The organism is Pseudorhodoferax sp. (assembly GCF_047601025.1).
Taxonomy (GTDB): Bacteria; Pseudomonadota; Gammaproteobacteria; order Burkholderiales; family Burkholderiaceae_C; genus Pseudorhodoferax.
In genome coordinates this window covers 335,021-389,228 of record NZ_JASGJZ010000001.1, presented here as the reverse complement: position 1 = coordinate 389,228, position 54,208 = coordinate 335,021, and the positions used below count along the sequence as shown (strand labels likewise).

General features: G+C 70.1%; 59 protein-coding genes, 1 pseudogene and 1 riboswitch (1 of these 61 only partly in view). Of the genes and pseudogenes, 32 read left to right on the top strand and 28 right to left on the bottom strand.

Going from position 1 to position 54,208, the window contains the following annotated elements:
• Positions 1–71 precede the first annotated feature (71 nt).
• A riboswitch (FMN riboswitch) is annotated at positions 72–226 on the bottom strand.
• Positions 227–291: 65 nt separating this feature from the next.
• The 5 genes from QM782_RS01875 to QM782_RS01855 all read right to left on the bottom strand — a co-directional run bounded on the left by QM782_RS01875 (position 292) and on the right by QM782_RS01855 (position 4,475).
• Positions 292–1,398, bottom strand: coding sequence for an alpha/beta hydrolase family esterase (locus tag QM782_RS01875; protein WP_415201245.1), 1,107 nt, complete (start codon positions 1,396–1,398; stop codon positions 292–294).
• An 8-nt stretch (positions 1,399–1,406) separates the two neighbouring features.
• Positions 1,407–1,820, bottom strand: a complete 414-nt coding sequence (locus QM782_RS01870) for a CopG family transcriptional regulator (protein ID WP_415201244.1) — start codon at positions 1,818–1,820, stop codon at positions 1,407–1,409.
• 59 nt (positions 1,821–1,879) lie between these two features.
• Positions 1,880–2,797, bottom strand: a complete 918-nt coding sequence (locus QM782_RS01865; RefSeq protein WP_415201243.1) for a DMT family transporter — start codon at positions 2,795–2,797, stop codon at positions 1,880–1,882.
• A 62-nt stretch (positions 2,798–2,859) separates the two neighbouring features.
• The gene (locus tag QM782_RS01860) at positions 2,860–3,525 is read right to left on the bottom strand and encodes a hypothetical protein (protein ID WP_415201242.1); all 666 of its coding nucleotides are present in this window, start codon (positions 3,523–3,525) and stop codon (positions 2,860–2,862) included.
• On the bottom strand, positions 3,522–4,475 hold the full coding sequence (locus QM782_RS01855) for a 5'/3'-nucleotidase SurE (RefSeq protein WP_415201241.1): 954 nt from the start codon (positions 4,473–4,475) through the stop codon (positions 3,522–3,524). The genes QM782_RS01860 and QM782_RS01855 overlap by 4 nt, the downstream gene beginning before the upstream one ends.
• Positions 4,476–4,676: 201 nt before the next feature.
• Between QM782_RS01855 and QM782_RS01850 the strand changes: the two genes are divergently transcribed.
• The gene (locus QM782_RS01850; protein ID WP_415201240.1) at positions 4,677–6,377 is read left to right on the top strand and encodes a thiamine pyrophosphate-binding protein; all 1,701 of its coding nucleotides are present in this window, start codon (positions 4,677–4,679) and stop codon (positions 6,375–6,377) included.
• 845 nt (positions 6,378–7,222) lie between these two features.
• Positions 7,223–7,654 (top strand): HMA2 domain-containing protein, encoded by a 432-nt coding sequence (locus QM782_RS01845; RefSeq protein ID WP_415201239.1) that lies wholly within the window; start codon positions 7,223–7,225, stop codon positions 7,652–7,654.
• A 209-nt stretch (positions 7,655–7,863) separates the two neighbouring features.
• On the opposite strand, the gene QM782_RS01840 is transcribed toward QM782_RS01845, so the two are convergent.
• The 13 genes from QM782_RS01840 to QM782_RS01780 form a co-directional block, all read right to left on the bottom strand.
• The gene (locus QM782_RS01840) at positions 7,864–8,106 is read right to left on the bottom strand and encodes a FeoC-like transcriptional regulator (RefSeq protein WP_415201238.1); all 243 of its coding nucleotides are present in this window, start codon (positions 8,104–8,106) and stop codon (positions 7,864–7,866) included.
• Between the two features lie 10 nt (positions 8,107–8,116).
• A complete protein-coding gene (feoB, locus tag QM782_RS01835; RefSeq protein ID WP_415201237.1) occupies positions 8,117–10,444 on the bottom strand; it encodes a Fe(2+) transporter permease subunit FeoB in 2,328 nt (775 codons plus the stop codon).
• Entirely contained in the window at positions 10,444–10,671 is a 228-nt protein-coding gene (locus QM782_RS01830; protein ID WP_415201236.1) for a FeoA family protein, read from the bottom strand. The genes feoB and QM782_RS01830 overlap by 1 nt, the downstream gene beginning before the upstream one ends.
• 139 nt (positions 10,672–10,810) lie before the next feature.
• Positions 10,811–11,062 (bottom strand): FeoA family protein, encoded by a 252-nt coding sequence (locus QM782_RS01825; protein ID WP_415201235.1) that lies wholly within the window; start codon positions 11,060–11,062, stop codon positions 10,811–10,813.
• The gene (locus QM782_RS01820; RefSeq protein ID WP_415201234.1) at positions 11,059–13,188 is read right to left on the bottom strand and encodes a heavy metal translocating P-type ATPase; all 2,130 of its coding nucleotides are present in this window, start codon (positions 13,186–13,188) and stop codon (positions 11,059–11,061) included. The genes QM782_RS01825 and QM782_RS01820 overlap by 4 nt, the downstream gene beginning before the upstream one ends.
• Positions 13,188–13,664 (bottom strand): hypothetical protein, encoded by a 477-nt coding sequence (locus QM782_RS01815; protein ID WP_415201233.1) that lies wholly within the window; start codon positions 13,662–13,664, stop codon positions 13,188–13,190. Before QM782_RS01815 ends, QM782_RS01820 begins: the two co-directional genes overlap by 1 nt.
• Positions 13,627–13,998, bottom strand: a complete 372-nt coding sequence (locus tag QM782_RS01810; protein ID WP_415201232.1) for a hypothetical protein — start codon at positions 13,996–13,998, stop codon at positions 13,627–13,629. The genes QM782_RS01815 and QM782_RS01810 overlap by 38 nt, the downstream gene beginning before the upstream one ends.
• Complete coding sequence (locus tag QM782_RS01805; RefSeq protein WP_415201231.1) at positions 13,995–14,399, bottom strand: hypothetical protein; 405 nt, start codon at positions 14,397–14,399, stop codon at positions 13,995–13,997. The genes QM782_RS01810 and QM782_RS01805 overlap by 4 nt, the downstream gene beginning before the upstream one ends.
• Before the next feature lies 1 nt (position 14,400).
• Positions 14,401–15,096, bottom strand: a complete 696-nt coding sequence (locus tag QM782_RS01800; protein ID WP_415201230.1) for a ferritin-like domain-containing protein — start codon at positions 15,094–15,096, stop codon at positions 14,401–14,403.
• Positions 15,083–15,421 carry a heavy-metal-associated domain-containing protein gene (locus QM782_RS01795; protein ID WP_415201229.1) on the bottom strand — a complete coding sequence of 113 codons (339 nt, stop codon included), beginning with the start codon at positions 15,419–15,421 and terminating at the stop codon, positions 15,083–15,085. Before QM782_RS01795 ends, QM782_RS01800 begins: the two co-directional genes overlap by 14 nt.
• Positions 15,422–15,607: 186 nt before the next feature.
• Positions 15,608–16,270 (bottom strand): hypothetical protein, encoded by a 663-nt coding sequence (locus QM782_RS01790; protein WP_415201228.1) that lies wholly within the window; start codon positions 16,268–16,270, stop codon positions 15,608–15,610.
• A gap of 290 nt (positions 16,271–16,560) precedes the next feature.
• On the bottom strand, positions 16,561–17,130 hold the full coding sequence (locus QM782_RS01785) for a hypothetical protein (protein ID WP_415201227.1): 570 nt from the start codon (positions 17,128–17,130) through the stop codon (positions 16,561–16,563).
• A 10-nt stretch (positions 17,131–17,140) separates the two neighbouring features.
• The gene (locus QM782_RS01780) at positions 17,141–17,374 is read right to left on the bottom strand and encodes a FeoC-like transcriptional regulator (RefSeq protein WP_415201226.1); all 234 of its coding nucleotides are present in this window, start codon (positions 17,372–17,374) and stop codon (positions 17,141–17,143) included.
• Between the two features lie 427 nt (positions 17,375–17,801).
• Between QM782_RS01780 and QM782_RS01775 the strand changes: the two are divergent.
• Positions 17,802–18,211: pseudogene (locus QM782_RS01775) on the top strand (winged helix-turn-helix domain-containing protein); the annotation flags it as partial.
• The gene (locus QM782_RS01770; protein ID WP_415201225.1) at positions 18,187–19,596 is read left to right on the top strand and encodes a sensor histidine kinase; all 1,410 of its coding nucleotides are present in this window, start codon (positions 18,187–18,189) and stop codon (positions 19,594–19,596) included. The pseudogene QM782_RS01775 and the gene QM782_RS01770, both read left to right, overlap by 25 nt.
• 217 nt (positions 19,597–19,813) lie before the next feature.
• Here QM782_RS01770 and QM782_RS01765 read toward each other — a convergent pair whose 3' ends face one another.
• Positions 19,814–20,221 (bottom strand): SWIB/MDM2 domain-containing protein, encoded by a 408-nt coding sequence (locus QM782_RS01765; protein WP_415201224.1) that lies wholly within the window; start codon positions 20,219–20,221, stop codon positions 19,814–19,816.
• A gap of 342 nt (positions 20,222–20,563) precedes the next feature.
• Between QM782_RS01765 and QM782_RS01760 the strand changes: the two genes are divergently transcribed.
• The 3 genes from QM782_RS01760 (at position 20,564) to aceA (ending at position 23,054) form a co-directional block, all read left to right on the top strand.
• Entirely contained in the window at positions 20,564–21,058 is a 495-nt protein-coding gene (locus tag QM782_RS01760) for an Lrp/AsnC family transcriptional regulator (RefSeq protein ID WP_415201223.1), read from the top strand.
• A gap of 29 nt (positions 21,059–21,087) precedes the next feature.
• Complete coding sequence (locus QM782_RS01755; RefSeq protein WP_415201222.1) at positions 21,088–21,489, top strand: gamma-glutamylcyclotransferase family protein; 402 nt, start codon at positions 21,088–21,090, stop codon at positions 21,487–21,489.
• A 233-nt stretch (positions 21,490–21,722) separates the two neighbouring features.
• A complete protein-coding gene (gene aceA / locus QM782_RS01750; protein ID WP_415201221.1) occupies positions 21,723–23,054 on the top strand; it encodes an isocitrate lyase in 1,332 nt (443 codons plus the stop codon).
• A 60-nt stretch (positions 23,055–23,114) separates the two neighbouring features.
• On the opposite strand, the gene QM782_RS01745 is transcribed toward aceA, so the two are convergent.
• Positions 23,115–23,888: a PP2C family protein-serine/threonine phosphatase gene (locus QM782_RS01745; RefSeq protein ID WP_415201220.1), complete on the bottom strand. Its 774-nt coding sequence runs from the start codon at positions 23,886–23,888 to the stop codon at positions 23,115–23,117.
• Between the two features lie 80 nt (positions 23,889–23,968).
• Between QM782_RS01745 and QM782_RS01740 the strand changes: the two genes are divergently transcribed.
• Together QM782_RS01740 and QM782_RS01735 are read left to right on the top strand one after the other, a co-directional pair.
• Positions 23,969–24,172 (top strand): DUF465 domain-containing protein, encoded by a 204-nt coding sequence (locus QM782_RS01740; protein WP_415201219.1) that lies wholly within the window; start codon positions 23,969–23,971, stop codon positions 24,170–24,172.
• Between the two features lie 119 nt (positions 24,173–24,291).
• Complete coding sequence (locus QM782_RS01735) at positions 24,292–26,199, top strand: ATP-dependent DNA helicase (RefSeq protein ID WP_415205564.1); 1,908 nt, start codon at positions 24,292–24,294, stop codon at positions 26,197–26,199.
• Here QM782_RS01735 and QM782_RS01730 read toward each other — a convergent pair.
• Entirely contained in the window at positions 26,162–26,962 is an 801-nt protein-coding gene (locus tag QM782_RS01730) for an outer membrane protein assembly factor BamD (protein WP_415201218.1), read from the bottom strand. The two genes, QM782_RS01735 and QM782_RS01730, sit on opposite strands and share 38 nt — an antisense overlap.
• A 59-nt stretch (positions 26,963–27,021) precedes the next feature.
• Between QM782_RS01730 and QM782_RS01725 the strand changes: the two genes are divergently transcribed.
• The 22 genes from QM782_RS01725 (at position 27,022) to QM782_RS01620 (ending at position 48,262) form a co-directional block, all read left to right on the top strand.
• On the top strand, positions 27,022–27,993 hold the full coding sequence (locus QM782_RS01725) for an RluA family pseudouridine synthase (protein WP_415201217.1): 972 nt from the start codon (positions 27,022–27,024) through the stop codon (positions 27,991–27,993).
• Positions 27,994–28,128: 135 nt separating this feature from the next.
• The gene (gene scpB, locus QM782_RS01720; protein WP_415201216.1) at positions 28,129–28,797 is read left to right on the top strand and encodes an SMC-Scp complex subunit ScpB; all 669 of its coding nucleotides are present in this window, start codon (positions 28,129–28,131) and stop codon (positions 28,795–28,797) included.
• Positions 28,794–30,170, top strand: coding sequence for a pseudouridine synthase (locus tag QM782_RS01715; protein WP_415201215.1), 1,377 nt, complete (start codon positions 28,794–28,796; stop codon positions 30,168–30,170). Before scpB ends, QM782_RS01715 begins: the two co-directional genes overlap by 4 nt.
• Before the next feature lie 154 nt (positions 30,171–30,324).
• Positions 30,325–30,750 carry a nucleoside-diphosphate kinase gene (gene ndk, locus QM782_RS01710; RefSeq protein ID WP_415201214.1) on the top strand — a complete coding sequence of 142 codons (426 nt, stop codon included), beginning with the start codon at positions 30,325–30,327 and terminating at the stop codon, positions 30,748–30,750.
• A 78-nt stretch (positions 30,751–30,828) separates the two neighbouring features.
• Positions 30,829–31,980, top strand: a complete 1,152-nt coding sequence (gene rlmN, locus QM782_RS01705) for a 23S rRNA (adenine(2503)-C(2))-methyltransferase RlmN (RefSeq protein WP_415201213.1) — start codon at positions 30,829–30,831, stop codon at positions 31,978–31,980.
• Between the two features lie 3 nt (positions 31,981–31,983).
• Positions 31,984–32,808: a type IV pilus biogenesis/stability protein PilW gene (gene pilW, locus QM782_RS01700; RefSeq protein ID WP_415201212.1), complete on the top strand. Its 825-nt coding sequence runs from the start codon at positions 31,984–31,986 to the stop codon at positions 32,806–32,808.
• Entirely contained in the window at positions 32,801–33,694 is an 894-nt protein-coding gene (locus tag QM782_RS01695; protein WP_415201211.1) for a helix-turn-helix domain-containing protein, read from the top strand. The genes pilW and QM782_RS01695 overlap by 8 nt, the downstream gene beginning before the upstream one ends.
• Positions 33,695–33,696: 2 nt before the next feature.
• Entirely contained in the window at positions 33,697–34,980 is a 1,284-nt protein-coding gene (gene ispG, locus QM782_RS01690; RefSeq protein ID WP_415201210.1) for a flavodoxin-dependent (E)-4-hydroxy-3-methylbut-2-enyl-diphosphate synthase, read from the top strand.
• A 12-nt stretch (positions 34,981–34,992) separates the two neighbouring features.
• The gene (gene hisS, locus QM782_RS01685; RefSeq protein WP_415201209.1) at positions 34,993–36,306 is read left to right on the top strand and encodes a histidine--tRNA ligase; all 1,314 of its coding nucleotides are present in this window, start codon (positions 34,993–34,995) and stop codon (positions 36,304–36,306) included.
• Positions 36,307–36,336: 30 nt separating this feature from the next.
• Positions 36,337–36,999: a YfgM family protein gene (locus QM782_RS01680; protein ID WP_415201208.1), complete on the top strand. Its 663-nt coding sequence runs from the start codon at positions 36,337–36,339 to the stop codon at positions 36,997–36,999.
• Positions 36,996–38,108, top strand: coding sequence for an outer membrane protein assembly factor BamB (gene bamB / locus QM782_RS01675; RefSeq protein WP_415201207.1), 1,113 nt, complete (start codon positions 36,996–36,998; stop codon positions 38,106–38,108). Before QM782_RS01680 ends, bamB begins: the two co-directional genes overlap by 4 nt.
• Before the next feature lie 10 nt (positions 38,109–38,118).
• A complete protein-coding gene (der, locus tag QM782_RS01670; RefSeq protein ID WP_415201206.1) occupies positions 38,119–39,462 on the top strand; it encodes a ribosome biogenesis GTPase Der in 1,344 nt (447 codons plus the stop codon).
• Between the two features lie 108 nt (positions 39,463–39,570).
• A complete protein-coding gene (hfq, locus tag QM782_RS01665; protein ID WP_415201205.1) occupies positions 39,571–39,819 on the top strand; it encodes an RNA chaperone Hfq in 249 nt (82 codons plus the stop codon).
• Positions 39,820–39,892: 73 nt separating this feature from the next.
• Positions 39,893–41,095 carry a GTPase HflX gene (gene hflX, locus QM782_RS01660; RefSeq protein WP_415201204.1) on the top strand — a complete coding sequence of 401 codons (1,203 nt, stop codon included), beginning with the start codon at positions 39,893–39,895 and terminating at the stop codon, positions 41,093–41,095.
• Between the two features lie 19 nt (positions 41,096–41,114).
• Positions 41,115–42,515: an FtsH protease activity modulator HflK gene (hflK, locus tag QM782_RS01655; RefSeq protein ID WP_415201203.1), complete on the top strand. Its 1,401-nt coding sequence runs from the start codon at positions 41,115–41,117 to the stop codon at positions 42,513–42,515.
• A 13-nt stretch (positions 42,516–42,528) separates the two neighbouring features.
• A complete protein-coding gene (gene hflC, locus QM782_RS01650; RefSeq protein ID WP_415201202.1) occupies positions 42,529–43,425 on the top strand; it encodes a protease modulator HflC in 897 nt (298 codons plus the stop codon).
• Between the two features lie 15 nt (positions 43,426–43,440).
• On the top strand, positions 43,441–43,623 hold the full coding sequence (locus QM782_RS01645) for a DUF2065 domain-containing protein (RefSeq protein WP_415201201.1): 183 nt from the start codon (positions 43,441–43,443) through the stop codon (positions 43,621–43,623).
• A 52-nt stretch (positions 43,624–43,675) separates the two neighbouring features.
• Positions 43,676–44,827 (top strand): ATP phosphoribosyltransferase regulatory subunit, encoded by a 1,152-nt coding sequence (locus QM782_RS01640; protein ID WP_415201200.1) that lies wholly within the window; start codon positions 43,676–43,678, stop codon positions 44,825–44,827.
• A gap of 27 nt (positions 44,828–44,854) precedes the next feature.
• Positions 44,855–46,198: an adenylosuccinate synthase gene (locus QM782_RS01635; RefSeq protein WP_415201199.1), complete on the top strand. Its 1,344-nt coding sequence runs from the start codon at positions 44,855–44,857 to the stop codon at positions 46,196–46,198.
• A gap of 18 nt (positions 46,199–46,216) precedes the next feature.
• A complete protein-coding gene (locus QM782_RS01630; RefSeq protein WP_415201198.1) occupies positions 46,217–46,741 on the top strand; it encodes a phosphoribosyltransferase in 525 nt (174 codons plus the stop codon).
• Positions 46,742–46,750: 9 nt separating this feature from the next.
• Positions 46,751–47,971 carry a PLP-dependent transferase gene (locus tag QM782_RS01625; RefSeq protein WP_415201197.1) on the top strand — a complete coding sequence of 407 codons (1,221 nt, stop codon included), beginning with the start codon at positions 46,751–46,753 and terminating at the stop codon, positions 47,969–47,971.
• 105 nt (positions 47,972–48,076) lie between these two features.
• Positions 48,077–48,262 (top strand): hypothetical protein, encoded by a 186-nt coding sequence (locus QM782_RS01620; protein ID WP_415201196.1) that lies wholly within the window; start codon positions 48,077–48,079, stop codon positions 48,260–48,262.
• A 3-nt stretch (positions 48,263–48,265) separates the two neighbouring features.
• On the opposite strand, the gene mnmH is transcribed toward QM782_RS01620, so the two are convergent.
• Both mnmH and QM782_RS01610 read right to left on the bottom strand, forming a co-directional pair.
• Positions 48,266–49,324 carry a tRNA 2-selenouridine(34) synthase MnmH gene (gene mnmH / locus QM782_RS01615; protein ID WP_415201195.1) on the bottom strand — a complete coding sequence of 353 codons (1,059 nt, stop codon included), beginning with the start codon at positions 49,322–49,324 and terminating at the stop codon, positions 48,266–48,268.
• 8 nt (positions 49,325–49,332) lie between these two features.
• Positions 49,333–49,983, bottom strand: a complete 651-nt coding sequence (locus QM782_RS01610; RefSeq protein WP_415201194.1) for an arylesterase — start codon at positions 49,981–49,983, stop codon at positions 49,333–49,335.
• Here QM782_RS01610 and QM782_RS01605 point away from each other — a divergent pair.
• Positions 49,982–50,665, top strand: coding sequence for an ABC transporter ATP-binding protein (locus QM782_RS01605; RefSeq protein WP_415201193.1), 684 nt, complete (start codon positions 49,982–49,984; stop codon positions 50,663–50,665). The two genes, QM782_RS01610 and QM782_RS01605, sit on opposite strands and share 2 nt — an antisense overlap.
• A 146-nt stretch (positions 50,666–50,811) precedes the next feature.
• Here QM782_RS01605 and QM782_RS01600 read toward each other — a convergent pair whose 3' ends face one another.
• The 5 genes from QM782_RS01600 to QM782_RS01580 all read right to left on the bottom strand — a co-directional run.
• Positions 50,812–51,546 carry a hypothetical protein gene (locus tag QM782_RS01600; protein ID WP_415201192.1) on the bottom strand — a complete coding sequence of 245 codons (735 nt, stop codon included), beginning with the start codon at positions 51,544–51,546 and terminating at the stop codon, positions 50,812–50,814.
• Between the two features lie 83 nt (positions 51,547–51,629).
• Positions 51,630–52,451, bottom strand: a complete 822-nt coding sequence (locus QM782_RS01595; RefSeq protein ID WP_415201191.1) for an AfsR/SARP family transcriptional regulator — start codon at positions 52,449–52,451, stop codon at positions 51,630–51,632.
• Positions 52,452–53,228: 777 nt separating this feature from the next.
• Positions 53,229–53,630, bottom strand: a complete 402-nt coding sequence (locus QM782_RS01590) for a hypothetical protein (protein ID WP_415201190.1) — start codon at positions 53,628–53,630, stop codon at positions 53,229–53,231.
• Positions 53,631–53,675: 45 nt separating this feature from the next.
• Positions 53,676–54,098 carry a hypothetical protein gene (locus tag QM782_RS01585; RefSeq protein ID WP_415201189.1) on the bottom strand — a complete coding sequence of 141 codons (423 nt, stop codon included), beginning with the start codon at positions 54,096–54,098 and terminating at the stop codon, positions 53,676–53,678.
• Between the two features lie 21 nt (positions 54,099–54,119).
• On the bottom strand, positions 54,120–54,208 hold the final stretch of the coding sequence (locus QM782_RS01580) for a hypothetical protein (protein ID WP_415201188.1). 331 nt of this gene lie beyond the right edge of the window; the window shows 89 of its 420 coding nt (coding positions 332–420); its start codon lies beyond the right edge, outside the window — the gene reads right to left on this strand; its stop codon occupies positions 54,120–54,122.

Genomic DNA, 54,208 nt, shown 5'->3' with positions numbered 1-54,208 from the left:
GTGTTTCCTTGGAGCAAGGTTGGCCTGAATCAGGGCGCACGAGCGCAGGGCCGCAGACGCGGCCCGGACGTTCGCGCTCTCTTGCATCCGGACTGTGACCGTCGGCTCCGGGATCGCACCGGGATCTGCTGACCCTCGCGCGCGGGGCGCGAGGCGCTCGCGGGCTCGTGCGGGCAAGCCCGCCATCACCGCCGGTGGGGAATTGCACCCCGCCCTGAGAACGCTTCGCCCCGCGCGGCGGTGGCCGTGCGGGGCGGGCGCGATTCTAGGGGCGCGCGGGCGCGCCGGCTGTCACGCCGACGACGGCTGCCGGTGCGACAGGAAGAAGCGGAGCATCTCGGCGCTGGCGTCCACGCCGCCGGGGGCGGCATGGCTGCCGGCCGCGCTGCCGCCGGACCAGGCGTGGCCCAGGCCGTGCAGCTGCCAGTACTCGACCAGGCTCGCGCCGCCGGGCGCGCGGAACACGGTCTGCGTGAAGCGCCGGCCGTCCGGCGTCTGGCCGCGGCGCGTCTCGGCGGGGCCGGCCTGCGGCTGGCCCTGGCGCGCGGCCTCGGCCAGCGCGGCGCCGTTGGCCGGGTGCACCGTGGCGTCGGCATCGCCGTGGAACACGATGAGCGGCCGGACGGCGGCGCCGGCCTGCGGGCCGGCATGGCCGCCGTCGCGCATCGCGGCCAGCGCGGCGGGCAGGTCGGCCGCGGCGCCGGCCGGCACGCCCGAATGCACGCCGACGGCGGCGAACAGGTCCGGGTAGGCGCGGCCCAGGATGTCGGCCATGGCGCCGCCGGCGGACAGGCCGGCCACGTAGAGGCGCGCCGGGTCCGCCCCGTGCGCGGCCGCGACCGTGCGCACCAGGCTCGCCAGCAGCGCCGGCTCGCCGCGCTCGCGCTGCTGGTGCTGGGGCTTGAACCAGTTCCAGCAGCCGTGGGCGTTCGCGCGGTGCGGCTGCTCCGGGTACAGCACCAGCACGCCGGCCTCGCGCGCCAGCGCGTCCATGCGCGTGCCGGCGGCGAAATCGTCCGGGTCCTGCGTGCAGCCGTGCAGCATCAGCACCAGCGGGCGCTTGGCAGCGGCGGCGGCACCGGCCGGCGCCGGGGGCACGTAGAGCCGGTAGCGGATCTGGCGGCCGCCGTGGGCGTGCTGGCCGTGCAGCCACTGCTCGCCCGCGGCGGCAGGGTCGGCTGGGGCAGATGAGGCGGCCGGGCTGGCTAGGGTGGCCGGATCATCGTCGACCACGCGCGTCTCGGCGTCGATGACCAGCCCGTCGTCGGCCGGCGCCGTCTGCGGCGCCGGCGCATGGCCGCCCAGTGCGCGCTGGATCAGCGCGGTGGCGGCCTGCAGGTCGCCCGCCCGGGTGAGGCGGGTGGCCTGTTCCAGCAGGTCGGGGAAGAAGTGCTTCATGGTGGCTCTCAGTGGATGCGCCCGGCGAGTGCGGCGCGGACGGCCGGGCTCGCATGCAGCGCGCCCAGCACGGTGAGGGATTCGATGGTGTCGGCCGCCAGTTCGGCCGTCACGTCGGACGCGATGCTGGCCAGGCCGAGCACGCGGACCTGCAGTTTCTCGCCCGCGGCGCGCACGCGTTCGAGGTCGGCGGCCGTGAAATGCTGCAGGCCGAGGACCAGCATCTTGCGTGCCACGACCTGGCGCAGCGCCTCGGCGTGCGTGGCCAGGTGGCTGCGGATCGCCGTGCGGATGAAGTCGCTGCGGTTGGCGTAGAAGCCCTCGGCGACCAGCAGGTCGATCTGCCCGAGGTCGACGTAGCCGAGGTTGATGGTGAGTTTCTCGGACTCGCCGGTGCGGGGGGTGGAGGTGGTCGTACTCATGGAAAACATCTCGATGCCATCCATATGGATGGTCAACGGATGTTTTCAAGGGGCGACGTTCATTCCGGCTGCGCGTTCAGCAGTTGCGCGCGGGCCTGCCGGCTGCGCTCGTGGTGCACCACGAACAGGCCCGAGCCGAGCAGCAGCGCGATGCCGGCCCAGGCCCAGGCGTTGGGCACGTCGCCCCAGACCAGGAAACCCAGTGCCACGGCGAACAGCAGCGCCGAGTAGCGGAACGGCGCCGTCAGCGACACCTCGCCCTGGCGCATGCACTGGATGATCAGGAAATAGCCCGTCACCAGGAACACCGAGGCGCCGGCCAGCCAGCCGAGCTGGGCCGCGCCGACCGGCTGCCAGCCCTGCGCCAGCGACAGCGCGCCGGCCAGCAGCGTGACCGCCAGCGCGGTGGACAGCGTGACCACGATGGACGGGATGGCCGGATCGATACGCCGCGTCAGCAGGTCGCGCATGGCCTGGAACAGCGTGCCCAGCAGGCACAGGAGCGCCCAGGCATTGAAGCTGTCGCCGCGCGGCTGCACCACGCACAGCACGCCGGCGAAACCCAGCGCGACGGCCAGCCAGCGCGCCGGGCCCGGCCGCTCGTGCAGCAGCCAGACCGCGAACAGCACCATGAACAGCGGCGCCGCCAGGTTGATCGCGATGGCATTGGCCAGCGGCAGGTGGAACAGCGAGAACAGGTACAGCACGGTGCCGCAGGCGTCCGCGGCGGCGCGCAGCGCCACGCGCGGCTGCAGCACGCGGCCCAGTTGCCGGCCGGCCCCCAGCGCCAGCGCCAGGCCCAGCACCAGCAGCGAGGCCATGGCGCCGCGCAGGAAGATCAGCTGGGCCGACGGCAGGCTGGCGCTGACGTACTTGACCAGGGTGTCGTTGGCCACGAAGCCGGCCATGGCGCCCACCATCATCAGGATGCCGCGGCGGTTCGCGGCGTGGTGGGCGGCTGCTGTCTGTTCTGTCATGCCGGCGGTTCTACACCACGCGGCGGCGCGGGCCGGGCGTGCCGGCCCCCTGGGGCGGGATGTCAGGCCCCGGGCTCGCCGTAGCCGCGCAGGTCGACCAGCCGGCTGCCGTCGTCGGCCAGCAGCCGCAGGGCGGCCGGCGCGTCCGACGGGTCCTGCACCAGCACGCCGGTGGCGCTGGCGGGCAGGCCCGGGCAGTCCCTGGCCGCCAGCGTGGCGGACAGGGTGCCGGGCAGCGCGCCCGCCGCCAGCGTGCCGCTGAGCTGGCAGCGCGACAGCGTTCCCGCCGTCAGGCGCCCGTCCGTGCCGATCCGGAAGTCCGCGGCCGATCCGTCGGACAGGCGGACCACGTAGCGGCCGGCCAGCGCCGGCAGCGCGGGCGTGGCCGCAGCCACGGCCTGGCTGCGCAGGAACTGCACGTCGAGATCGGCCTGCGGCTCCGGCACCGCCACCCAGGGGCTGCCGCCGCCGGGGCGGCGCAGCAGCAGGCTGGCGGCGTCGTGGTCGTCCTCCAGCACCAGCAGCCGCTTGCCGTCGGCGCTGGCGTAGTAGCGGCCTACCGTGGGCTGGTCCGCGTTGCCGGTGCTGACCATGTGGACGCCGGCGGGCAGGTCGCCCACGGTCACCGCCGGCCGGGAGTCGTCGCCGCCGCCGCAGGCGGTCATCGATGCCGCGGCAGCGCAGGCCGCCGCGGCCAGGATCGAGCGCTTCACGTCGTCGGCCCTCATTCGGCGAACAGGTCGCGCAGGCGCAGGCGCAGCCATTCCTGGCCGGCCGGCCGGTGCTCGAAGCCCAGCTGCATGGCCGACACCGCCACCTTGCTGCGGTAGACGACGGACTCGTCCTCGCGCTGCGCGGCGGTCGGCGCGCCGGTGTTCATCGCGATGCCGAGGCCGTAGGGCACCGCGTTGTTGAACGTCAGGCCGTAGGCGTTGAAGGTGCCGATGCGCGAGAAGGCGAAGGGCGTGCCGGCCGCGATCTCCTTGGGGAAGTTGACGTTCAGCGCCACGCCCGCGGGCAGCAGCGGGCCGGTGCCGGCCTTGGCCTTGAGCGCGTCCAGCAGCTTGACCGTCAGCTGGGCCACGATCGCCGACTTCGGGTTCGCCAGGCCGGTGTTGTCGGTGGTGTCGCCGTCGGCGCTGAGCGCGATCGCCGGAATGTCGCGCGCGCCCGCGGCCTGCACGTTGCTGACGGTGCCGGAGGAATTGATGATGGCGCCCAGGTTCTGCCCCTCGTTGGGGCCGGACAGCACCACGTCCGGCGCCTTGCCCCAGCGGTTCTTGGCCGCCACGTCCAGGCCGTACAGCGTCGCCATGACCGGCGTGCCGTGCACGTAGAAGAAGTCGCCGTTGGTGTAGCCCGCCTTGGTGAAGGGACCGACGGCCGGTGCGCCGGCGGGCGCCGCGCCGTTGTGGCAGCCGCCCTTGGCGGTGACCTGCGGGTCGCTGGTGGCCTCGATCGTCGCCGTGCTGTACATCACGATGCCGGCGCCTCGGCCGCTCTGGCCGGTGCAGGGCACCGAGACCACCACGTCGTGGCCCGCGCCCTTGAGGGCGTCGTACAAGGCCTTGAGGTTGCTGGTCAGGCCGTCGTCGTTGGACAGCACGATGTTCAGCGCGAAGGCGGGACTGGCCAGGCCAAGGGCCATGGCGGCGGAGACGGCAAGTCTGGGAAGCATGTTGTGGATGGCGTGTGCGAAGGAAAAGAAAGGGCCCCGGCAGGGAGGGCAGGGCGCCCCACGGATGCTGCCCGGCGTACATTGCAGCGGCGTGACACGGTGGCCGCCGCCGGCCGCATCGCTACGCGGGTTCGGTTGGACGGAGGCCGCGGCCGCGTCACAATCCGCGCCGTTGCGCAACACGGCATCCCTAGGAGTTCCATGAGCAAACAGATCGCAGGCCATCTGCTGGTGCAATGTCTGGTCGAGCAGGGCGTCGACCACGTGTTCGGCGTGCCGGGCGAGAGCTACCTGGCGGCGCTGGACGGCTTCCACGCCTACCGGGACCGCATCCGGTTCGTGATCAACCGCCACGAAGGCGGCGCGGCCTTCATGGCCGAGGCCCACGGCAAGCTGACCGGCCGGCCCGGCGTGTGCTTCGTCACGCGCGGCCCGGGCGCCACGAACGCCTCGATCGGCGTGCACACCGCGTTCCAGGATTCCACGCCGATGGTGCTGTTCGTCGGCGACGTGGCCAGCGACTCGCGCGACCGCGAGGTGTTCCAGGAGGTGGACTACCAGAGCTTCTTCGGCCCCAGCACCAAGGGCTTCGCCAAGCGGGTGGAGCGCATCGACGACGCGCGGCGCATTCCGGAATACGTGGCGCGCGCCTTCGCCACCGCGATGAACGGCCGGCCCGGCCCGGTGGTGCTGGCGCTGCCGGAGGACATGCTGGTGCAGCAGGTCGACGCCGTGCCGCTGCCGCGCGTGGAGGCCGTGACGGCCTGGAGCGACCCCGGCGCGCTGCGCACGCTGCGCGAGATGCTGCTGGCGGCCGAGCGGCCGCTGGTGATCGCCGGCGGCAGCGGCTGGACGCCGCAGGCCGCCCAGGCGCTGCAGCGCTTCGCCGAGAACTGGAAGCTGCCGGTCGGCAACGCCTTCCGCTTCCAGGATACCTTCGACAACTGGCACCCGCAGTACGCCGGCGACGTCGGCATCGGCATCAACCCCCGGCTGGCGCAGCGCGTGAAGGACAGCGACCTGCTGCTGGCCATCGGCCCGCGCCTGGGCGAGATGACGACCGGCGGCTACACGCTGCTCGAGGCGCCGCGCAGCCGGCAGAAGCTGGTGCACATCCACGCCAGCGCCGAGGAGCTGAACCGCGTCTACCAGGCCGACCTGGCGATCAACGCGACGATGAATGCCGCCGCGCGCTCGCTGGAGGTCTTGGCGGCGCCGACCACGCTGGCCTGGGAAGGCTGGACGCAGGCCTGCCATGCCGACTACCTGGAGAACCTGCAGCCCCAGGCCCTGCCCGGCGACATCGACATGCCGGCCATCGTCGGCCTGCTGCAGAAGCACCTGCCGGCCGACGCGGTGGTGACCAACGGCGCCGGCAACTTCGCGAGCTGGATGCACCGCTTCTTTCGCCACCATGGCCTGGCCAAGGGGCACAAGACCCAGCTGGCGCCGACCAACGGCGCCATGGGCTACGGCGTGCCGGCCGGCATCGCCGCGGCGATCGCGACGGGCCGCACGGCCTTCACGATCGCCGGCGACGGTGACTTCATGATGAACGGGCAGGAACTGGCCACGGCCATGCAGTACGGCGCCAAGAGCATCGTCCTGCTGCTGAACAACGGCATGTTCGGCACGATCCGCATGCACCAGGAGCGCGAGTACCCGCTGAACGTCAGCGGCACGGCGCTGGCGAACCCGGACTTCGTGAAGCTCGCCGAGGCCTATGGCTACGCCGGCGTGCGCATCACGCGGACCGAGGAGTTCGAAGCGCAGCTGCTGGCCGCGCTGGAGCGCCGCGAGGGCACGCTGATCGAGGCCGTGCTGGACCCGGAGGTCATCACCACCCGCGGCACCCTGACGGCCATCACGCAGGCGGCCCTGGGCCAGCGCGGCCGTTCATGAAGGCTGTCCCGAGTCTCTGATGGCATGTGGGGGATCGGCTGGAGGCGCCGGACCCCGCCGCGGCTTCCTGGTCGCGCGCATCGCATCGCTCCCTGGTTGAACGATTCCATGTCGTCGCCGCATTCGGTGGCCGGACCGCATGCGATCCAGGGCGGCCGCCGAGCGGTCAATGGCGATGGCGATTGCCACGGCCAGCGGGGAAGGCTCGCTGGAGTGGTTCATGCCGCCTCCAGATGATTGCGGGCAAGGACTCGCACGGCGGAAAAGGCATGGAGACCGACTTGCCCATCCGCCAGTCATTGAGAGAACCGTACGGGAACTTCCGCAATCCGGTCGAACCGGTCATTGCAGGTCATGCAGCAATGTGCCCAGCGCGGGGCTGAGTGCGCGGACGGTGATGCACGGCAGCGCGGGTACAGCTGCCTTCGCGCATGACACGGCGCCACATGGATGAAGGCCCGCAGATCGATCCCGCCGTCTCCGGGCATGGTTGAATTTCACTCGAATCCGTCTGCCGGTCACGAGTGAGTCTTTGAGTCCCCGCGGATACGGGGACAACGCTCGCTGACGTCGCGGACTGTCTGCATGGCGGGCACTGGCATGCCCGTGCATCCAGTCGTGCGGGCCCGCGCCTGTTTTCGTGGGTTCCCGCCGTCCTTGGCCGAGTGCGTGCGGAACAACAAGACCGACGCCGAAGCCTGGCCCATCGAGTGGTTATAGTCATTGATTCACTGATTCCCGACGGGCTTGCCCGGCCCCTTGTCCATGCGCACGCAATCCCGCAAGTCCTGTTCGCAGGCAGGCAATCGCACCGGCGGAACACCCGATGAACACGGAAGCTGCCGATGAGCCGCGTCGTGTCCTCGCTGCCAGGCCGTATTCGCATCCGTGACAAGACGCTGCGCAGCCGCGCCCGGCTGGCCCTGGTCGAAGCCGAATTGCGGCGTGTGGAAGGCGTGGCCATCATCGAGCCGAATGCCGTGGCTGGCAGCATCGTGCTGCATTATGCGCCGGACAGAATCGACCCCGTCCGGCTCGAGAACGAAGTCGATGCGCTGATCGACATGGCGCTGGCAGCGCCCCAGCGCCCCGCCGGCGCGCGCTCATTACGGATGCAGGTGAACCGCTGCGCCAAGATCGGCATGATGGGCAGCCTCGCCACCTCGCTGGCGCTGGCCGCTGCCGGCAACAAACGCTGGCACGCGGCCACTGGCGTCGTGTTCGTCGCCTGCCTCGGCGTGCACCTCGGCGTGCATCGCCGCCACCTGCTGCGCTGACACGGCGCCGGGCCGAAGCCAGCCGCTGCAGTCCGGCCTGCCGCCAGTCGGCCGGCGCACAGGCAGCCCGTCGGGGGATTTTCAGCACCGAGGCCTTGTCCCGCGCCAGTCCTATTGCCACCTCGCGGCCAAAGGCGAGTTTCTCGCGGTGCAGGCCGACCACGACCAGCGCTGGCGCAGCAGGCGCGACCACCGCCGCGATGCACTTCTCAACCGGCGCCCGACGTCTCCACGGCGGCCCATTCATACACCGCCATCGTCGCCGGGTCGCATTTGCAGCAGGTCGAGCCACAGCCCGATTTGCCTTCGATCCTGCGCACACGCCCCTTGCGCTGGAGCGTGTCGAGCATGGGCCCGAGCGCCTCGGGCGTGCTTTCCAGCGCGAGCGCCATATCGGCCACGCTGGCCCGGCGCCGTTCGCGCAGATAGGTACTGAGACGGGACAGAATCATGTCGTCCTCCTTAGGTCTGTTGCGGAAGCGGCAGGCCGCTGTCTCCGCGCGCGCCATAGCGCCGCAGCGACCACAAAACGGCTGCAAAGCCAATGAGGATGCCGCCGATCCAGATCATCGACGCGCCCGGGTGCCGCGCCCAGGTCGCCGCCTGGTAGTAGATGGTCGCCAGGCCATAGCCCAGTCCGGTCGTCCAGGCCGCGACGAACACCGTCCAGCGCGCGCCAGACTCCTGGTACACCGCCGCGATCGCCGCCGTGCAGGGGCAATACAGCAGGATGAACAGCAGGTAGGCGAACGCGCCCGCAGCGCCATCGAAGCGGGCAGCCATGGCGCCGAAAGTGCTGGCGGATACTTCCTGCTCCTGGGCCGCCCGCTCTTCGTCGCTGAGGTCGCCCACGTTGAGTCCCATCGGATCGGCCCAGGCGCCGAGCGCCTTGGCAAGGTTCTCGGGAATCGTGGCGAAAGCCGCGGCGATGCTGGCGCCCAGGTCGAACGGCTTGTCATCCCCGTCCACCTTTTCTCCGGCATCCTTGGCGGCGAGCGCCGTGTAGGCCGCATCCAGCGTTCCCACGACCGCCTCCTTGGCCAGCACGCCCGTGAAGATGCCAACCGTCGCCGGCCAGTTCTCCGCGGTCAGCCCCATCGGCGCGAACGCCGGTGCAATGCCGCGCCCGACCGCGGCCAGTACCGACGCATCGCTGTCCTCGTTGCCGTAGCTGCCATCGGTGCCGACCGAATTGAGGACGTTCAGCACCAGCACCATCGGCACGATCACCCGCCCGGCGCGGACGACGAAACCCAGCAGACGTTCCCAGGCGTGGATCAGCACGCCACGGACGGTCGGCAGGTGATAAGGCGGCAGTTCCATGATGAAGGGCGTCGGCTCGCCCTTCATCAGCGTATGGCGCAGTGCCAGGCCCGTCAGTACCGCCACGGCGATGCCGATGATGTACAGCCCGAACACCACGTTCTGCGCCCCTTGCGGGAAGAAGGCGGCGGCGAACAGCACATACACCGGCAGGCGGGCGCCGCAGGACATGAAGGGCGCCATCGCGATCGTCATCAGCCGGTCGCGACGGTTTTCAAGCGTGCGTGTCGCCATGATCGCCGGCACGGTGCAGCCGAAGCCGACGATCAGCGGCACGAAGGACTTGCCCGGCAGCCCGACCCAACGCATGAAACGGTCCATGACAAACGCTGCGCGCGCCATGTATCCGGAATCCTCCAGCACCGACAGGAACAGGAACAGGAAGCCGATGATCGGGATGAAGGTCGCGACGACCTGGATGCCGCCGCCGATGCCCTGCGCCAGCAGCACTGTCAGCCATTGCGGCACGCCCAGGCGGGTCAGCAGCTCGGACAGGCCGTCGACCAGGAATGCGCCGGTGAACTGGTCGAAGAAGTCGATGAAAGCGCCGCCGATGTTGATGGTGAACAGAAACATCAGGTACATCATCAGCAGGAAGATCGGCACGCCCAGCACGCGGTTCAGCACGATGCGGTCGATGCGGTCGGTGATGTCGCGGTCGACCCGGCCGCTGACCGTCAAGGCCTCGCCGGCAATGCGGTTGGCGAGGCCGTAGCGCGCGTCCGCCACCATGATGTCCAGGTCCTCGCCCAATTCGCCGCCCAGTCGTGCGGCTTCGGCGGCCAGTTCGCTGCCGGCCGCCCTGCACGCCAGTTCGTCGCCTTCGAGCAGGCGCACCGCCAGCCAGCGCGGCGAAGTGCCCGCGGCCTGTGCCGCGGCTTCGAGCTTCGGCACCAGCGTGTCGATCGCTTGTTCCAGTGCGGGCTGATAGGCCACGACGGCGCTCGCCGGCTGGCGCGCCACCACCGCTGTGTTGATCGCCGCCTTCAGCGCATCCACGCCTTCACCATCGGAAGCGACCACCGGCACCACCGGGCAGCCCAGGCGGCGTGACAATGCGTCGGTGTCGATGCGCAGCCCCTTGTCTCGGGCCACGTCGATCATGTTGAGCACCACCAGCATCGGCACCCGCATTTCGGCGAGCTGAGTGGTCAGGTACAGATTGCGTTCGAGATTGGAGGCGTCGACGATGTTGACGACCAGGTCCGCCTCGCCGCTATGGACGTAGTCACGCGCCACGCTCTCGTCGAGCGACACTTCCCGGTCGACGACGTCCAGCGAGTACGTGCCGGGCAGATCGACCACCTCGAAGCGCAGGCCGCCCTGGCGATATTCGCCGCTTTTCTTCTCGACCGTCACGCCGGGCCAGTTGCCGACCCGCTGGCGTGAGCCGGTCAGTGCGTTGAACAGCGTGGTCTTGCCGCAGTTCGGATTGCCCACCAGGGCAAGGACGTGTTCGTTTTTCATCACAACCTCTCCACACTCAGTGCGTCCGCCTCGTCCTTGCGCAAGGTCAGCGCAAAACCGCGCACCCGGATCTCGACCGGATCGCCCATGGGCGCGACCCGCATCACCACCAGTTCCGCGCCGGGTGTCAGGCCCAGCGACAGCAGCTTGCGACGGTAGGGGCTGCCCGCCTCGGAAAAGCCGGACACCCTGGCGCGGTCGCCTACCGCGAGTTGCTTGAGCATCATCTGAAACCTCCTATCGAATCGGCGCAGCCGTTTTCATACTCATTTGCATTCAAAACAATGCGCGCTTGTTTCCGCATCGCGGCACCGTGCCCGTCCTGCGGTTTCTCTCCTCGCCACTACCGCCGGATACGGGCCGATATCAACCCGCGATCCGCACCACCATGATCTTGTGCGCCATGCCGCCGCCGAGCGCAAAGCGCGTCTCGCCGCGGCCGACCACCAGGCCGCCCCCCTGGCGCTGGCGCACGATCAGTTCGCAGCCGACGTTCAGGCCCAGTTCGGCCACGCGCAGCGCCATCGATGCGCCGCCCAGGATGCCGACGACCCGGACCGGCTCGCCCTCACTCGCCATCGCCAGCGGAAAGGAACGGGAATGGTCCGGGGGACTCATGCGACCGCTCTCCTTGCGGGCGGCAAGGCCTTGCCCGCGCGCCGGCCACGCGGCAGGCCGGCGCCGACCAGCGCCCGCAGCAGGATGGCGATGGTGCTGCCGTTGTGCAGCGCCGAGGCGGCGACCGGCGTCAGCCAGCCCAACGCGGCAGCCGACAGGATCGACGTGTTGAGGCCAACGGTCAGCTTGAAATTGCCGTCGATCAACCGCTTGGTGGCGAGCGACAGCGCCTTCGCGTCGGCCACACGCGCGATGTCGTCCTCCAGCAGCGCGACGTCGGACGCCAGGCGGGCGACGTCGGCGCCGTTGTGCATCGAGATGCCGACGTGCGCGCCGCTCAGCGCCGGCGCATCGTTGACGCCATCGCCGACGAAGGCGATGCGCGCGCCCTGCGCAGCCAGTTCCTGCAGGATGCGCGCCTTGTCCTCGGGCATCAGCCCGGCGTGGAACTCGTCCAGCCCCAGCTCTTCGGCCATCGCCCGCGCGCGATCGGCATGGTCGCCGGTGAGCATCAACACCCGCTTGACACCCAGGCGCCTCAAGTGCCGGACCGTGGCGGCGCTGTTGTCGCGCAGGCCGTCGCGCATGGCGATGACGCCCAGCAATTCGCCGCCGAAACCGACATAGAGCAAGGTCTTGCCTTCCTGGCGCAGGCGCTCGATGGTGCTGCGATGCTTCTGTGTGGTGATGCCCTCGTCGTCCTCGACGAAATGGCGCGAGCCGACGACGATGCGCCGCCCGTCGATGGTGCTGGCCACGCCATGGGCGACGATGAACTCGACTTCCTTGTGGTCGAAGTGCTTCGGATGGTGCAGGTGGCGCGATGCCTCGACCACCGCCAGCGCGAGCGGGTGGAAGTAGTGTTCCTCCACCGACGCCGCCAGATTGATCAGATCGTCGGGCGCATAGCCGGGCTTGAAGGCGATCGAATCGGTCACCTGGAGCTTGCCGGTACTCAGCGTGCCGGTCTTGTCGAAGACGAAGGTGTCGGCCTCCGCCAAGCGTTCCAGCGCCTTGGCTCCCTTGACCAGCATGCCCGACTTGCCCGCCTCGTACATCGCCGCCTTGAAGGCGACCGGTGTCGCCAGCTTCAGCGCGCACGAATAATCGGCCTGCAGCACCGCCGCCACCCGCTGCCAATCGCGCGACACCAGCCAGGTGGCACCGGCCAGGCCAAACACCATCGGCACCAGCCGGTCGGCCATGCGTGAGGCTTCGAGCTGGGTGGCGCCCTTGACCGCCAGCGAATGCTCGACGAAGTCCGCGATCCGCGCCGCCGCCACCTGGGCGCCGACCCGCTCGGCATAGATGCGCAGGCGGCCCTCTTCGACCAGCGTGCCGGACAGCACCGCGTCGCCGCGCCGGCGCGCGACCGGCACGCTTTCGCCGGTCATCGTCGCCTCGTTGACCATGGCTTCGCCGCCAAGCACCGTGCCATCGACCGGAATCACCCCCCCGGTGGCGGCAATGACGGTGTCGCCGACCTTGACTTCGGCGGCGTCGAGCTGTATTTCCTTGCCGTCGCGCTCGACCCAGATCTCGCCCACGTCGGGCTTCAGCAGATGCTTGAGCAGGTCGTCGGAACGGCGCTCGATCGACGCCTCCAGGAACTCGCCCAGCGCGAGCAGGAAGGACGTCATGTTCGCCGCGAGGTAGTCCTTGCGTCCGATCGAGATCGCCACCGCCATCGCTTCGAGCACATGCGAGGTCACGCCCTTTTCAAGGAAATCGTCGACCGCCTCGCCCAGCAGGGGGATCGCTGCGCCCACTGCCACCGGCGCCTGCAGCCCGGCCTGCAGCGAGCGGGTGGCAAGCAGCGTGGCGGCGCTCAGCGCCACCGGAGCGGCGCTGGGTTCTTCGCCTTCTGCGGGGGGAGTCTGCAACGGCGCCATGCGCAGGATGTCGAGCGCGATGCGGTCGGCCGTCGTGGCCGAGGCATCGAACTCGGCCACCAGGGAACGGGCAGCCGGATTGACCCGCGCCTTGCGCACGCCGGCGATGGCCTCCACCGCGCGCTCGATGGTGCGCGCCTCCAGCGGTGCGCCCCGGCGGCAGGTGTAGCGCCAGCGCGCGCGGCCACGCGCGGCGTGGAGCGGTTCGAGCGCGGACATCCAGCCGGCGTTCATCATGCGTTTCCGTGGCGCTCCGCCTCCACTTCGGCGCGGATGTCGGCCATCTGCTCCTTCATTTCCTCGAAACCGCCGGCCACGCCCGAATACAGCCTCATCGCCGACTTCACGATCTTGCCGCGCAGTTCCTCGTCGCTCAGCACCCAGGCCGCGGCCGCGCCGATCACCGCGCCAAGCAGGAACTGCTCGGTGTTGCCGGTACGCAGGAAAGCCGGCATGCCCTGCAGGAAGCCGCCATCGGCAGCCGGCTGTTGGGGCGCCGCCCCGTAGCCCGGACCCATGCCTTGCGCGAAACCCTGGGCGAAACCGGCTTCCATGCCGCCGGGCATGCCATATTGCCCCCAGGGCTGTGCATTGGGCTGCTGGCCGTACTGTCCCGGCCCGGCATCGCTCTGCATGGCCTGGCCGCCACGGCCGCGCTTCTGCTTGTTCTTTTTAGCCATCTTGATTCTCCTGTTCGGCTTGCGCGGCATCGCGCAGCAGTCGTTCGATGATCAGCACACCCGCCGCACCGGCCGCCGTCGCGACCAGCATCCGGGCGTAGTCCTGCTGCTGGAAAGCGGCAGCGGCCCGCGTGCCGGCCGCCAGCGCGGCGCCACCCTGCAGCGCGTGGCGCAGCACCCGCTTCAGCTCAACCGGCGACGGCGATGACAGCAGCGTCTGGCGATCCTGGAAAGCCGACAGGCAGCCAGCCGCCACGAAACCCTGGGCGAAGGCCGCGCCGCTGGCGCGCAACGGCACGCCAAGCGGCATCATCGCCGGCGCGTACGGTGCAACGCCGGGGTAGGGGGCGATCGTGTTCTTCATGATCCGGCATCCTCCTTGGCGGCGGATGCCGCCCTGGTTTTCCCAGGCCTGGCCGCCGTGCTCGGCGCGCGCTTCCTGGGCGCCCGGGCGGGTTTCCTGGCCTGATCCGCCGGGCTTGCATCCGCGGGGGAAGTGTCTTCAGCCGCGCCGCCGGCTGCCGCAGCATCGGCGACTTCAACGCCTTTGGCAGCCAGGCGCTTGCGCGCCTGCGCCGAGGCGTTCTCGATCGCCTCCAGGCTGGACACCGCGGCGCCACGCAACGTGCCCTGGGCCTTCTCCATGCCGGCGCGGGCTTTCTCCACGCCCGCCTCGACGCCCGCCTTGGCCTTGTCGGTCTTGACCAGGCGGAGGGCGACTGCGCCGGTCAAGACACCGGCGACAAACGGTAATAACGGGAACATGTCAGTTCTCCTTGCGATGACGGCTGGCCTTGTGCTTCCACAGATAGACTCCTGCGCCCCCCGTTGCCATGCCGGCCAGCAGGGCGGGATGCGCATTGCGCAGAAGCGGACTGAACACGCCGAGCGGGCCGGCATAAGGCCCGAGTTGCGAGAAAGCGCGTTCAAGGAAATCGGACAGCGGCCCATGGCGTGCATAGGCTTGCTGCGGCGCGATGCCACGCGCGGTGTGATAGCTCTCCTGCGCCTGCGCCGCGACCACAGCCTGGCGGAAAGCAGGCAGATGGTCCTGCAGCGCGGCCGCCTGCAGGTTCTGGAACACCTTGCGCACTTCCGGCTCGGCGACCTGGCTCAGCAGATAGGCATACATCTGCACGTTGCCGACCTCGCCTGCGACGGCCCGCTGGCAGTTCGCCAGCCAGGTCGGCTCCACGGTGGACTCCTGTGGAAAGGGATCGAGCGGCCGCGGAATGCCGAAACGCTCGCACAGCCTCAACAAGGCCGCCACGTGCTGCTCTTTCGAGCGCAGCACATTGGAGAATGGCGCCTGCCCGCCAAAAGACTCGACCACGCGCGCATAGAAACCGCGGGCCGCATACTCCTCATAGAGGGCGATCCTGACCGCCTGGTGCGCCAGGGGGAAAGGCGCAGCCCGGTCGATACGCCGAGTGCGCAGAATCAATTCGTCATAGTTTTGCATTGACTACCTCCAGATAGGCGTCGTGCAGAATCCGTTCGAGAATCGCCGCGGCGTCCGAATCGACACCGTCCAGCAGGTCACCCCAGGCTCGTTCGGGAATCACCTTCGGGTCGTAGTGCACGGTGCAGGAACGCGCCAGCAGGTTGACCTGTACCGACGCGACACCGGGAATATGGTCCAGCACCGCCTGGAACCCACGCGCTTGCGCGCGCGGCACGTCCATGGAAACCGGGCGCGTGTCCAACTTCAGCCGGATGCGCCCTCGAATGTGATGTGCGATATGCAGATCACGCAGAAAGACGCGCAATTCTTCAAACTCCGGCATTTCACTCCCTGACCCTTGCAAGCGCAGTGAACATCGCCACACCAATGACGGGGCTCACTGCGTCCACGATGATTGCATGCAGGCGATGTCGACCGGTAGCCTCGATGGGCTACGCAAATCCGAATCATCTGTGAATGACTTTATGCTCTCTGAGGCAGGAGGTGATGACGCAGGTCAACTCTTTCCTCAGAACTCCCATGCCACGCCGACATTGGCGATGGTGCGATCATTGCCGCGTCCCACCGCTCCGGAGACCTTGAAGCCTTTGAAGATTTCATAACGCAGGCCGATCTGACGATCCGGACCGGCATGCTTCTCACCGAAAGTCTCGATCGTCAACTGCCACCGCACGGTCAGCGGGAAATCCGCACCCACGCCCCAGAAGTCGATGTGGCCGTCGTCGCGGACCCATTCACGGCCAAGGTTCAGGTGAACCCGCGGTCCAGCTTCGAAGGACCAGGTCGCGAGGCCCGCCAGCGCATTGGCATGCGAAGTACCTTCGCCGCTGACACGCTCACGCCCATATTCGTACTTCAGGCCGGCAGACAAGCCGGTTTCGGACCGTAGCGGCACCCACTTCACCGCCGCGCCCATGCCACGTACCGTGATACTGGGCGACTCATTGCGGTCTTTCGCCCTTCCGAAGCCAAACTCGAGCTCCACGTTGTCGATCGGGCCGTAGCCGACAGCACCCTCAAAGCCCTTCAACGAGTCATCCCGGCTCCAGCCGAACTCGACCTTGGCGCCGCCGCGCTTCAGCGTCCCGGCATCATCGACCACCATCGGACGTTCGGCCAGAACCGGCATGCTGATCACGGCAAGCACGCAGGCAAGTGCAGGCAAGCTCACATGACTACGATTCTTTATTGTTCTCATGATGCGGCTCCACGGGGAAACAATGAATGGGAAAGAGGGTGCAGTCTTCCCAGCTGCGCCTCCTGCGGAGCCATGTTGAAGCGGCATCTTCACGCCGTCATCAAATAGTACTCGTTCTCACTCTATGTTATTTTTTCTGCCGCAAATCTGATACAGATCAAGCCCCGGCGCCGTTCTGCTTCATTGCCTCCTCACGGCCCATTCCCGCATCCGGCCGCGGTTGCAGGAGTGCCGTACCGAGGAAGATGCCTGCAAGGCGGCATTCAACAGCGGTCGTCCGGCGCGGCGACGGCATGGTCGATGCATTGCGCAGCAAGCTCGATCAATCGCCTTGCCAGTTCCACCGCCTGCGGCCGCGCGCTGCCGTCAGCGGCCAGATAGATTTCCATGCACAGATAGAAAAACGCCGGATTTCGCCAGATCTGTTGGGGAATCACGGTACGAGTCGGAACGGCATCTGGCGAACCGAGCTGAATCACGCGCACGCCGGCCGGCCCCCGAGCCAGTGCATTCCGCAGTCGCTCGGCCAGCACCGCATCGCCGCACATGAGGTCGGCACAGGGGCCGTCGCGGTCGGCACCCACATGCAGGTCGATCAGCAGCCGGTGGCGGCCGCGCATGTGAGGAAGCAGCTGCAGGTACAGCGCCTCATGCGTCAGGTCATAGCGAAAGCACTGGTCCGGCCGCGGCCGGCGCCCCGACAGACCGTCGGGGACTTCCAGTACCTGCGCCTCGTCTGGCGCCAGCTCGGCCACAACTTCACGGCCGAAAGCCAGCTCCTCGCGGTGGATACCGATCACGACCAGTACCGACGCAGCAGGCGCGACCACCACGATTCATTCCTCAACCGGCGCCCGACGTCTCCGGGGCGGTCCATTCATACACCGCCACCGTCGCCGGGTCACTTCTGCAACAGGTCGAACCGCAGCCCAATTCGCCCTCGATCCTGCGCGCGTGCGCGTTGCGTTCGAGCGTGGGTTCAAGCGCCTCGGGTGTGCTTTCCAGCGCGAGCGCCATATCGGCCATGCTGGCCCGGCGCCGCTCGCGCCAATAGTTGCTGCGACAGGACAGGATCATCTCGGCTTCCTAAACCTCTTGAAGCAGTGGCAGGCTGCCGTCCTCTCGTGCGTCACAGCGTCTGAGCGACCACAAGGCCACCGCGAAGCAGACGACGATGCCGCCGGTCCACGCCATCGACGAGCGTGGATGCTGCGCCCAGGTTGCCGCCTGGTAAAAGTCGTGGCCAGACCATAACCCAGGCCAGTCGTCCAAGCTGGCAACGAGCACCGTCCAACGCATACCAGATTGGGTATACACCGCCGCAATCGCCGGCGTGCAGGTGAATGGCGGAAAAACAGTTCACGTCAAGCGTCTGGCCAGCAATGTTCCAAGCTCGGGGCGCGTGTCATCCATCCAATCCCGAATCATCCGCTTGGCCTGCGCGAGGTCCATCGCCAGGCCAGCCACACCATGGCCGCAGCCAGATGGATGGAGCGCAGGAACTGACTGTCTGCGCGGGCTCGACGGCGGCGCCGACGACTACGTGCCCAAGCCCTTGGAGATGGCGGAGCTGCTGGCGCGGATGCGTGCCGCGCTGCGCCGCAAGGCCGGCGTGGCGTCGCCCCTGCTCGGCAATGGGGTGGTCGCCTCGATCCGGTGACGAAAGAGGCCAGCGTCGGTGGCGGGCCGCCCGTGCAACTGTCGAGCCGCGAGTTCGCCTTGTTGCACGCCTTGCGGGTTCGACCCGGCGCCATCCTGTCGCGCCGCGAGTTGGAGGACCGCATCTACGGCTGGGGAGAGGAAGTCGAAAGCAATGCGGTCGAGTACCTGATCCACGCGCTGCGGCGCAGGCTGGACAGCGCGGTCATCAAGAACGTGAGAGGTGTGGGATGGATGGTCTCCAAAAGCGCCTGAGCAGCACCGGCAATGGATCGGTCCAGCGCAAGCTGTCCCTGACCCTGTTGCTCGCCATTCTCCTGGTGGCCGCTGTGGCGGGCATGTTCTCGTTCCACTCGGCCTTCGGGGACGCGCACGAGCTGCAGGACGACGTGCTGCGCCAGGTGGCCCGCATCATGGACCGGCAGCACCTGTCGCCCGATGGTCCGGTCGGCGAGGCGCACGACCAGGGCGGCGACGAGGAAGCGCGCGTGATCGGGCGGCGCCTGGGCCAGTTGCCGTCGTCGCCGGGCGTGGACACGGGCGGCCCGCTCCCGTTGCGGAGCACCCTGGCCGATGGCCTGCATACGCTGGCGCTGGATGGCGAGAGGTTCCGGGTGCTCGTCAGGACCACCTCGGCGGGCGAACGCATCGCGGTCGCCCAGGAATCGGCCTTCCGCGACGAGATCGCCCGCGACAGCGCGTTGCGTACCGTGATGCCCCTCCTGTTGCTGGTGCCGGTGCTGCTGTGGGCCGTGGCCGATCTGGTGCGCAAGATGTTCCGGCCCATCGCAGCGCTGGCGCGGGATATCGATCGGCGCTCCGAGCAGGAACTGCACCCCATCGAGGACGGCCATGTCCCTGCGGAGATTCGGCCTTTTGTGGTCGCCATCAATCGGCTGCTGGGCCGGGTGGCTCCGTCCGTGGACGCCCAGCGCCGCTTTGTCGCGGACGCGACGCACGAACTGCGCTCCCCGCTGACGGCCTTGTCGCTGCAGGCGGAGCGGCTGGCCCATGCGGACATGTCCGGCCCGGCCCGCGAGCGGCTGGCGGTGCTGTGCCGGGGGATCGAGCACAGCCGGAACCTGCTGGACCAATTGCTCAGCCAGGCCAGGGCCCAGGCATCCACCGCGCCGCCGGCGGCGCCGCTCTCCGTCCAGGCCATCTACCGCCGGGTGCTGGAAGACCTCATGCCGCTGGCAGAGGCCAGGCACATCGACATCGGCATCGAAGGCACGCAGGACGCCCAGGTGTGGGTCGGCGAACTGGACATGATCGCCCTGGTGAAGAATCTGGTGGACAACGCCATTCGCTACACGCCGGAGTGCGGTCGAGTCGATCTGTCGGTGGGCCTGTCGCAGGGGCATGCGGTGCTGCGGATCCAGGACACCGGCCCGGGCATCGCGCTTGCCGAGCGGGCCCGGGTATTCGACCCGTTCTACCGCGTGCTCGGCAGCGAGCAGATCGGCTCGGGCCTGGGCCTGGCGATCGTCCAGGCGATCGCCAGCCGCATCGGCGCGGAGATTCGCTTCGGGGGCGGCGGCGATGCGGAGTCGACCGGCTTGTGCGTCGAGATCCTGATTCCAGTTCCGAACGCGCCGGCGCCTTGGCGCAGTCCGGCGAACCCGGCGCATGCTGCCTGAACCTTGATGCGGTGGCTTGGGGGCGGCCGGCTGGTGCGCGGCTGGCATGCCGCGGTGCGATCGGCGCCCGGCGCGCTCTGTCTGCAAAGCACGAACTTGCGGCGCCTCCGGGCGATGGGCCGGCGCGTGCGCGATGGCGAGGGCGGCTGGCCCTTGTCCTCGTCGCTGACGTGAAAAAGGCCGGCAGAGCCGGCCTTCGAAAGCTTGCCTTGCGGCGTCAGCTGAGGTGCTTGCCGATCAGGCCGGCCATCTCGAACATGGACACCTGGGCCTTGCCGAAGACTTCCTTCAGCTTGGCGTCGGCGTTGATCATGCGCTTGTTGGTCGCGTCCTGCAGCTTGTTCTTCTTGATGTAGACCCACAGCTTGCTGACCACTTCGGTGCGGGGCATCGGCGAGGCGCCGACGATGCCGGCCAGTGCCGCGCTCGGGGTCAGGGCCTTCATGAAGGCGGCGTTGACGGTGCGCTGCTTGGCGGGTGCCTTCTTCGCGGCAGCGGCCGTCTTCTTGGCGGGCGCCTTCTCGGCGGTTGCCGCGGCCTTCTTCACTGCCGGCGCCTTCTTGGCGGGCGCCGCCGCCTTCTTCGCCGGTGCCTTTTTCGCCGGCGCTTTCTTCGCAGTTGCCATGATGGGATTCCTTATTGGTGTTGCGTCGTCACCAGCGAAACAGCTTCCTCACTGGCTTCGCGAATGCTAATGGAGAAGAAACGCGCTTCCAAGAGAGAAGACTGCTTTTTTTGCGGGGCGCGCAGGTGTTTTCCGCGTGGGCCGAGGCACTGCGCTGCGCCTGTCCGCCGGCGTGGCGGCGCGGTCGGTCTGGTGGGTCTGCGGCGGCACGGCGCCGGGCCGTGGCGGGCCGGGCCGGCTGGATGACCGGGTCGATGTTGCGCCAGAGAAGGAAAAATCGCCAATGGCATTGTTTGTGAAAACTAGAATCGGACATTCCTTTGAAATCTCAAAGAGCCCGCGATGAATTCCGAAGCCCATGCGCTGGATACCTACGACGACAGGATCCTCGCCGAACTGCAGCGCGACGCGCGCCTGACCATGGCCGAGCTGGGCCGGCGCGTGCATCTGAGCCAGCCCGCGGTCACCGAACGCGTGCGCAAGCTGGAGATCGCGGGGGTCATCAAGGGCTATCGCGCACAGCTCGATCTGTCGCGTCTTGGCTACGGTATCCGCGCGCTGGTGCGGGTCGCCCGTGCCGAGTACGCACGCGTGGTCAAGCTGATCGAGCAGACGCCGGAGGTCATCAATGCCTTCAACGTGACGGGCGAGGACAGCTGGGTGCTGGAGATCGCGGTGATCGACGTGCCGCACCTGGATGCGGTGGTCAGCAAGTTCTGCGTGCTGGCCGACACCTCCACGTCCATCGTGCTGAACGCGCCGCGCGAGCATGCGCCGCTGGTTCCGGCGCGCCGCGAGAACGTGCGCCAGGCGGCGCATCGCTCGAAGGCCCGCTGAACCCATTTGCCGTTGCCGAGGAGTCCGCCATGTCCCGCCCCGAAGCTTCCCCGCTGTACGTCTTCGTCTACGGCACGCTGCGCCGCGGCGGCAGCAACGACATCAACCGGCTCGCGCCCCCGCCGCGCTGGATCGGCGAGGCCGAAGTGGCCGGCACGATGTACGACCTGCGCCACTATCCTGGCGTGGTGCTGGGCGGGCCGCGGCGCGTGAAGGGCGAGGTGTATGCGGTGACGCCGCCGCTGCTGGCCGTGCTCGACGAGATCGAGGAGGTCCATCCGCAGCAGACCGGCGAGTACGTGCGGCGCGAGTTGCCGGTCGACGTCGCCGGCAAGGTGCTGCCGTGCCTGCTGTACGAGATCGATCCGGGCCGCGTGGCGGGCCGGCCCGTGATCGCGGGCGGCGACTGGATCGCCCACGTGGCGCGATGAGGTTGCTGCGCTGCACCATCAGAAATTTTTTTCCGCATTATGAAATTCTGAGAGTGATCGCCTGTGCTTCATCTTTCGCAATGCGGATAGATGGTTTCTTATTGAGAAACGTCAATGGAATTTCATTGATTTATAAGAGAAAATTTTTCCTCTTGTATAAGACATATGATCCGTTTCAAGTCTTATATAAGACATAGAATTCATCCATCCCATCAACGTTCTGGAGTACTTCCATGCCCCAATCCCTGACCGAGCAACTCAGCCGCGAACAGCAGATCGCCGCCCTGGAGAAAGACTGGGCGACCAACCCCCGCTGGAAGGGTGTCAAGCGCGGCTACAGCGCGGCTGACGTGGTGCGCCTGCGCGGCTCGCTGCCGATCGAGTACACGCTGGCCAAGCGCGGCGCCGAGAAGCTGTGGGAGAAGATCAACGGCTCGGCCAAGAAGGGCTACGTGAACGCCTTCGGCGCGATCTCCGCTGGCCAGGCCATGCAGCAGGCCAAGGCGGGCCTGGAAGCCGTCTACCTGTCGGGCTGGCAGGTGGCGGCCGACGGCAACACCAGCGAGACCATGTACCCCGACCAGTCGCTGTACGCCTACGACTCGGTGCCGACCATGGTCCGCCGCATCAACAACACCTTCAAGCGCGCCGACGAGATCCAGTGGGGCCGCGGCATCGGCCCTGGCGACAAGGACTTCATCGACTACTTCCTGCCCATTGTGGCTGACGCGGAAGCCGGCTTCGGCGGCGTGCTGAACGCCTTCGAGCTGATGAAGAACATGATCGTCGCCGGCGCCGCCGGCGTGCACTTCGAGGACCAACTGGCCGCCGTCAAGAAGTGCGGCCACATGGGTGGCAAGGTGCTGGTGCCCACGCAGGAAGCCTGCGAGAAGCTGATCGCCGCGCGCTTCGCCGCCGACGTGATGGGCGTGCCGACCATCGTGCTGGCCCGCACCGACGCCGAGGCCGCCAACCTGATCACCAGCGACCACGACGCCAACGACAAACCGTTCCTGACCGGCGAGCGCACGCAGGAAGGCTTCTACCGCGTCAAGAACGGCCTGGAGCAGGCCATCAGCCGCGGCGTGGCCTACGCCCCCTACGCCGACCTGGTGTGGTGCGAGACCGGCACGCCGGACCTGGGCTTCGCCCGCGAGTTCGCGCAGGCCGTGCACGCCAAGAGCCCGGGCAAGCTGCTGTCGTACAACTGCTCGCCGTCCTTCAACTGGAAGAAGAACCTGGACGACAAGACGATCGCCAAGTTCCAGGACGAGCTGTCCGCACTGGGCTACAAGTACCAGTTCATCACGCTGGCCGGCATCCACGTCAACTGGTACAACACCTTCAAGTTCGCCCACGCCTATGCACGCGGCGAAGGCATGAAGCACTACGTCGAGATGGTGCAGGAACCCGAGTTCGCCGCGCGCGAGCAGGGCTACACCTTCGTGTCGCACCAGCAGGAAGTCGGTGCGGGCTACTTCGACGACGTGACGACGGTGATCCAGGGCGGTTCGTCCAGCGTCAAGGCGCTGTCCGGCTCGACCGAAGAAGAGCAGTTCCACTGAGATCCGCCGCCCGGCGGCGGCAGCACAGGCCCGGCGCTCGCACCGCCGGGCCTTTTTGCGTCAGCCTGCCAGGGGCGAGACGCCGACGATCACCAGCGACAGGTTGTCCCCGCCGCCGCGCGCACGCGAGCGCGCCTTGCGGACCAGCAGCTCCGCCGCGGCGCGTGGCGCCAGCGTGCTGACGACGCTGCCCAGTTCCTCGTCGCCGAAGTAGTGCCACAGCCCGTCGCTGCAGGCCAGGATCACGTCGCCCGGCTGCAGCTGCGCGATGCGGTGGGCCACGGCGGGCGGGTCGGCCTGGCTGCCCAGGCAGCTCATCAGGATGTTCGAGTCCGGGTGGCTGCGCGCCTGCTCCTCGCTGATCTCGCCGCGCTCCACCAGCGTCTCCACGTAGGAATGGTCGCGCGTGCGGTGCACCAACCGGCCGCCGCGGAAGTGGTAGATGCGCGAATCGCCGACGTGGATCCAGCGGCATTCCCCCTGCGGAAGGAGCAGGAAGGCGGCGATCGTGCTGTGCGGCTCCTGCTCGGCCGAAATGGCGGTCAGCTGGATCACCAGATGCGCCTGCGCGACCAGGCTGCGCAACAATTCGGCGCCGTCGTCCTGCTGCGGATCGTAGCGCTCGAACAGCTGCTGCGCGGTCAGCTGGACCTGGTCCGCGGCCTTGCGGCCGCCGCTGCGCCCACCCATGCCGTCGGCCACGATGCCGAGCAGGCAGCCGGTCACGCGCGGATGCTGCAGCAGCGCCACCTGGTCCTGCTGGTACTCCCGATCGCCCCGGTGGATGCCGGTGGCGGCACTGAGCCGGAATCCTGGAGCGGGAGAGGGGGGCATGCGGACGCGCGGGGAGATGAAGGCAGCGCGTATTATCAAGTGCTCCGCTGCGCCGCCCCTGCCGGCCACGGGCCAGCACCGTGTCTGCCAATCTCCATTCCCCCGACCGCCAGTTGATCGAGCTGCGCATCGAGCATGCCGATCTCGATGCCATGGTGGACCGCCTGGCGCACGAGGCGCCCGTGGACGAACTGCTGCTGCAGCGCCTGAAGAAGCGTCGCCTGCGCCTGCGCGACCGGATCGCGCAGCTGGAGCTGCTGCTGGACCCGCGGGAGCCGGCCTGAACCGCGTGCCGTCCGCCGGCCCGGATGCCTGGCTGGACGACGTCGGCGCGGCCTTCGCGCCCGGCGGCGCCATCGGGCGCGCGGCCACGCACTACCAGCCCCGCCCGGGCCAGATCGCGATGGCCGAGGCCGTCGCCCGGACGATCGCGCACGGCGGCGCGCTCGTCGTCGAGGCCGGCACCGGCGTTGGCAAGACCTTCGCCTATCTGGTCCCGGCGCTGCTGTGCGGCGAGCGCGTCCTGCTGTCCACGGCCACCAAGACGTTGCAGGACCAGCTGTTCGACCGCGACCTGCCGCGGCTGCGCGAGGCGCTGGGGCTGGCCGCGCGCGTGGCCCTGCTGAAAGGGCGTAGCAGCTACCTGTGCCTGCACCGCCTGCACCATGCCCGGCAGGCGCTCGGCCCCGAGGCCGCCGGGCTGCTGCCGCAGCTCGCGGAGGTCGAGCGCTGGGCGCTGGCCACGCGCAGCGGCGATCTGGCGGAACTGACGGCGCTGGACGAACGCTCCGCGCTGCTGCCGCTGGTCAGTTCCACGCGCGACAACTGCCTGGGCAGCGAATGCCCGCAGTTCGGCGCCTGCCACGTCGTGCATGCGCGGCGCGAAGCGATGGCCGCCGACGTGGTCGTGGTCAACCACCACCTGTTCTTCGCCGACCTCGCGGTGCGCGAGTCCGGCGTGGCCGAACTGCTGCCCACGGTCCGCGTGGTCGTGTTCGACGAGGCGCACCAGCTCAACGAGACCGGCGTGCAGTTCCTGGGTCAGCGGCTCGGCACGGCGCAGTTGCTGGACTTCGTGCGCGATGCGCTGGCGACCACGCGCGCGCAGGCCGGCGGCGTGGCCGACTGGCCGGCCTGGCTGGCGCCGCTGGAGCGGGCCGCGCGCGACCTGCGCATGCTGGCCGGGCCGCTTCCGCCCGGCACGCGGCTGCGCTGGCATGGCGCGGCGCCCGACGGCATCGACGGCGCGGCGTGGCAGCAGGCGCTCGACGACCTGGCGCAGGCGCTGCGGTCGCTGGTCGCGGTGCTCGCCGGCGTCGGTGCCCAGTCGCCCGACCTGGCGCGGCTGCATGCGCGGGCCCAGGTGCTGGCCGAGCGGCTGGAGCGGTTCGCCCGGCCGTGTGCGACGGACGCGGTGCGCTGGGTCGACGTGGGACTGCACCTGCGGCTGCTGGAATCACCGCTGTCGATCGCCGACACCCTGCAGCAGCGGCTGCTCGCGCCCGACGGTGCGCGGCGTGCCTACGTGTTCACCTCGGCCACGCTCGGCGACGATGCCGCGCTGCGCTGGTTCACCGAACCCTGCGGCCTGGCCGAGGCCGAGGTGCTGCGCGTGGACAGCCCGTTCGACCATGCCAGGCAGGCCGCCCTGTACGTGCCCCGCCACCTGCCGCGGCCCGCGGATGCCGCGCATGGCCCGGCGGTCGCCGCGCTGGTCGCCGAGGCCGCGCTGCGCCTGGGCGGGCGCACGCTGGTGCTGACGACCACGCTGCGCGCGCTGCGCATCATCGGGCAGGCGCTGCGGCAGGCGCTGGCAGCGCGCTGCGAGGTGCTGCTGCAGGGGCAGATGACCCGGCGCGCGCTGCTGGAGCGCCTGCGCGACGGGGCGCACGCCGGCGGCGGCTGCGTGCTGGTGGCCTCGGCCTCGTTCTGGGAAGGGGTGGACGTGCCGGGCGACGCGCTGCAATTGGTCGTGATCGACAAGCTGCCGTTTCCGCCGCCGAACGACCCGATCGTCGAGGCGCGCGCGCAGCAGATCGAGGCCGCCGGCGGCAGTGCGTTCAAGGAGTACTTCCTGCCCGAGGCCGCGGTGGCGCTGAAGCAGGGGGCCGGCCGCCTGATCCGCAGCGAGAACGACCGCGGCGTGCTCGTGGTGTGCGACCCGCGGCTGGTGCAGATGGGCTACGGGCGGCGCCTGCGGGCGGCGCTGCCGCCGATGCGCCAGCTGCAAGACGAGGCGCAGTTCCTCCAGGCCCTGGACGAACTGGCGGCGGCTACCAGACCTTCCACCACGGATCGTCCTTCGGCCTGAAGCCGCGCTGCAGGTAGGCGCTCTGCGGATAGTTGGTCTGCAGCACGCGCAGCGCGTCGTCGCGCAGCTGCGCCATGCCCAGGGCGTCGTAGCTCTTGTAGATGATGTACAGCGCCTCTTCGAGCGCCGGCACCTCGCGGTAGTCGGCCAGCGCGATCTGCGCGCGGTTGATGGCCGCCACGTAGGCACCGCGCGTGTAGTAATAGCGCGCGACGTGCACCTCGTACTGCGCCAGCGAGTTCACGATGTAGGTCATGCGCTGGCGCGCGTCCGGCGTGTAGCGCGAGTCCGGGAAGCGCGACACCAGTTCCTTGAAGGCCTCGAACGAATCCTTGGCGGCCTTCTGGTCGCGTTCGGACAGGTCCTGCCGGCTCAGGAACGCGAACAGGCCCATGTTGTCGTTGAAGTTGACGATGCCCTTGAGGTACAGCGCGTAGTCCAGGGCCGGGCTGGCCGGGTGCAGCTTGATGAAGCGGTCCAGCGTGGCGATGGCCTGGGCCGGTTCGCCGGACCGGTAGGAGGCGTAGGCCTTCTCCAGTTGCGCCTGCTGCGCCAGCGGCGTGCCGGCGGCGCGGCCTTCGAGCTTCTCGAACAGCGTGATCGCGCGTTCGTAGCCGCCGGAGTTGAGTTCGTCCTTGGCCTCGCTGTAGATCCGGTTCGGGCTCCAGTTCTCGGTTTCGTCCACCGTCTTGGTGGCGCAGCCCGCCAGGGCAGCGGCCAGCAGCAGCGGCGCGAGGGCCGATAATTTGAAGCGATGGAACACGGGCGAATCCCTTGACAAAAGCGGCGGCGATTATATCGACCCCCCCCCTGGACGATGCCTTGGCCGAAGACGGGGAAGACGCGCCGGGACTGGCCGGCGTGCCCGAGTGGCGCGCGGTCGCCGTGGGCGCCGACTGGCATGGCCAGCGCCTGGACCGCGCGTTGGCGGCGCTGGTGCCGGAGTTCTCGCGCAGCTATCTGCAGCAGTTGATCGACGGCGGCGCCGTGCACCTGAACGGCGCCGCGGCGCGCAAGAGCGCCGCGCGCGTGCGCATCGGCGATGCGGTGCGGGTCGAACTGCGGCCGACCCAGCAGAGCCAGGCCTTCGTGGCCCAGCCGATGCCGCTGCGCATCGTGCATGAGGACGCGCACCTGCGCGTGATCGACAAGCCGGCCGGCCTGGTCGTGCACCCGGCGCCCGGCAACTGGAGCGGCACGCTGCTGAACGGCCTGCTGGCGCTGGACCGGGCCGCCGCCGCGCTGCCGCGCGCCGGCATCGTGCACCGGCTGGACAAGGACACCAGCGGCCTCATGGTCGTGGCGCGCACGCGCGCCTGCATGGACGCGCTGGTGGCCATGATCGCGCGGCGCGAGGTCAGCCGGCAGTACCTGGCGCTCGCGCACCGCCGCTGGCAGGGCCCGGCGACGCGCACGGTCGACGCGCCGATCGGCCGCGACCCGCGCCAGCGCCTGCGCATGGCCGTGGTCGACCTGGCACGCGATGCCGGCAAAGCCGCCCGCACCGATTTCGAGTGCCTGGCCCAGGCCGAGGCCGGCTGCTGGCTGCGCTGCACGCTGCACACCGGGCGCACGCACCAGATCCGTGTGCACGCGGCGTCGATCGGGCACCCGCTGGTGGCCGACGTGCTGTACGGCGGCGCGCCGGCCGCGGGGCTCGCGCGGCAGGCGCTGCATGCCGAGCGGCTGGCCTTCCGGCATCCCATCACCGGGGCCGCGCTGGCGCTGCAGGCGCCGCTGCCGGACGACCTGCGCGCGGCGCTCGCCCATTGGGGGCTGGGCTACAATCCCTGACCGCGCAGGCGACCTTTTTCCAGCAAGGCGCGCAGCGCACCCGCCCGATGCCCGTCGCCGAGGCCATACGCAGCCCGCAAGGCGACGCATCCGAGCCCGCACCCCCTTGGTGCCTACCCCGGAACCGTACCAGCCATGAATTCGGCAGAGGCCAAGCATGTCCTCGAGGCGGCATTGATGTGCTCGCCGCAGCCGTTGCCCGTGCGCGAGCTGCGGGTGCTGTTCGACGACGCGCTGGGCGCCGACTCCGTCAAGGCATTGCTGGCCGAACTGCAGCAGGAATGGGCGCAGCGCGGGCTGGAGCTGGTCAGCGTGGCCTCGGGCTGGCGCTTCCAGAGCCGGCCGGCCATGCGCGCCTACCTGGACCGCCTGCACCCCGAGAAGCCGCCGCGCTACACCCGTGCCGCGCTGGAGACGCTGGCCATCATCGCCTACCGCCAGCCGGCCACGCGCGGCGACATGGAGGAGATCCGCGGCGTCAGCATCAACGCGCAGGTGCTCAAGCAGCTGGAGGATCGCGGCTGGATCGAGGTGATCGGCCACCGCGAGACCGTCGGCCGCCCCGCGCTGTTCGCGACCACGCGCCAGTTCCTGGACGACCTGGGACTGGAGTCGCTGGACCAGCTGCCGGTGGTCGACGATCCGGCCCAGCGGGCCCGGCTGCTGGCCGCGCTGGCCGAGGCCGATCCGGCCCAGGCGGCGCTGCCGATGGAGGGCGATGCCGACGCGGCGGCTGACCCCGGTGCCGCCGCCCTTGTTTCTCCTGACCTCGCCGCTTCCGAAACTGCGGAATCCCGACCATGAACCAACTTCCCGGTGCCACGACGCCTCCCGACGACGAAGAAGCGCACGATCTCGAGTCCGTCGCGTCCGCCTTGCCCGCTGCCGAGGTCCCGCCAAGTCCGCCGCCGCAGGCCGCGGCGGCCGAGCCGGCCGACGACAGCCGTTTCGCCGACGTGGTGTCGGGCCGCTTCGACGCCGACGAGGCCGCGCCCGACCTGGCGCCGCCCAAGCGCGTGCTGCCGCCGCAGCCCGAGACGCCCAAGCTGCACAAGATCCTGGCCCAGGCCGGCCTGGGCTCGCGGCTGGAGATGGAGCAGCTGATCACCGAAGGCCGCATCACCGTCAACAACGAGCCGGCCCACATCGGCCAGCGCATCCAGTACGGCGACCAGGTCAAGCTCAACGGCAAGCCGATCCGCATTCGCATCGACGCGCCGCCGCCGCGCGTGATCGCCTACCACAAGCCGGCCGGCGAGGTCGTCACCCACGACGACCCGCAGAACCGGCCCACGGTGTTCCGCAAGCTGCCCAAGCTCATGCAGGGCAAGTGGCAGTCGGTCGGTCGGCTGGACCTGAACACCGAAGGCCTGCTGCTGTTCACGAACTCCGGCGAACTGGCCAACAAGCTGATGCATCCGCGCTTCGGCCTGGAGCGCGAGTACGCGGTACGCGTGCTGGGCGCGCTCGGCAACGACGAGAAGCAGCGCCTGCTCGACGGCGTGCAGCTGGACGACGGCCCGGCCCAGTTCGGCAGCATCGAGGAGGGCGGCGGCGAAGGTTCCAACTGCTGGTACCGCGTGACGATCACCGAAGGCCGCAACCGCGAGGTGCGCCGCATGTTCGAGTCCGTCGGCCGTGCCGTCAGCCGGCTGATCCGCATCCGCTACGGCGCGATGCTGCTGCCGCGCGGCCTCAAGCGCGGCGCGGCGCTGGAGCTCGACGCGCGCGACATCCAGGCGCTGATGCGCGCGGCCGGTGCGTCGCAGCCGCAACCGGCCGGCCGCAACCACCGCAAGGACCGCCGCGGCAGCGAGGCCGCCCCGCCCGCCGGGCAGCCGCGCGGCAATGCCGGCGGCGGGCGCGGCAAGCGCGGCGGCCAGAAGGCCGCGCCGAACCGGCCGCCGCAGGGCGGCCCGCGCCGCGAGGGCGGCAGCCGGGGCGAAGGGCCGATCCCGAATCCGCTGGCCGTCAGCACGCCGGGCGGCCAGCGTGCCAAGCGCGGCGGCGGCAATGCCGGCGGCGGCGGTGCGCAGCCCGATCCGATGAAGACCTCCTTCGGCTACATCGGCGCCGACAGCTTCTCGCGCCAGCGCCAGGAGCAGCGCCGCCGCGGCGGCGGGGGAGGGGGCGGCGGCGGTGGTGGTAGCGCCCGCCGCGGTGGGCGCGGGCGCTGAACCGCCCGCCGGCACCTGCCTGGCCGGTGCCCTGCATGGGAATGCAGGATTGCGCACCGGCTAAAATCCCATGCTTTTCGCGCACGCGAAGCGCTTTTCCTTTCAACGATTCGCCATCCCTGCGAATCAAAATTTCAACCAGAACCGAACCGACATGGCCCTCGAACGCACCCTTTCCATCATCAAGCCCGACGCCGTTGCCAAGAACGTGATCGGCCAGATCTACGCCCGCTTCGAGGCCGCCGGCCTGAAGATCGTCGCCGCGCGCATGGTGCACCTGTCGCGTGCCGAGGCCGAGCAGTTCTACGCCGTGCACAAGGAGCGCCCGTTCTTCAAGGACCTGGTGGACTTCATGATCTCCGGCCCGGTCATGGTGCAGGCGCTGGAAGGTGAGAACGCCATCCTGAAGAACCGCGACCTGATGGGCGCCACGGACCCGAAGAAGGCCGCCGCCGGCACCATCCGCGCGGACTTCGCCGACAGCATCGACGCCAACGCCGTGCACGGCTCGGACGCCGCCGAAACCGCCCAGGCCGAGGTCGCCTTCTTCTTCCCGGGCCTCAACATCTACTCGCGCTGACATGCGACGACCCGCGCCCTGCCGCCGCGTTCGGGGGCTTCGCCGGCGCGGGACGGGCGCAGGGGGCGTGACCAGACGATGAGCACCGCCACCCCCGCCAACCTGCTGGAATTCGACCTCGACGGCCTCGCCGCCTTCTGCGAGCGCCTGGGCGAGAAGCGCTTTCGCGCGACCCAGCTGTTCCGCTGGATCCACCAGCGCGGCGCCGATGACTTCGGCCAGATGAGCGACCTGGCCAAGTCCCTGCGCGGCAAGCTCGAAGGCTGCGCTACGGTGCGGGCCCTGCCGGTCGTCGCCCAGCACATGTCGCAGGACGGCACGATCAAGTGGCTGTTCGACGTCGGCGCGGGCGACGCGGTGGAGGCCGTGTTCATCCCCGAGGACGACCGCGGCACGCTGTGCATCTCCTCGCAGGCCGGCTGCGCGGTCGGCTGCCGCTTCTGCTCGACCGGGCACCAGGGCTTCAGCCGCAACCTGACGACCGGCGAGATCCTGGCGCAGCTGTGGTTCGCCGAGCATTTCCTGCGCCGCCACCTGGGGACGGCGGAGCGCGTGGTGTCCAACGTGGTCATGATGGGCATGGGCGAGCCGCTGCAGAACTACGCGGCGCTGGTGCCGGCCCTGCGGGTGATGCTGGACGACCATGGCTACGGCCTGTCGCGCCGCCGCGTGACGGTGTCCACCTCCGGCGTGGTGCCGATGATCGACCGCCTGGCGCAGGACTGCCCGGTGGCGCTGGCCGTCTCGCTGCACGCGCCCGGCGACGCGCTGCGCGACAAGCTGGTGCCGCTGAACCGCAAGTACCCGCTGGACGAACTGATGGCGGCCTGCCAGCGCTACCTGGCGCATGCGCCGCGCGACTTCATCACCTTCGAGTACTGCATGCTGGACGGCGTGAACGACCAGCCCGAGCATGCGCGCGAACTGATCGCGCTGGTCGAGCGTCACCGCACGCAGGGCGTGTGGTGCAAGTTCAACCTGATCCCGTTCAACCCCTTCCCGGCGTCGGGCCTGAAGCGCTCCGGTGCGCCGCAGGTCGCCGCCTTCGCCAGGCTGCTGGCCGACGCCGGCATCGTGACCACGGTGCGCAAGACCCGCGGCGACGACATCGACGCGGCCTGCGGCCAACTGGCCGGCGACGTGAAGGACCGCACGCGGGTGGCCCAGCGCATCGCGCTGCAGCGGCAGGTGCCGCTGCAGCCGGCGGGTGGCCTGGCGGCGGGGGGCTGAGCGATGCGGCGGACCTGCCGGCGTTTCGCAGGGGCGTGGGCCCTGGGCGGCCTGGCGCTGGCCGGTGCGCTGCAGCTGGCCGGCTGCGCGGGGCCCGGCGGCCCTTCGGCCACGGCGCCGCAGGCCGACCTGGTGCTGCCGTCGGAGGAAACCGAGGCGCGCCGGCGCGCGCGCGTGCGGCTGGAACTGGCCTCGCGCTATTTCGACCAGGGGCAGACCACGGTCGCGCTGGAGGAGGTCAAGCTCGCGCTGGCCACCGACCCGGGGTTCGCCGAGGCCTTCAACCTGCGCGGGCTGGTCTACATGCGGCTGAACGACCTGCCGCTGGCCGAGGAGAGCTTCCGCCAGGCGCTGCGCCTGAATCCGCGCGAGCCCGGCACCGCCCACAACTACGGCTGGCTGCTGTGCCAGCAGGGCCGCTACGAGCAGGCGGTCGCCTTCTTCGGCCAGGCGCTGGCGCACCCGACCTATGCCGACAAGGCCAAGACCTGGCTGGCCCAGGGCATGTGCCAGCAGCGCGCCGGGCAACTGGCCGATGCCGAGCGCAGCTTCGCGCGCTCCTACGAGCTGGACCCGGCCAACCCCATCACCGGCTACAACCTGGCGCAGCTGCTGCACCAGCGCAGCGACGACGCGCGCGCGCAGTTCTACATCCGCCGCATCAACAACTCCGAGTACGCGAATGCGGAATCGCTGTGGCTGGGCGTGAAGGTCGAACGTCGCCTGGACAATCGCCAGGCCATGGAACAGCTGGCCCTGCAGCTGCGCAACCGCTTCCCCCAGTCGCGCGAGTACCTCGCGCTGGAACGCCAGGCATTCGATGAGTGACGCTCCCCTTTCCCCGGACTCGACGACGGCATCGGCGGCGGGCGCGCCCTCCGGGTCGATGCCCTCCGGCCCGGCCCAGCAGGCCGGCGCCATGCTGCGCGAGGCGCGCGAGCGGGCCGGCCTGCACGCGGCGGCATTGGCCGCCGCGCTGAAGGTGCCGGTGCGCAAGCTGGAGGCGCTGGAGGCCGGCCGCTTCGACCTGCTGCCCGACATCGCCTTCGCCCGCGGGCTGGCCGCCAGCATCTGCCGCGGCCTGAAGGTCGATCCCCAGCCGGTGCTGGCCCTGATGCCGGCCATCGGCGGCCCCGACGTGCCGGTCGCGCCGCCGGCCATCAATACGCGCTTCGAGCCCGGCAGCAGCGCCGGCGCGGCGCGGCGCGGGCGGCTGAGCCCGGCCATGTGGGCCGTGGCCGTGCTGCTGCTCGGCGCGCTGGCGATCTATCTGTGGCCGACCGGCGCCGACGCGCCGGCCGAGCCCGAGGCCGCCACCGTGCCGGAGGAGCCTGCGCAGGCCGCGGCGCCGGGCCTGGTCACCGAACGCGTGGCGCCGGGCGCCGAGCCGGCGCCTGCCGTTGCCGCGGCGCCCCTCGCGCCGGCGCAGCCCGCGGCCAACGCCGCCGTGCCGGCCCCGGTGGCACCGCCGCCTGCCGCCGGATTGCTGCGCTTCGACGTCAAGGCCGAGACCTGGGCCAGGGTCACCGACGCCACGGGCAAGGTGCTGCTGCGGCGCACGCTGAAGGCGGGCGAGAGCGTGCCGGTCGACGGCACGCCGCCGCTGGAGGTCGTGGTCGGCCGCATCGACGCGGTCGAGATCCAGGTGCGCGGCCAGGTACAGGATGTGCGCTCCGCCGCCCGCAGCGGCGTGGCGCGCTTCGAGGTGAAATGAGCATGCCAACCACCCCACCCGCTACTCCGATCGCCGCGGCGACGATCCCCCCCCGCCGCAGCCGCCAGGCCCGCGTCGCCTGGGGCAGCCGCATCGTGGCCGTGGGCGGCGACGCGCCGGTGCGCGTGCAGTCCATGACCAATACCGACACGGTGGACGCGATCGGCACCGCGATCCAGGTCAAGGAGCTGGCGCTGGCCGGCTCGGAGATGGTGCGCATCACCGTCAACACGCCCGAGGCCGCCGCGCAGGTGCCCTACATCCGCGAGCAGCTCGACCGCATGGGCATCGACGTGCCGCTGATCGGCGACTTCCACTACAACGGCCACCGCCTGCTGACCGAGCACCCGGCCTGCGCCGAGGCCTTGTCCAAGTACCGCATCAACCCCGGCAACGTGGGCAAGGGCGACAAGAAGGACAAGCAGTTCGGCCAGATGATCGAGGCCGCGATGCGCTGGGGCAAGCCGGTGCGCATCGGCGTCAACTGGGGCAGCCTGGACCAGGAACTGCTGGCCGGCCTGATGGACGAGAACAGCCGGCGCGCCCAGCCCTGGAGCGCCAGGCAGGTGATGTACGAGGCGCTGGTCACCTCGGCCATCGATTCGGCGAAGCTGGCCGAATCGTTCGGCATGGACGGCAGCCAGATCCTGCTGAGCTGCAAGGTCAGCGGCGTGCAGGACCTGATCGCCGTCTACCGCGAGCTGGCGCGCCGCTGCACCTACCCGCTGCACCTGGGCCTGACCGAGGCCGGCATGGGCACCAAGGGCACGGTGGCCTCGGCCGCGGCGCTGTCCATCCTGCTGCAGGAGGGCATCGGCGACACCATCCGCGTGAGCCTGACGCCGCAGCCCGGCGAGCCGCGCACGCAGGAGGTGGTCATCGCCTCGGAGGTCCTGCAGGCCCTGGGCCTGCGGGTGTTCGTGCCCAGCGTCACCGCCTGCCCGGGCTGCGGGCGCACCACCAGCACCACGTTCCAGGAACTGGCCAAGCAGATCGACGACTTCCTGCGCATGCAGATGCCCGTCTGGCGCGGCAGGTACCCCGGCGTCGAGGGCCTGAAGGTCGCCGTGATGGGCTGCATCGTCAATGGCCCGGGCGAGAGCAAGCATGCCGACATCGGCATCAGCCTGCCCGGCACCGGCGAGGCGCCGGCCGCGCCGGTGTTCATCGACGGCCAGAAGGCCATGACGCTGCGCGGCGACAACATCGCGGCCGAGTTCCACCAGATCGTCGAGCACTACATCGAAAAGCGCTTCGGCCAGGCCTCCACGGCCAGCGCCGCCTGAACCCGGATTCCCATGGCTGACAAGATCAATGCCGTCAAAGGCATGAACGACATATTGCCGGCGAGCGTGCCGCGCACCGACAAGCTGCCCGACTCCGCGCTGTGGCACTGGTTCGAGACCACCGTGCGCGAGGTGCTGGCGCGCTATGGCTACCAGTACATCGTGACGCCGGTGGTCGAGCCGACCGCGCTGTTCGTGCGCGGCCTGGGCGAGGTGACCGACATCGTCGAGAAGGAGATGTACTCCTTCACCGATGCGATGAACGGCGACAAGCTGACACTGCGGCCCGAGGCCACGGCCGGCATCGTGCGCGCCATGGTCGAGCACAACGCGCTGTACAACGGTCCGCTGCGGCTGTGGACGCTGGGGCCCATGTTCCGCCACGAACGGCCGCAGAAGGGGCGCTATCGCCAGTTCCACCAGCTCGACGTCGAGGCCCTGGGCTTCGCCGGGCCGGACGTGGACGCCGAGCTGATCCTGCTGACGCGCGCGCTGTGGAAGCGGCTCGGCCTGGCCGAAGGCCGGCACGTGCGGCTGGAGCTCAACAGCCTGGGCCAGCCGGCCGAGCGCCAGGCGCACCGCGAGGCGCTGATCCGCCATTTCGAGGCCCATGCCGACGTGCTTGACGAGGACGCCCGCCGCCGCCTGCACAGCAACCCGCTGCGCATCCTGGACACCAAGAACCCGGCCATGCAGGCCATGGTCGAGGCGGCGCCGCAGCTGATGGACTTCCTCGGCGCCGAATCGCGCGCGCACTTCGACGCCGTGCGCGCCGTGCTCGATGCCGCCGGCCTGGCCTACCGGGTGAACCCGCGCCTGGTGCGCGGCATGGACTACTACAACCTCACGGTCTTCGAGTGGGTCACGGACCAGCTCGGCTCGCAGGGCACGGTCTGCGGCGGCGGCCGCTACGACGGCCTGATCGGCCAGATGGGCGGCAAGCCCGCGCCGGCCGTGGGCTTCGGCCTGGGCATCGAGCGCCTGCTGCTGCTGATCCAGGAACTGGGCCTGCCCGTGCCCGGCGCCGCGCCCGTGGCCTATGCCATCGTGCCGCAGCCGGCCCGGCTGCCGCAGGCCATGGCCGTGCTGGAGCAGTTGCGCGACGCCGGCCTCGCCGTCGTGCTGCACGCCGGCGGCGGCAGCATGAAATCGCAGTTCAAGAAGGCCGACGCCAGTGGCGCCGCCTACGCGCTGATCTTCGGCGAAGAGGAGGCCGCGGCCGGCGAGGTGACCGTCAAGGCCTTGCGCGACGGGCAGGGGGCGCAGCAGCGCCGCTCCCTCGCCGATCCGGCCGAATGGGCCGCCGCCCTACAATCCCGCGCTTGATTCCGCGCCCCTGATCGCGCTTCTTCCTCCATGGCAAAACATCTCGATCTCGAAGAACAGGAACAGCTCGACCAGGTCAAGCATCTATGGCAGCGCTACGGCAACGCCATCACCTGGCTGCTGATCCTCGTGCTGGCCGGCTTTGCCGGCTGGAACGGCTGGCAGTACTGGCAGCGTAGCCAGGCCACCCAGGCCTCGGCGTTGTTCGAGGAGGTCGACCGCGCCGCCAAGGCCGGCGATACCGCCCGGCTGGAGCACGCCTTCGGCGACATCCGCGACAAGTACGCCGGCACCGTCTACGCGCAGCAGGCCGGCCTGCTGACCGCCAAGGTGCTGCACGAGAAGGGCAATGCCGACGGCGCCAGGGCCGCGCTGACCTGGGTCGCCGAGAAGGCGTCCGACCCCGGCTACCAGGCGCTGGCGCGGCTGCGCCTCGCCGGCCTGCTGCTCGACGCCAAGGCCTACGACGACGCGCTGAAGCAGCTCGGCGGCAGTTTCCCGGGCGAGTTCGCCGCGCTGGCCGCCGATCGCCGCGGCGACATCCTGGCCGCGCAGGACAAGAAGGCCGAGGCCGTGGCCGAGTACCGCAAGGCCTACGACGGCCTGGGGCCGCGCGTGGACTACCGCCGCATGGTCGAAGTCAAGCTGAACGCGCTGGGCGTGGACCCCACTGCGCCGGGAGCCGCCCAATGACGGCCCGCCGCACGCTCCTCGGCCTCGCCGCCGCCGCGCTGCTGGCCGGCTGCGGCACCAGCAAGCCCAAGCCGGCCGAGCTCGGCCCCGATCCGCACCTGCTGGGCGTGCGCCAGGCCTGGAGCGCCAGGGTCGGCCGGGTCGATTTGCCGCTCGACGTGCATGTCAGCGGCGCGCAGGTCGCGCTGGCCAGCAGCGACGGCACCGTGCTGGCGCTCGATGCCCGCAGCGGCCGCGAGCTGTGGCGCGGCGCGGTCAAGGGCCGCCTGTCCGCCGGCGTCGGCAGCGATGGCCAGCGCGCGGCCGTCGCCACCCAGGACAACGAGATCGTGGCGCTGGAGGCCGGCCGCGAGCTGTGGCGCCAGCGCCTGACCGCGCAGGTCGTCACCGCGCCGCTGGTGGCCGGCGGGCGCGTGTTCGTGCTCGCCACGGACCGCTCCGTGACCGCGCTGGACGGCGGCAGCGGCCGGCGCCTGTGGTCGCAGCAGCGCCCCGGCGATCCGCTGGTGCTGAGCCAGAGCGGCGTGATCCTGGCCGTGGGCGACACCCTGGTCGTCGGCCTGGGCGGCCGGCTGGTGGGGCTGAACCCGACGAACGGCCAGGTGCGCTGGGACGTGCCGATCGCCGCGCCGCGCGGCACCAACGACGTGGAGCGCCTGGTCGATCTGGTCGGCCGCGTCAGCCGGGTCGGCGACTCGGTCTGCGCGCGCGCCTACCAGGCCAGCCTGGGCTGCGTGGATGCCGGGCGCGGCGTGCTCGCCTGGAGCAAGCCGTCGGCCGGCTACCAGGGCGTGCACGGCGACGAGCGCATGGTCTACGGGCCCGAGGCCGACGGCCGGCTCGTGGCCTGGCGCCGCAGCGATGGCGAGCGCGCCTGGGTCAGCGAGCGCCTGCGCTACCGCCGCCTGACGGCGCCGCTGGCGCTGGGCCGCTCGGTCATCGTCGGCGACGAGACCGGCCTCGTGCATTTCGTCTCGCGCGAGGACGGTTCGCCGCTGACGCGCGTGGCGACCGACGGCTCGCCCATCGCGGCGGCGCCGGTCGTGGCCGAGGACACGCTGGTCGTGGTCACGCGCAACGGCGGCGTGTTCGGCTTCGTGCCGGAGTGATGCAGCGGCCATGAAGCCCGTCATCGCCCTGGTGGGCCGGCCCAACGTCGGCAAGTCCACGCTGTTCAACCGGCTGACGCGCTCGCGCGATGCCATCGTGGCCGACTTCGCCGGCCTTACGCGCGACCGCCACTACGGCAACGGCAAGCAGGGCCGGCACGAGTTCATCGTCATCGACACCGGCGGCTTCGAGCCGACGGCCGAGAGCGGCATCTACCAGGAAATGGCCAAGCAGACGCGCCAGGCCGTGGCCGAGGCGGATGTGGTGATCTTCGTCGTCGATGCGCGCGCCGGCCTGTCGGCGCAGGACCACGACATCGCCGACTACCTGCGCCGCCTGGGCAAGCCCTGCGTGCTGGCGGCCAACAAGGCCGAGGGCATGCACGAGGGCCACCAGCTCGGCGAGTTCTTCGAGCTGGGCCTGGGCGAGGTGCATGCCGTCTCGGCCGCGCACGGCCAGGGCGTGCGCACGCTGGTCGAGCTGGCGCTGGCGCCGCTGGCGTTGCCGGAGGAGCCCGAGGAAGAAGCGGGCGACGAGCCCGGCGTGATCCGCCTCGCGGTGGCCGGCCGGCCCAACGTCGGCAAGTCCACGCTGATCAACACCTGGCTGGGCGAGGAGCGCCTGGTCGCGTTCGACATGCCCGGCACCACGCGCGACGCGATCAGCGTGCCGTTCGAGCGCCATGGCCAGCGCTTCGAGCTGATCGACACCGCCGGCCTGCGCCGGCGCGGCAAGGTGTTCGAGGCGATCGAGAAGTTCTCGGTCGTCAAGACGCTGCAGGCCATCGCGGACGCCCACGTCGTGCTGCTGCTGCTGGACGCCACGCAGGGCGTGACCGACCAGGACGCCCACATCGCCGGCTACATCCTGGAGAGTGGCCGTGCCGTGGTGCTGGCCATCAACAAATGGGATGCGGTGGACGCCTACCAGCGCGAGCTGGTGCAGCGCTCGATCGAGACGCGGCTGGCGTTCCTCAAGTTCGCGGCGCTGCACTTCATCTCGGCCCGGAAGCGCCAGGGCCTGGGGCCGCTGTGGGGCGCGATCGCCCAGGCCTACAAGGCGGCCATGTGCAAGATGTCCACGCCGGTGCTGACGCGGCTCCTGCTGGAGGCCGTGCAGTTCCAGGCACCCAAGCGCAGCGGCATGTTCCGGCCCAAGCTGCGCTATGCCCACCAGGGTGGCATGAACCCGCCCATCATCGTCGTGCACGGCAACTCGCTGGAGCACGTGACCGATGCCTACAAGCGCTACCTGGAGGGCCGCTTCCGTAAGGAATTCGAGCTCACCGGCACGCCGCTGCGCATCGAGATGAAGACCTCGGCCAATCCCTATGCCGACAAGAAGGATCGCTGAAGGTCCCAACACGAGGTCTAAGGACATCGGTATTTCCACGGAGGGCGCCGGACCGCTGTGGTATGTTCCTGCCTCCCTAATAACAACTGTCTGAACACGGAGGATATCGTGAGCAACAAAGGTCAACTTCTGCAGGATCCGTTCCTGAACACACTGCGCCGCGAGCACGTGCCGGTCTCGATCTATCTGGTCAACGGCATCAAGCTGCAGGGCCAGATCGAATCCTTCGACCAGTACGTCGTGCTACTGCGCAACACCGTGACGCAGATGGTCTACAAGCACGCCATCTCGACCATCGTTCCGGGCCGCGCGGTGAACTTCCAGCCGGCCCAGGACGACGCGGACGCCGCGCACTGACATCTCCCGTTCCGCCGGTGTCTCACCGGCCTGCGTCGCGCGCCGAGCGGTGCGCGCTCCCGGTCCCATCCGATTGACTGAACTTCCTGTTGCGAGCCCGGCGACGGCCTCGGCCATTCTGGTCGGGGTCGATTTCGGGCTGCCGCATTTCGACGCCGAGCTCGAAGAACTCGGCCTGCTGGCGCAGACCGCCGGCCTGCAGCCGGTGGCCCGCATCACCTGCAAGCGCAAGGCGCCGGACGCGGCCCTGTTCGTCGGCAGCGGCAAGGCCGAGGAGATCAAGCTGCTGGCGCGCATGCACCAGGCGACCAAGGTGCTGTTCGACCAGGCGCTGAGCCCGGCCCAGCAGCGCAACCTCGAGCGTGCGCTGGAGCTGCCGGTCAACGACCGCACGATGCTGATCCTGACGATCTTCTCGCAGCGTGCGCGCAGCCACGAAGGCAAGCTGCAGGTCGAGCTGGCGCGGCTGCAGTACCTCAGCACGCGGCTGGTGCGCCGCTGGTCGCACCTGGAGCGCCAGCGCGGCGGCATCGGCACGCGCGGCGGCCCGGGCGAGCGCCAGATCGAGCTGGACCGCCGCATGATCGGCGAGGCCATCAAGCGCACGCGCGAGCGGCTGCACAAGGTGGTGCGCCAGCGCGGCACGCAGCGGCGCCAGCGCGAGCGGCGCGAAGCGTTCACGATCTCGCTGGTGGGCTACACCAACGCCGGCAAGTCCAGCCTGTTCAACGCGCTGGTCAAGGCGCGCGCCTATGCGGCCGACCAGCTGTTCGCGACGCTGGACACGACGACGCGACAGCTCTACCTCGGCGAGGCCGGGCGCTCCGTGTCGCTGTCCGACACCGTGGGCTTCATCCGCGACCTGCCGCACGGCCTGGTCGACGCATTCCGCGCGACGCTGCAGGAGGCCGCCGATGCCGACCTGCTGCTGCACGTGGTCGATGCCTCCAATCTGCACCATCCCGAGCAGATGGAAGAGGTGCGCCGCGTGCTGGCCGAGATCGGCGCCGAGGACGTGCCGCAGCTGCTGGTGTTCAACAAGCTCGATGCCCTGGACGCGGCGCAGCGCCCGCTGCAGCTGGCCGACACGGTGGAGGTCGACGGGCGGCAGATCGACCGCGTCTTCGTCAGCGCCCGCAGCGGCGAGGGGCTGGCGGCGCTGCGGGCCGAATTGGCGCGCCGCGCGGAGCAGATCGCACCCTCGGGGCCCGGTGAATCGGCTGATTCCCCTGGGTATCATGAGGCCGATCCCCGCTTCGGCACAATCATCCGTTGACCACAAGAGATCTGAGCGCATGAACCTTTCTTCTCGGCCGTCGGCCTGGGCGGGCTTGCCCGGCCGAATCCGCGGCATGTTCAATCTGAACGATCCCCGCTGGGGCCGTGGAGACGACAGGGCCGGCGATCCGGACGAGAAGCCCGACGCACGGCGCCCGGAGGGCGAGCGCCCGTACGAGCCGCCGCGGCAGGCGCCCAACCGCGGTGGCAACCAGGGACCACCGGACCTGGACGAACTCTGGCGCGACTTCAACCGCAAGCTCGGCGGGCTGTTCGGCGGCGGCAACCGGGGCGGCGGGCGCAACGGCGGCGGCATGGGCGGCGGCGGTGGTTTCCAGCCCGACATGAAGAGCGCCGGCCTGGGTGTCGGCCTGATCGGTGCCGTGGCCGTGCTGATCTGGCTGGGCACCGGCTTCTTCATCGTGCAGGAAGGCCAGCAGGCCGTCATCACCCAGTTCGGCCGCTACCACTCCACCGTCGGTGCCGGCTTCAATTGGCGGCTGCCGTATCCGATCCAGCGCCATGAGCTGGTGTTCGTGACGCAGATCCGCTCGATCGACATCGGCCGCGACGTGATCATCAAGGCCACCGGCCTGCGCGATTCGGCCATGCTGACCGAGGACGAGAACATCGTCGACATCCGCTTCGCGGTGCAGTACCGGCTGAACGATGCGCGCGCCTTCCTGTTCGAGAGCAAGGACCCGACGGTGGCCGTGGTGCAGGCGGCCGAGACCGCGGTGCGCGAGGTCGTGGGCAAGATGCGCATGGATCAGGCGATCGCCGAGGAGCGCGACCAGATCGCGCCGCGGGTGCGCGAGCTGATGCAGACCATCCTGGACCGCTACAAGGTCGGCATCGAGATCGTCGGCATCAACCTGCAGCAAAGCGGCGTGCGGCCGCCCGAGCAGGTGCAGGCCGCGTTCGACGACGTGCTCAAGGCCGGCCAGGAGCGCGAGCGCGCCAAGAACGAAGCCGAGGCCTATGCCAACGACGTGATCCCGCGTGCACGCGGCACCGCGTCGCGCCTGCTGGAGGAGGCCCAGGGCTACAAGGCGCGCATCGTCGCGCAGGCGCAGGGCGATGCCCAGCGCTTCAGCTCGGTGCTGACCGAATACCAGAAGGCGCCGCAGGTCACGCGCGACCGCATGTACCTGGAGACCATGCAGCAGGTCTATGCCAACGCGACCAAGGTGTTGGTCGACTCGCGGCAGAACGCCAACCTGCTGTATCTGCCGCTGGACAAGCTGATGCAGGCGTCCGGCACGCAGGGTGCCGCGGCGCTCGGCGAGGCCGGCCTGGCCGGCGCGGCGACGGGTTCGTCGTCCACATCGAACGTGCCGCCGCCGCTGCCATCGTCGGCCGCTGCCGGCGACCTGCGCGCCCGCGACGGCCGCACCCGCGAACGCGACATGCGCTAGGGAGGCGCGACAAGTGAACAGAGTCGGATTCATCGCATCGTCGCTGCTGGTGCTGCTGGCGCTGGCCAGTTCCATGCTGTTCGTCGTGGACCAGCGCCAGTACGGCGTGGTCTACGCGCTCGGCCAGATCAAGAAGGTCGTCACCGAGCCGGGGCTGCACTTCAAGATGCCGCCGCCGTTCCAGAACGTGCGCTACCTGGACAAGCGCCTGCTGACGCTGGAAAGCACCGACCCCGAGCCGCTGCTGACGGCCGAGCGCCAGCGCGTGGTCATCGACTGGTACATCCGCTGGCGCGTGATCGATCCCTCGGAATACATCCGCAACGTCGGCTTGGACGAAAGCGCCGGCGCGAACCAGCTCAACCGCGTGGTGCGCAACGCCTTCCAGGAAGAGATCAACAAGCGCACTGTGCGCGACCTGCTGTCCTCCCGCCGCGAGGAGCTCATGGCCGACGTCAAGCGCGAGGTGCTGGAAGCCGTGCGCGGCGGCCGGCCCTGGGGCATCGACGTGATCGACGTGCGCATCACCCGCGTGGACTACGTGGAGTCGATCACCGAGTCGGTCTACCGCCGCATGGAGGCCGAGCGTCGCCGCGTGGCCAACGAGCTGCGCTCCACCGGCGCGGCCGAGGGCGAGAAGATCCGCGCCGAGGCCGACCGCCAGCGCGAGGTGGCGATCGCCAATGCCTACCGCGACGCGCAGAAGGTCAAGGGCGAGGGCGACGGCCAGGCCGCCGCGGTGTATGCCGAGGCGTTCGGCCGCGACCCGCAGTTCGCGCAGTTCTACCGCAGCCTGGAGGCCTACAAGGCCAGCTTCGGCAAGAAGAGCGACATGATGGTGCTGGATCCGTCGTCGGACTTCTTCCGCGCCATGCGCAGCCCGGCCGCGGGCGCGGCGGCCGGCCGCTGACGGTCCCCTGTATCCGTGGACACGCTGTGGGCCGCCCTGGCCCTGGTGCTGGTCATCGAAGGCCTGATGCCGCTGCTCTCGCCCGGCGGGTGGCGGCGCATGTTCGCGCAGATCCTGGCGCTGACCGACGGGCAGATCCGCTTCTTCGGCATGTGCAGCGTGCTGCTGGGGCTGTTGCTGCTGGCCGCGCTGTCCTGAGCGGCGTGGCCAGGCCGGTAGAATCCCGCTTTTAACAGCGTACAGTTTTCCCATGTCCGCCTGGGTCCTGCCGGATCACATCGCCGATGTCTTGCCTTCCGAGGCCCGGCACATCGAAGAACTCCGCCGCGCACTGCTGGATACCGCCCGTGGCTACGGCTACGAGCTGGTGATGCCGCCGCTGCTGGAGCACCTGGAGTCGCTGCTGACCGGCACCGGCGAAGCGCTGGACCTGCTGACCTTCAAGCTGGTCGACCAGCTGTCCGGGCGCACCCTGGGCCTGCGCGCCGACACCACGCCGCAGGTCGCCCGCATCGATGCCCACCTGCTGAACCGCCAGGGCGTCGCGCGCCTGTGCTATTGCGGCCCAGTGGCCCACACCCGGCCCGACCGCGCCCATGCCACGCGCGAGCCGCTGCAGTTCGGCGCCGAGATCTACGGCCACGACGGCCTGGAGGCCGACTTCGAGGTGCTGCTGCTGGCGCTGGACTGCCTGGCCGCCGCCGGCCTGCACATGCCGACCGTGGACCTGAGCGATGCGCGCATCGTCGAGGCCCTGCTGCCCGACGGCGCGCTGCCGCCCGCCGTGCAGGCCCAGGCGCACCAGGCGCTGACCACCAAGGATGCCGGCGAGCTGGCGCGCCTGACGCGCGCGCTGCCGCAGGCCGACCGCGAGGGGCTGCAGGCGTTGCTGCAGCTGTACGGCGACGCCGGCGTGCTCGACCAGGCCGAGCGCGTGCTGCCGGCGCGGCCGGCGCTGCAGCAGGCGCTGGCCGAACTGCGCCGCTGCGCCACGCTGCTGGGCGGGCGGGCCACGGTGCGCGTGGACCTGGCCGACCTGCGCGGCTACGCCTACTACAGCGGCGTGCGCTTCTCGATCTATGCGCCGCAGGCCGGCGACGCGCTGGTGCGCGGCGGCCGCTACGACGCGGTCGGCGCCGTGTTCGGCCGCGACCGGCCGGCCGTGGGCTTCAGCCTGGACCTCAAGCAACTGGTCGCGGCCGTGCCGCCGCGGCCGCTGCGCGCCGCCATCCGTGCGCCGTGGGGCGAAGGCGCGGCGTTGCATGCGGCCATCGCCGCGCTGCGCGCGCGCGGCGAGACCGTGGTCTGCGTGCTCCCGGGGCACGAAAGCGAAGTCGATGAGTTCCATTGCGACCGCGTGCTGCAGCACGCGGACGGTCAATGGGTCGTGCAAGCCATCTGAACCAGTAGCCGACAGGCAATCGAAGACATGAAGACAGGCAATCCGGCGGCCGCGGGCCGCAACGTGGTCGTGGTCGGCACCCAGTGGGGCGACGAAGGCAAGGGCAAGCTGGTCGACTGGCTGACCGAGAGCGCGCAGGGCGTGGTGCGCTTCCAGGGCGGCCACAACGCCGGCCACACGCTGGTCATCGACGGCCGCAAGACCGCGCTGCACCTGATCCCCAGCGGCATCATGCGCCCGGGCGTGAAGTGCTACATCGGCAACGGCGTGGTGCTGTCGGCGGCCAAGCTGCTGGAGGAGATCGAGGGGCTGGAGAAGGCCGGCGTGGAGGTGCGCTCGCGCCTGCGCATCAGCGAGGCCTGCCCGCTGATCCTGCCGTTCCATGCGGCGCTGGACGTGGCGCGCGAGGCCGCGCGCGAGAAGGTCGGCACCGAGAAGATCGGCACCACGGGCCGCGGCATCGGTCCGGCCTACGAGGACAAGATCGCGCGCCGCGCGCTGCGCGTGCAGGACCTGAACGATCCCGAGCGCTTCGCGGCCAAGCTGCGCGAACTGCTGGCACTGCACAACTTCGTGCTGACGGGTTTCCTGCACGCCGAGCCGGTCGACTTCGACGCGGTCTACGCCGAGGCCATGCGCCACGCCGAGCAGTTGCGCCCGATGATCGCCGACGTGTCGCGCGAGCTGAACGACGCGCACCGCGCCGGCGCCAACCTGCTGTTCGAAGGCGCCCAGGGCACGCTGCTGGACGTGGACCACGGCACCTACCCCTACGTGACCTCCAGCAACTGCGTGGCCGGCAACGCCGCGGCCGGCGCCGGCGTCGGGCCGGGCCTGCTGCACTACGTGCTGGGCATCACCAAGGCCTATTGCACGCGCGTGGGCGGCGGTCCGTTCCCGACCGAGCTGGACTGGCAGACGCCGGGCACGCCGGGCTACCACATGAGCACGGTCGGCGCCGAGAAGGGCGTGACCACCGGCCGCTCGCGCCGCTGCGGCTGGTTCGATGCCGCGCTGCTCAAGCGCTCGGCCCAGGTCAACGGCCTGACGGGCCTGTGCATCACCAAGCTGGACGTGCTGGACGGCCTGCCCGAACTGAAGCTGTGCACCGGCTACGAGCTCGACGGCAAGACCATCGACATCCTGCCCATGGGCGCCGACGAGATCGCGCGCTGCACGCCGCTGTACGAGACGCTGCCGGGCTGGAGTGAATCCACCGTGGGCGTCACCGCGTACGACCGGCTGCCGGCCAATGCGCGCCGCTACCTGCAGCGCATCGAGGAGACCACGGGCGTGCCGATCGACATCGTCTCGACCAGTCCCGACCGCGACCACACCATCATGATGCGCCATCCCTACCAGGCGGCCTGACCCTACGGAGAACCTCCCATGCTGACCGAAGACGGCAAACACCTGTACGTGAGCTACGACGAGTACCACAACCTGATCGAGAAACTCGCGATCAAGGTGCACCAGTCGGGCTGGGAGTTCGACACCATCCTGTGCCTGGCGCGCGGCGGCATGCGGCCCGGCGACATCCTGTCGCGCATCTTCGACAAGCCGCTGGCCATCATGTCCACCAGCTCCTATCGGGCCGATGCCGGTATGCGCCAGGGCTCGCTGGACATCGCGCGCTTCATCACCACGCCCAAGGGCGAGATCGCCGGCCGCGTGCTGCTGGTCGACGACCTGGCCGACAGCGGCCATACGCTGAAGGCCGTGATCGAACTGCTCAAGACCAGCTACGCGCCCATCGTCGAGCTGCGCAGCGCCGTGCTGTGGACCAAGGGCGTGTCGCAGTTCACGCCGGACTACTCGGTCGAGTTCCTGCCGACCAACCCCTGGATCCACCAGCCCTTCGAGGGCTACGACACGATGCGCCCCGCGCAGCTGCTGGAGAAGTGGAAGGTCTAACATGCTCGCATGAGCTGTTCGACGACCGACCTGATCCACCACCCCTACCTTCCGCCCACCGCCTTCGCCGCGCCGCAGCCCGGCGTGTTCAAGGCGTCCACGGTCATCTTCCCGAACGTCGCGGCCATGCGCAGCCGCGACTGGAAGAACAAGTCCGGCTACACCTACGGCCTGCATGGCACGCCGACCACGTTCACGCTGGAAGAGCGCCTGGCCGCGCTCGAAGGCGGGCTGCAATGCCTGCTGGTGCCGAGCGGCCTGGCCGCCATCGCCAGCGTGGCGCTGTCGCTGCTGGCGCACGGCGACGAGGTGCTGATCCCGGACAACGCCTACGGCCCGAACAAGTCGCTGGCGGCCGGCGAGCTGCGCGCCTTCGGCGTCACGCACCGCTTTTACGACCCGATGGACGTGCAGGACCTGGCGGCGAAGATCGGCCCGAAGACGCGGCTGGTGTGGCTGGAGGCCGCGGGCTCGGTGACGCTGGAGTTCCCGGACCTCGTGGCCATGGTGCGCATCTGCCGCGAGCGCGGCGTGACCGCGGCGCTGGACAACACCTGGGGCGCCGGGCTGGCCTTCGACCCCTTCGACCTGGGCTCGCCGGACGATCCGCTGGCGGTGGACGTGTCGATCCATGCGCTGACCAAGTACCCGAGCGGCGGCGGCGACGTGTTGATGGGCAGCATCGTCACGCGCGACGACGCGCTGCACCACCGGCTCAAGCTCACGCACATGCGGCTGGGGCTGGGCGTGGGCGCCAACGATGCGGAGGCCGTGCTGCGCGCGCTGCCCAGCCTGGCCCTGCGCTACCGTGCGCACGACGCGACCGCGCGCGCGCTGGCGCAGTGGTGCCAGGGGCGGCCCGAGTGTGCACAGGTGCTGCATCCGGCGCTGCCCGGTTCGCCGGGCCACGAGCACTGGGCCGCGCTGTGCGGCCGCGACGGCCTGCAGATGCCGGGCCGCGCCGCCGGCCTGTTCAGCGTGGTGCTGGCGGAGCGCTTCACGCAGGCGCAGGTCGACGCCTTCTGCGACGCCTTGCGGCTGTTCAAGCTCGGCTACAGCTGGGGCGGCCCGATGAGCCTGGTGGTGCCCTACGCGCTGCAGGAGATGCGCCAGCGCTGGCCCGCCCATCTGCGCCGCGGCACCCTCGTGCGCTTCTCGGCGGGCCTGGAGGACGTGCGCGACCTGCAGGCGGACCTGGAGCAGGCCATGGTGCACGCATTCGGCACCTGATTGCGTACAGTCCATGGGCTCTCCGCCCTTGTATTCGCGGCATTTCGCTGTATGCGCGGGTGCTGTTAGAGTCAGGCGCAGGATTGTTGTGAAGCGAGTACGAGATTGGCCACACCCAACTACGGATACGAGAAGCGGCAGAGGGAGCTTGCCAAGAAGCGCAAGAAGGAGGAGAAGCTCAAGGCCAAGGCGGAGCGCAAGCTGCTGGGACCGGGCGAGGGCGACGCACCGCCGGACGACGAGGCCGACGACGACGCTGCACCGGAGCTGCCGCCGCCGGCCGCGCCCTGAGGTTCAGCCCACCGCAGCGATGCGGCGCGCCAGGGCCTGCATCGCGGCGTCCGATCGATCCTCGGCCTGCCATGTCGCGGCCTGTGCAAAGCCGCTGAAGCTGCGGCCGATGGAGCCAAGGTAGCCCGGGTCGTAGTGCTGGCGCAGCAGTGCGCGCACCAGCGCGTCGAAGCGCCCTGCACGGACCAGCGCCTGCCAGCCGTCGACCGTGGCGTTGCCGCGCATGGCGCGCAGCACGTCGAGCCGCTGGCACAGGTAGCCGGCATCGCGCAGCAGGAATGCGTAGTCTTCCAGCAGCAGTGCCACGCGCTCCTCTGCCGGCAGCTGCAGATGCAGGCAGGGCGCGGCGCGCATGGCCTGCATCAGCGATTCGGGGACGGCCAGGTTACCGACCTTGCGGCTCTCGCTCTCGACGTAGACCGGCCGCGCCGGATCGAAGCCGCGCAGGCGTTCCCAGACCAGCGTCTCGAAGCGCTTCTGGCCCGGCTGCTGTAGCCCCGGCAGCGCGCCCAGCACCGAGGCGCGGTGATTGGCCAGGGCTTCCAGGTCCAGCACCTGCTCGCCCTCGCGGTCCAGCGCCTGCAGCAGCCGCGTTTTGCCCGAGCCGGTGGTGCCGCAGACCACGCGCAGCGCCAGCGGCGCCAAGCGCCGCGGGATGTCGTCGACCACCGCGCGGCGGAAGGCCTTGTAGCCGCCGTCCACCAGCGTCACCCGAAAGCCGATCTGGTCGAGGATCAGCGCCAGCGCGCCGCTGCGCTGTCCGCCACGCCAGCAGTACAGCAGCGGCTGCCAGTCCCGGGGCAATTCCAGTACCTCGCGCTCGATGTGGCCGGCGATGTTGCGTGCCGCCATGGCGGCGCCGCGCTTGCGCGCCTCGAACGCGCTGATCTGCTTGAACGCGGTGCCGACGATGCGCCGCTCCTCGTTCGTCAGCGTCGGCCAGTTGCGGGCGCCGGGCAGGTGGTCTTCGGCATATTCGTCCTCGCTGCGCGCGTCGACGATGGCGGAGAACTGCTCCAGCCGCGACAGCAGCTCTGCGGCCGGCACGCGGTCGACGGCCATGGGCGCGCCTACCGCAGCAGCTTGCGCAGCTCGGGCCAGACGTTGTCCAGCATCGCCGCCTGCGCTTCTTCGCGCGGGTGGATGCGGTCGGCCTGGAACAGCGCCGCGGCGTCGGGCCCGTCCGCCACGCCTTCGAGCAGGAACGGCACCAGGCCGGCCTTGTGCGTGCGCGCGACCTCGGCGAACAGGTCCGCGAACTGGCGGCCGTAGGCCGCGCCGTAGTTCGGCGGCATCTGCATGCCGACGATCAGCACCCGGGCGCCGGCCTGCTGCGCGGCCTGGGTCATGGCGGCGAGGTTGTCGGCCGTGTTCTTCAGCGGCAGCCCGCGCAGCGCATCGTTGCCGCCGAGTTCCAGCACCACGAGGGTCGGCTGGAAGTCGGCCAGCAGCGCGGCGAGCCGCGCGCGGCCGCCGGAGGTGGTGTCGCCGCTGATGCTGGCGTTGCGCACCTCGGCGGGGATCTTCTGCGCCGCCAGCCGCTGCGCCAGCAGCGCGACCCAGCCGCTGCCGCGGCGCAGCCCGTACTCGGCCGACAAGCTGTCGCCGACCACCAGGATGCGGTGCGGCCCGCGGCCCTGCGCACGGGAAGGCCCGGCCGCCCAGGGGATGTACAGCCCGGCGATAAAGTGTCGTCGTCTCAAACCAGGAAGCCCTTCCATGCCCGTCTCCCGCGGCGCCGCGCTCGTTGCTGTCGAACACGTGTTCAAGTCGGTGGCCGACTCGACGGGAACGCTCGACATTCTGCGCGATATCGATTTCGTCCTGGCCGAGCGGGAAACCGCAGCCATCGTCGGTGCCTCGGGCTCCGGCAAGAGCACGCTGCTGTCGATCATCGCCGGGCTGGACACGCCCACGCGCGGCACCGTGCGCATCGCCGGCCAGGACCTGTTCGCGCTCGACGAGGACCGGCGCGCCGCGCTGCGCGCGCAGAAGATCGGCTTCGTGTTCCAGAGCTTCCAGCTGATGGGCAACCTGACGGCGCTGGAGAACGTGATGCTGCCGCTGGAACTGGCGGGCCGGCGCGACGCCCGCGCCGCTGCCGGTGAGATGCTGGCCCGCGTCGGCCTGGGCGAGCGCCTGGCGCACTATCCCCGGGTGCTGTCCGGCGGCGAGCAGCAGCGCGTGGCGCTGGCGCGCGCCTTCGTCGTGCAGCCCGCCGTGCTGCTGGCCGACGAACCCACCGGCAGCCTGGATTTCGCGACCGGCGAGAAGGTCATGGAGCTGATGTTCCAGCTGAACCGCGAGCTCGGCACGACGCTGGTGCTGGTCACGCACGACCGCGAGATCGCGGCGCAATGCGAGCGGCGCATCGTGATCGAGGCCGGGCGCGTGGCGGCCTGAGCTTCAGTTCAGCAGATCTGCCGTGTGTGGCCGCGCGTCCGTGGCGTGCGGCATCGCCACGCACCTGCGGTCCATGCCTTCACCGTGTCGCTGCGAGGCCGACGGCGGCGGGCTGCGCCCGGGCGCCTGCCGGCCCCGGAGTCCGGTCAGGCCATCAGATCGGCCAGCAGCAATACGGCCGCACCGGGAGGCAACGCTCGCGACGCCGGGCCCGTGCCGAGCGGCGCGGCGCGGCGCTGATGCGCAGCCTGACGCCGGCCGTCGTTCCGAGCAGCCGCAGTTCGGCGCAGAGATGGGTCATCGGCGTGGTGGGGGCCTGTGCGGCTTCGCGCAACAGCGCGTCCAGACCGCGGGACGTCGGCGGGATGGGCGGCCAGCGGCCGGCCGCGCAGGACGCGCAGGGCATCTCCGCGCGACAGCAGCGACTCGGCTCGCGCGTTCGCGAACAGCGGCCGGGCGTCGGCCGCCAGGATCATCGCGGCAGTGGGCAGCAGCTGCAGGCTGTCTTCCCGTGCGGTGGCGGGTGGCAGGCCCTGCCACCGCAGCATCGCCGAAGTCGCGCGCTGCAGAGAGGGCGCCACCTGTTCCAGCAGCCGCTGCGCCTGCTCGGACCGTGCCGACGCCTGCGCTCCGCCGAAACTGAGGCTGATGCCGCCAGAGGCGTGCCGCTGGTCCAGGGGCATGCCAATCACGGCCATGTTGCGGATCCGTTGCGGCAGGATGATTTCGTCATGGAACGGGGAGTCCTCCACCTGCCGGCGCGGAGCCAGCGTGGTCTGGTCCACGGCGCGTCCGTACGGCACCTCGAGCATGGCGCGCGACCAGGGGGTGTCCTGGTAGCGCTCCAGGAAGCGCCGGGGCCGAATCGGGATGCAGCCCATGCGTCACACCATCAAGCCGCCCTGCGGCTGCGTGAACGAGGAGCAGGCCGTCACCAGGGTGCCGATGCCGTGCGTGGCCTCGGTCAGCCGCTGCAGCAGCGCCGGCTACTGCCGGGGGCGGCCACCACGTCCATGGCGGCTTCGATGATCCGGTGCACGGCCGCAGGCGCAACGCCAGGCATCGCCGACGGCACCAGCGGCGCGTGCGAGGGCGCAGCGGCTGCGAGGTCCGGCGCCGGCGCCAGGCCCAGCTCCTGCTGCAGATGGTGCGCATGCCGCTGTTGCGCGCGCTGCGCGCGGGCCGGTTCGCCCAGCACCGTGCAGGCACGCAACAGTGCGCGCAGCGTGGCCTCGTGCAGCGGATCGCGCGCCAGCACCAGTTCGGCGGCGTCGGCCGTTGCCGCGGGGTCGTGCGCCAGCGCCGCCAGCCAATGCTGCACGGCCTGGTGCCAGCACTGTTCCAGCCAGGCCCGCTGGCGCGCCAGCCAGTCCAGTGCGGCCTCGCCCAGGCCTGCTTTCATGCCGTCCAGCAGGCCAGGCCGGTAGGCCTGCACAGCCTGCGCATGCCAGCCGGCGTCGCACGCGTGCAGGAAGTCGGCCAGGTCGCTGGCCGGAGCCCAGCGCAGCCGGTCGCCCTGCAGTTCCAGCGGCGGGGCCAGTGGCAGCGCGGCGGCCAGCCAGCTGGCCTGCAGGATCACCTTGCGCAGGTTGCGCTTCGCGTCGGCGGGCGTGCGCTCGGGCCAGAGCTGTTCGGCCAGCTGCTCCCGCGTGCCCCAGTCGCACCGGCAGGCCAGCAGGGCCAGCAGCTGGAAGCGCCGTTCGGGCCGGAACGGCAGCACGCGGCCGGCGCCGTGCCAGCTCACGTCACCGAACAGCCGCAGGCGGTGTGTGGTGACCGTGTCCATCTCAGTTTTCCATGGCGCTGGCGCGCCACCCGCAAGGCATGAAACCGGCTTGCAGGCAAAGGTTCACAAGGCCGCGGAGCAGGCCATGCAAGTGCACCCGCGGAACTGGCTCTGCCAGGCCGCCGGGTGCGCCCCTTGAGGGGGATGGGACTTCTACACGCAGTGAGAAGTCCAAACGGGGTGGTTTCATTTCAGTTCTCCACGGCGCTGGCGCGCTGCCTGCGTCGCACGGAACAGGGTTGCAAGCAGCGGTTCGAAAGACCGCGGAGCAGGCCGCCCTGCCAACGGGCGCCGCGGGCCGGCTTGGCCGGACCGCAGGCGTGCCTTGCAGGCCGCAGCGGTTCCGGAGGAGCCGCCTCGTCGGGCCGTCCTGGCCCGCGCAGGCAGGCTCGGAGCCGCGGCCCCCCCGCCCCCCGGAGGAGGTTGGCGCAGCGCGCAGCGCGCAGACGGGGGGTGTTTCACTTCAGCCGCATGCGGCCGCGCGTCCGACGCCAGGCGATGCGGCAGCTGCCGTTCGAACGGTGCCGTGGCATGCAGGGATCCGGGTGGCAAGGGCGACATGGCAGTTCACCATAGCGGGCGAGCACCGTGCCTACAAGCGACCGCAGGGCCGGTCCTCGACAGATTTGTGTACGGCGCCGAGGTGGGGCGAGGCCGGGCCGTCGCACAGCGCTCGCATGGCCCCAGTTTTCGCGGTGCCGGATGTCGTCGAGGTCCCAGGCCATCGGCGACGTGGCCGCCGAACCCCTGCTCGCACACCACCAGTTCCAGGTGCCGTCATGGTGCTCGGGCCGGCTCGAGGCTTGCAGGGATATCGATCGGCCCACGACGTAGATAGATGACGACCCTGGCGTCCTGTTGGTCGTACTCCTGCGACGTTCGCCGCGGCATGTTCCACGGATCGATGGATCTGCTGAGGCTGCCGCTGTCGGGACGGCGGATCGCCAGTCCGGTCTTGCAGACCCCATAGGGATGAGCAGGGATGGCCACCGAGCTCACCAGGGCGAGCGGGTGGGCCTGCATCTGCGTACGGAAGGCCTTCGCCCGGTCTTTCCGTTGCGCCGATCGTCGGCTGTCGGGCGCATCCATCCGATGCACCGGCACGTGTACCTGCTTCATCTTGCCGACGGCGAAATCGGCCGGATCGGCCGCCTGGGCTGTGTCGTTGGCGGACTGCATGCCGGCGGGCGCTCCGTAGCTGGCACCGGCCAAGCGGCGCAGGCGCTACCGCGGGGGCAGTGCGATGGACGTGCATGTGAGCTCCTGCTCGTTGGCGCGCACCAGACAGCCGCGTTGCGTGGCTGGCGGCAGGGCCTGCGCAGCACCGCGCTGCGCGCGCCGGAACGCGATGCGCCGCCAGGCCGCGATCAACGTGACGGCGCTGCAGCCGAACATGTTGATGCCCGTGATGGCGAGGAAGAACAGATCCTTCAGCACCAGCGCTCCGTACGCCAGCGCGGTCGCGTTGGCCACCATCCAGGATCCCCAGGTGAACAGCGAGATCGCGCGCGCGCCATCGGTACAGCGCCAGACGGCCACGATCTGCGGCACGTAGGTCACGATGCGGCCGACGTTGGTGACCAGGTAGGCCCAGGCGATGGCCGCGAGCCAGGGGGCGCTGGCCAGTGCATGCGGATCGGGGATCATGTCAGCGCGCGCCGGGCGAGTTCATTCGCCGGCCTCGCAGAGCCAGAAGCGCCGCAACTGCAGTGCCGTCGGGCAATGGCGCTCGACCACGCGCTGGATCAGGCCCGAGG

What these genes read in the sequence shown, in the direction of transcription:
- QM782_RS01875 (WP_415201245.1), bottom strand. Translation starts at nt 1,398, where the DNA reads ATGAAGCACTTCTTCCCCGACCTGCTGGAACAGGCCACCCGCCTCACC.
- QM782_RS01870 (WP_415201244.1), bottom strand. Translation starts at nt 1,820, where the DNA reads ATGAGTACGACCACCTCCACCCCCCGCACCGGCGAGTCCGAGAAACTC.
- QM782_RS01865 (WP_415201243.1), bottom strand. Translation starts at nt 2,797, where the DNA reads ATGACAGAACAGACAGCAGCCGCCCACCACGCCGCGAACCGCCGCGGC.
- QM782_RS01860 (WP_415201242.1), bottom strand. Translation starts at nt 3,525, where the DNA reads ATGAGGGCCGACGACGTGAAGCGCTCGATCCTGGCCGCGGCGGCCTGC.
- QM782_RS01855 (WP_415201241.1), bottom strand. Translation starts at nt 4,475, where the DNA reads ATGCTTCCCAGACTTGCCGTCTCCGCCGCCATGGCCCTTGGCCTGGCC.
- QM782_RS01850 (WP_415201240.1), top strand. Translation starts at nt 4,677, where the DNA reads ATGAGCAAACAGATCGCAGGCCATCTGCTGGTGCAATGTCTGGTCGAG.
- QM782_RS01845 (WP_415201239.1), top strand. Translation starts at nt 7,223, where the DNA reads ATGAGCCGCGTCGTGTCCTCGCTGCCAGGCCGTATTCGCATCCGTGAC.
- QM782_RS01840 (WP_415201238.1), bottom strand. Translation starts at nt 8,106, where the DNA reads ATGATTCTGTCCCGTCTCAGTACCTATCTGCGCGAACGGCGCCGGGCC.
- feoB (WP_415201237.1), bottom strand. Translation starts at nt 10,444, where the DNA reads ATGAAAAACGAACACGTCCTTGCCCTGGTGGGCAATCCGAACTGCGGC.
- QM782_RS01830 (WP_415201236.1), bottom strand. Translation starts at nt 10,671, where the DNA reads ATGATGCTCAAGCAACTCGCGGTAGGCGACCGCGCCAGGGTGTCCGGC.
- QM782_RS01825 (WP_415201235.1), bottom strand. Translation starts at nt 11,062, where the DNA reads ATGAGTCCCCCGGACCATTCCCGTTCCTTTCCGCTGGCGATGGCGAGT.
- QM782_RS01820 (WP_415201234.1), bottom strand. Translation starts at nt 13,188, where the DNA reads ATGAACGCCGGCTGGATGTCCGCGCTCGAACCGCTCCACGCCGCGCGT.
- QM782_RS01815 (WP_415201233.1), bottom strand. Translation starts at nt 13,664, where the DNA reads ATGCCGCGCAAGCCGAACAGGAGAATCAAGATGGCTAAAAAGAACAAG.
- QM782_RS01810 (WP_415201232.1), bottom strand. Translation starts at nt 13,998, where the DNA reads ATGAAGAACACGATCGCCCCCTACCCCGGCGTTGCACCGTACGCGCCG.
- QM782_RS01805 (WP_415201231.1), bottom strand. Translation starts at nt 14,399, where the DNA reads ATGTTCCCGTTATTACCGTTTGTCGCCGGTGTCTTGACCGGCGCAGTC.
- QM782_RS01800 (WP_415201230.1), bottom strand. Translation starts at nt 15,096, where the DNA reads ATGCAAAACTATGACGAATTGATTCTGCGCACTCGGCGTATCGACCGG.
- QM782_RS01795 (WP_415201229.1), bottom strand. Translation starts at nt 15,421, where the DNA reads ATGCCGGAGTTTGAAGAATTGCGCGTCTTTCTGCGTGATCTGCATATC.
- QM782_RS01780 (WP_415201226.1), bottom strand. Translation starts at nt 17,374, where the DNA reads ATGATCCTGTCCTGTCGCAGCAACTATTGGCGCGAGCGGCGCCGGGCC.
- QM782_RS01770 (WP_415201225.1), top strand. Translation starts at nt 18,187, where the DNA reads ATGGATGGTCTCCAAAAGCGCCTGAGCAGCACCGGCAATGGATCGGTC.
- QM782_RS01765 (WP_415201224.1), bottom strand. Translation starts at nt 20,221, where the DNA reads ATGGCAACTGCGAAGAAAGCGCCGGCGAAAAAGGCACCGGCGAAGAAG.
- QM782_RS01760 (WP_415201223.1), top strand. Translation starts at nt 20,564, where the DNA reads ATGAATTCCGAAGCCCATGCGCTGGATACCTACGACGACAGGATCCTC.
- QM782_RS01755 (WP_415201222.1), top strand. Translation starts at nt 21,088, where the DNA reads ATGTCCCGCCCCGAAGCTTCCCCGCTGTACGTCTTCGTCTACGGCACG.
- aceA (WP_415201221.1), top strand. Translation starts at nt 21,723, where the DNA reads ATGCCCCAATCCCTGACCGAGCAACTCAGCCGCGAACAGCAGATCGCC.
- QM782_RS01745 (WP_415201220.1), bottom strand. Translation starts at nt 23,888, where the DNA reads ATGCCCCCCTCTCCCGCTCCAGGATTCCGGCTCAGTGCCGCCACCGGC.
- QM782_RS01735 (WP_415205564.1), top strand. Translation starts at nt 24,292, where the DNA reads ATGGCCGAGGCCGTCGCCCGGACGATCGCGCACGGCGGCGCGCTCGTC.
- scpB (WP_415201216.1), top strand. Translation starts at nt 28,129, where the DNA reads ATGAATTCGGCAGAGGCCAAGCATGTCCTCGAGGCGGCATTGATGTGC.
- QM782_RS01715 (WP_415201215.1), top strand. Translation starts at nt 28,794, where the DNA reads ATGAACCAACTTCCCGGTGCCACGACGCCTCCCGACGACGAAGAAGCG.
- ndk (WP_415201214.1), top strand. Translation starts at nt 30,325, where the DNA reads ATGGCCCTCGAACGCACCCTTTCCATCATCAAGCCCGACGCCGTTGCC.
- rlmN (WP_415201213.1), top strand. Translation starts at nt 30,829, where the DNA reads ATGAGCACCGCCACCCCCGCCAACCTGCTGGAATTCGACCTCGACGGC.
- pilW (WP_415201212.1), top strand. Translation starts at nt 31,984, where the DNA reads ATGCGGCGGACCTGCCGGCGTTTCGCAGGGGCGTGGGCCCTGGGCGGC.
- QM782_RS01695 (WP_415201211.1), top strand. Translation starts at nt 32,801, where the DNA reads ATGAGTGACGCTCCCCTTTCCCCGGACTCGACGACGGCATCGGCGGCG.
- ispG (WP_415201210.1), top strand. Translation starts at nt 33,697, where the DNA reads ATGCCAACCACCCCACCCGCTACTCCGATCGCCGCGGCGACGATCCCC.
- hisS (WP_415201209.1), top strand. Translation starts at nt 34,993, where the DNA reads ATGGCTGACAAGATCAATGCCGTCAAAGGCATGAACGACATATTGCCG.
- QM782_RS01680 (WP_415201208.1), top strand. Translation starts at nt 36,337, where the DNA reads ATGGCAAAACATCTCGATCTCGAAGAACAGGAACAGCTCGACCAGGTC.
- bamB (WP_415201207.1), top strand. Translation starts at nt 36,996, where the DNA reads ATGACGGCCCGCCGCACGCTCCTCGGCCTCGCCGCCGCCGCGCTGCTG.
- der (WP_415201206.1), top strand. Translation starts at nt 38,119, where the DNA reads ATGAAGCCCGTCATCGCCCTGGTGGGCCGGCCCAACGTCGGCAAGTCC.
- hflK (WP_415201203.1), top strand. Translation starts at nt 41,115, where the DNA reads ATGAACCTTTCTTCTCGGCCGTCGGCCTGGGCGGGCTTGCCCGGCCGA.
- QM782_RS01640 (WP_415201200.1), top strand. Translation starts at nt 43,676, where the DNA reads ATGTCCGCCTGGGTCCTGCCGGATCACATCGCCGATGTCTTGCCTTCC.
- QM782_RS01635 (WP_415201199.1), top strand. Translation starts at nt 44,855, where the DNA reads ATGAAGACAGGCAATCCGGCGGCCGCGGGCCGCAACGTGGTCGTGGTC.
- QM782_RS01630 (WP_415201198.1), top strand. Translation starts at nt 46,217, where the DNA reads ATGCTGACCGAAGACGGCAAACACCTGTACGTGAGCTACGACGAGTAC.
- QM782_RS01625 (WP_415201197.1), top strand. Translation starts at nt 46,751, where the DNA reads ATGAGCTGTTCGACGACCGACCTGATCCACCACCCCTACCTTCCGCCC.
- mnmH (WP_415201195.1), bottom strand. Translation starts at nt 49,324, where the DNA reads ATGGCCGTCGACCGCGTGCCGGCCGCAGAGCTGCTGTCGCGGCTGGAG.
- QM782_RS01605 (WP_415201193.1), top strand. Translation starts at nt 49,982, where the DNA reads ATGCCCGTCTCCCGCGGCGCCGCGCTCGTTGCTGTCGAACACGTGTTC.
- QM782_RS01610 (WP_415201194.1), bottom strand. Translation starts at nt 49,983, where the DNA reads ATGGAAGGGCTTCCTGGTTTGAGACGACGACACTTTATCGCCGGGCTG.
- QM782_RS01600 (WP_415201192.1), bottom strand. Translation starts at nt 51,546, where the DNA reads ATGGGCTGCATCCCGATTCGGCCCCGGCGCTTCCTGGAGCGCTACCAG.
- QM782_RS01595 (WP_415201191.1), bottom strand. Translation starts at nt 52,451, where the DNA reads ATGGACACGGTCACCACACACCGCCTGCGGCTGTTCGGTGACGTGAGC.
- QM782_RS01590 (WP_415201190.1), bottom strand. Translation starts at nt 53,630, where the DNA reads ATGCAGTCCGCCAACGACACAGCCCAGGCGGCCGATCCGGCCGATTTC.
- QM782_RS01585 (WP_415201189.1), bottom strand. Translation starts at nt 54,098, where the DNA reads ATGATCCCCGATCCGCATGCACTGGCCAGCGCCCCCTGGCTCGCGGCC.